The organism is Sphingomonas sp. (genome assembly GCF_035910975.1).
Lineage (GTDB): Bacteria > Pseudomonadota > Alphaproteobacteria > Sphingomonadales > Sphingomonadaceae > Sphingomonas.
The window spans coordinates 1-57,671 of record NZ_JAMHWM010000005.1 but is presented as its reverse complement, the minus strand read 5'-3'; the positions used below and the strand labels follow the sequence as shown (position 1 = coordinate 57,671).

Annotated in this window: 49 protein-coding genes, 1 tRNA gene and 1 riboswitch (1 of these 51 running past the window's edge); of the genes, 28 read left to right on the top strand and 22 right to left on the bottom strand. The window is 67.0% G+C overall.

Annotation, left to right across the window (positions count from 1 at the left end; all coding sequences use genetic code 11):
- From VYI76_RS00315 to VYI76_RS00300, 4 genes are all read left to right on the top strand, one after another.
- A protein-coding gene (locus tag VYI76_RS00315) for a TonB-dependent receptor plug domain-containing protein (protein ID WP_326522777.1) crosses the window boundary here: on the top strand, nt 1-378 show its 3' portion. It extends 2,658 nt beyond the left edge of the window; the window shows 378 of its 3,036 coding nt (coding positions 2,659-3,036); its start codon lies off the left edge, out of view; the stop codon is at nt 376-378.
- A gap of 112 nt (nt 379-490) precedes the next feature.
- Nucleotides 491-1,336, top strand: a complete 846-nt coding sequence (locus tag VYI76_RS00310) for a dienelactone hydrolase family protein (protein ID WP_326522776.1) — start codon at nt 491-493, stop codon at nt 1,334-1,336.
- A 158-nt stretch (nt 1,337-1,494) separates the two neighbouring features.
- Nucleotides 1,495-2,061 carry a hypothetical protein gene (locus VYI76_RS00305; RefSeq protein ID WP_326522775.1) on the top strand — a complete coding sequence of 189 codons (567 nt, stop codon included), beginning with the start codon at nt 1,495-1,497 and terminating at the stop codon, nt 2,059-2,061.
- Between the two features lie 60 nt (nt 2,062-2,121).
- A complete protein-coding gene (locus VYI76_RS00300) occupies nt 2,122-2,847 on the top strand; it encodes an SGNH/GDSL hydrolase family protein (RefSeq protein ID WP_326522774.1) in 726 nt (241 codons plus the stop codon).
- On the opposite strand, the gene VYI76_RS00295 is transcribed toward VYI76_RS00300, so the two are convergent.
- Complete coding sequence (locus tag VYI76_RS00295) at nt 2,751-3,653, bottom strand: LysR family transcriptional regulator (protein ID WP_326522773.1); 903 nt, start codon at nt 3,651-3,653, stop codon at nt 2,751-2,753. The two genes, VYI76_RS00300 and VYI76_RS00295, sit on opposite strands and share 97 nt — an antisense overlap.
- Nucleotides 3,654-3,776: 123 nt before the next feature.
- Between VYI76_RS00295 and lhgO the strand changes: the two genes are divergently transcribed.
- The 6 genes from lhgO (at nt 3,777) to VYI76_RS00265 (ending at nt 13,145) form a co-directional block, all read left to right on the top strand.
- Nucleotides 3,777-5,018 carry an L-2-hydroxyglutarate oxidase gene (gene lhgO, locus VYI76_RS00290; protein WP_326522772.1) on the top strand — a complete coding sequence of 414 codons (1,242 nt, stop codon included), beginning with the start codon at nt 3,777-3,779 and terminating at the stop codon, nt 5,016-5,018.
- A complete protein-coding gene (locus tag VYI76_RS00285; RefSeq protein WP_326522771.1) occupies nt 5,015-6,334 on the top strand; it encodes an MFS transporter in 1,320 nt (439 codons plus the stop codon). Before lhgO ends, VYI76_RS00285 begins: the two co-directional genes overlap by 4 nt.
- A gap of 17 nt (nt 6,335-6,351) precedes the next feature.
- Nucleotides 6,352-7,725, top strand: coding sequence for a serine hydrolase domain-containing protein (locus tag VYI76_RS00280; RefSeq protein WP_326522770.1), 1,374 nt, complete (start codon nt 6,352-6,354; stop codon nt 7,723-7,725).
- Between the two features lie 40 nt (nt 7,726-7,765).
- Complete coding sequence (locus tag VYI76_RS00275; RefSeq protein ID WP_326522769.1) at nt 7,766-9,547, top strand: S9 family peptidase; 1,782 nt, start codon at nt 7,766-7,768, stop codon at nt 9,545-9,547.
- 61 nt (nt 9,548-9,608) lie between these two features.
- Nucleotides 9,609-11,627, top strand: coding sequence for a S9 family peptidase (locus VYI76_RS00270; RefSeq protein ID WP_326522768.1), 2,019 nt, complete (start codon nt 9,609-9,611; stop codon nt 11,625-11,627).
- 612 nt (nt 11,628-12,239) lie between these two features.
- Nucleotides 12,240-13,145: a DMT family transporter gene (locus tag VYI76_RS00265; RefSeq protein ID WP_326522767.1), complete on the top strand. Its 906-nt coding sequence runs from the start codon at nt 12,240-12,242 to the stop codon at nt 13,143-13,145.
- A 112-nt stretch (nt 13,146-13,257) separates the two neighbouring features.
- Here the strand turns inward: VYI76_RS00265 and gcvPB are convergent, their stop codons facing one another.
- The 7 genes from gcvPB to VYI76_RS00230 form a co-directional block, all read right to left on the bottom strand.
- Nucleotides 13,258-14,832, bottom strand: a complete 1,575-nt coding sequence (gcvPB, locus tag VYI76_RS00260; RefSeq protein ID WP_326522766.1) for an aminomethyl-transferring glycine dehydrogenase subunit GcvPB — start codon at nt 14,830-14,832, stop codon at nt 13,258-13,260.
- Nucleotides 14,829-16,187: an aminomethyl-transferring glycine dehydrogenase subunit GcvPA gene (gene gcvPA, locus VYI76_RS00255; protein WP_326522765.1), complete on the bottom strand. Its 1,359-nt coding sequence runs from the start codon at nt 16,185-16,187 to the stop codon at nt 14,829-14,831. The genes gcvPB and gcvPA overlap by 4 nt, the downstream gene beginning before the upstream one ends.
- Nucleotides 16,188-16,292: 105 nt before the next feature.
- Nucleotides 16,293-16,661 carry a glycine cleavage system protein GcvH gene (gene gcvH, locus VYI76_RS00250; protein WP_326522764.1) on the bottom strand — a complete coding sequence of 123 codons (369 nt, stop codon included), beginning with the start codon at nt 16,659-16,661 and terminating at the stop codon, nt 16,293-16,295.
- A 1-nt stretch (nt 16,662) separates the two neighbouring features.
- Nucleotides 16,663-17,805 (bottom strand): glycine cleavage system aminomethyltransferase GcvT, encoded by a 1,143-nt coding sequence (gene gcvT / locus VYI76_RS00245; protein WP_326522763.1) that lies wholly within the window; start codon nt 17,803-17,805, stop codon nt 16,663-16,665.
- A gap of 157 nt (nt 17,806-17,962) precedes the next feature.
- Nucleotides 17,963-18,055: riboswitch (glycine riboswitch) on the bottom strand.
- A gap of 86 nt (nt 18,056-18,141) precedes the next feature.
- Entirely contained in the window at nt 18,142-18,825 is a 684-nt protein-coding gene (locus VYI76_RS00240; RefSeq protein ID WP_326522762.1) for a Fe2+-dependent dioxygenase, read from the bottom strand.
- Nucleotides 18,826-18,841: 16 nt separating this feature from the next.
- Nucleotides 18,842-20,434 carry a lysine--tRNA ligase gene (locus VYI76_RS00235; protein ID WP_326522761.1) on the bottom strand — a complete coding sequence of 531 codons (1,593 nt, stop codon included), beginning with the start codon at nt 20,432-20,434 and terminating at the stop codon, nt 18,842-18,844.
- A gap of 51 nt (nt 20,435-20,485) precedes the next feature.
- Complete coding sequence (locus VYI76_RS00230; protein ID WP_326522760.1) at nt 20,486-21,538, bottom strand: mannose-1-phosphate guanylyltransferase/mannose-6-phosphate isomerase; 1,053 nt, start codon at nt 21,536-21,538, stop codon at nt 20,486-20,488.
- Nucleotides 21,539-21,715: 177 nt separating this feature from the next.
- Between VYI76_RS00230 and VYI76_RS00225 the strand changes: the two genes are divergently transcribed.
- The 5 genes from VYI76_RS00225 to VYI76_RS00205 are packed head-to-tail and all read left to right on the top strand — an operon-like array spanning nt 21,716 to nt 29,232.
- Nucleotides 21,716-23,104: a TIGR03013 family XrtA/PEP-CTERM system glycosyltransferase gene (locus VYI76_RS00225; protein ID WP_326522759.1), complete on the top strand. Its 1,389-nt coding sequence runs from the start codon at nt 21,716-21,718 to the stop codon at nt 23,102-23,104.
- Nucleotides 23,105-23,113: 9 nt separating this feature from the next.
- Nucleotides 23,114-25,144, top strand: a complete 2,031-nt coding sequence (gene prsK, locus VYI76_RS00220) for an XrtA/PEP-CTERM system histidine kinase PrsK (protein WP_326522758.1) — start codon at nt 23,114-23,116, stop codon at nt 25,142-25,144.
- Nucleotides 25,141-26,490 carry a PEP-CTERM-box response regulator transcription factor gene (gene prsR / locus VYI76_RS00215; protein WP_326522757.1) on the top strand — a complete coding sequence of 450 codons (1,350 nt, stop codon included), beginning with the start codon at nt 25,141-25,143 and terminating at the stop codon, nt 26,488-26,490. Before prsK ends, prsR begins: the two co-directional genes overlap by 4 nt.
- Nucleotides 26,474-28,402: a tetratricopeptide repeat protein gene (locus VYI76_RS00210; protein WP_326522756.1), complete on the top strand. Its 1,929-nt coding sequence runs from the start codon at nt 26,474-26,476 to the stop codon at nt 28,400-28,402. The genes prsR and VYI76_RS00210 overlap by 17 nt, the downstream gene beginning before the upstream one ends.
- A 29-nt stretch (nt 28,403-28,431) precedes the next feature.
- Nucleotides 28,432-29,232 carry a DUF815 domain-containing protein gene (locus tag VYI76_RS00205; protein ID WP_326522755.1) on the top strand — a complete coding sequence of 267 codons (801 nt, stop codon included), beginning with the start codon at nt 28,432-28,434 and terminating at the stop codon, nt 29,230-29,232.
- Here the strand turns inward: VYI76_RS00205 and thiL are convergent.
- The 5 genes from thiL to maiA form a co-directional block, all read right to left on the bottom strand.
- The gene (thiL, locus tag VYI76_RS00200) at nt 29,221-30,099 is read right to left on the bottom strand and encodes a thiamine-phosphate kinase (RefSeq protein WP_326522967.1); all 879 of its coding nucleotides are present in this window, start codon (nt 30,097-30,099) and stop codon (nt 29,221-29,223) included. The genes VYI76_RS00205 and thiL overlap by 12 nt on opposite strands.
- Nucleotides 30,096-30,566, bottom strand: coding sequence for a transcription antitermination factor NusB (nusB, locus tag VYI76_RS00195; protein ID WP_326522754.1), 471 nt, complete (start codon nt 30,564-30,566; stop codon nt 30,096-30,098). Before nusB ends, thiL begins: the two co-directional genes overlap by 4 nt.
- A 123-nt stretch (nt 30,567-30,689) precedes the next feature.
- A complete protein-coding gene (gene hisD, locus VYI76_RS00190) occupies nt 30,690-31,985 on the bottom strand; it encodes a histidinol dehydrogenase (protein WP_326522753.1) in 1,296 nt (431 codons plus the stop codon).
- Nucleotides 31,982-32,632: an ATP phosphoribosyltransferase gene (gene hisG / locus VYI76_RS00185; RefSeq protein ID WP_326522752.1), complete on the bottom strand. Its 651-nt coding sequence runs from the start codon at nt 32,630-32,632 to the stop codon at nt 31,982-31,984. The genes hisD and hisG overlap by 4 nt, the downstream gene beginning before the upstream one ends.
- Nucleotides 32,633-32,706: 74 nt before the next feature.
- Nucleotides 32,707-33,333, bottom strand: coding sequence for a maleylacetoacetate isomerase (maiA, locus tag VYI76_RS00180; RefSeq protein WP_326522751.1), 627 nt, complete (start codon nt 33,331-33,333; stop codon nt 32,707-32,709).
- Nucleotides 33,334-33,453: 120 nt separating this feature from the next.
- Here maiA and VYI76_RS00175 point away from each other — a divergent pair, with 120 nt between their 5' ends.
- The 3 genes from VYI76_RS00175 to VYI76_RS00165 are packed head-to-tail and all read left to right on the top strand — an operon-like array spanning nt 33,454 to nt 39,288.
- Nucleotides 33,454-34,656, top strand: a complete 1,203-nt coding sequence (locus tag VYI76_RS00175) for an efflux RND transporter periplasmic adaptor subunit (protein WP_326522750.1) — start codon at nt 33,454-33,456, stop codon at nt 34,654-34,656.
- A gap of 7 nt (nt 34,657-34,663) precedes the next feature.
- Nucleotides 34,664-37,861 carry a multidrug efflux RND transporter permease subunit gene (locus tag VYI76_RS00170; RefSeq protein WP_326522749.1) on the top strand — a complete coding sequence of 1,066 codons (3,198 nt, stop codon included), beginning with the start codon at nt 34,664-34,666 and terminating at the stop codon, nt 37,859-37,861.
- Nucleotides 37,858-39,288, top strand: coding sequence for an efflux transporter outer membrane subunit (locus VYI76_RS00165; RefSeq protein WP_326522748.1), 1,431 nt, complete (start codon nt 37,858-37,860; stop codon nt 39,286-39,288). The genes VYI76_RS00170 and VYI76_RS00165 overlap by 4 nt, the downstream gene beginning before the upstream one ends.
- On the opposite strand, the gene VYI76_RS00160 is transcribed toward VYI76_RS00165, so the two are convergent.
- Entirely contained in the window at nt 39,285-39,500 is a 216-nt protein-coding gene (locus VYI76_RS00160) for a hypothetical protein (RefSeq protein ID WP_326522747.1), read from the bottom strand. The two genes, VYI76_RS00165 and VYI76_RS00160, sit on opposite strands and share 4 nt — an antisense overlap.
- A gap of 101 nt (nt 39,501-39,601) precedes the next feature.
- Between VYI76_RS00160 and VYI76_RS00155 the strand changes: the two genes are divergently transcribed.
- From VYI76_RS00155 to VYI76_RS00120, 8 genes are all read left to right on the top strand, one after another.
- The gene (locus VYI76_RS00155) at nt 39,602-40,147 is read left to right on the top strand and encodes a (2Fe-2S)-binding protein (protein ID WP_326522746.1); all 546 of its coding nucleotides are present in this window, start codon (nt 39,602-39,604) and stop codon (nt 40,145-40,147) included.
- Nucleotides 40,148-40,265: 118 nt separating this feature from the next.
- Complete coding sequence (locus VYI76_RS00150) at nt 40,266-41,264, top strand: RcnB family protein (RefSeq protein WP_326522745.1); 999 nt, start codon at nt 40,266-40,268, stop codon at nt 41,262-41,264.
- Nucleotides 41,265-41,353: 89 nt separating this feature from the next.
- Nucleotides 41,354-42,031: a prolyl hydroxylase family protein gene (locus VYI76_RS00145; protein WP_326522744.1), complete on the top strand. Its 678-nt coding sequence runs from the start codon at nt 41,354-41,356 to the stop codon at nt 42,029-42,031.
- 7 nt (nt 42,032-42,038) lie between these two features.
- Nucleotides 42,039-43,793: a single-stranded-DNA-specific exonuclease RecJ gene (gene recJ / locus VYI76_RS00140; protein WP_326522743.1), complete on the top strand. Its 1,755-nt coding sequence runs from the start codon at nt 42,039-42,041 to the stop codon at nt 43,791-43,793.
- A gap of 56 nt (nt 43,794-43,849) precedes the next feature.
- A tRNA-Glu gene (locus tag VYI76_RS00135) sits at nt 43,850-43,924 on the top strand.
- A gap of 98 nt (nt 43,925-44,022) precedes the next feature.
- Nucleotides 44,023-45,921, top strand: a complete 1,899-nt coding sequence (locus VYI76_RS00130) for a DUF6538 domain-containing protein (RefSeq protein ID WP_326522742.1) — start codon at nt 44,023-44,025, stop codon at nt 45,919-45,921.
- Nucleotides 45,918-47,459 (top strand): DNA N-6-adenine-methyltransferase, encoded by a 1,542-nt coding sequence (locus VYI76_RS00125; protein WP_326522741.1) that lies wholly within the window; start codon nt 45,918-45,920, stop codon nt 47,457-47,459. Before VYI76_RS00130 ends, VYI76_RS00125 begins: the two co-directional genes overlap by 4 nt.
- A gap of 287 nt (nt 47,460-47,746) precedes the next feature.
- On the top strand, nt 47,747-49,465 hold the full coding sequence (locus VYI76_RS00120) for a serine hydrolase domain-containing protein (protein WP_326522740.1): 1,719 nt from the start codon (nt 47,747-47,749) through the stop codon (nt 49,463-49,465).
- A 233-nt stretch (nt 49,466-49,698) separates the two neighbouring features.
- Here VYI76_RS00120 and VYI76_RS00115 read toward each other — a convergent pair whose 3' ends face one another.
- Both VYI76_RS00115 and VYI76_RS00110 read right to left on the bottom strand, forming a co-directional pair.
- Nucleotides 49,699-49,893: a hypothetical protein gene (locus VYI76_RS00115; RefSeq protein WP_326522739.1), complete on the bottom strand. Its 195-nt coding sequence runs from the start codon at nt 49,891-49,893 to the stop codon at nt 49,699-49,701.
- Nucleotides 49,894-49,940: 47 nt separating this feature from the next.
- Nucleotides 49,941-50,222, bottom strand: coding sequence for a hypothetical protein (locus tag VYI76_RS00110; protein ID WP_326522738.1), 282 nt, complete (start codon nt 50,220-50,222; stop codon nt 49,941-49,943).
- A 162-nt stretch (nt 50,223-50,384) separates the two neighbouring features.
- Here VYI76_RS00110 and VYI76_RS00105 point away from each other — a divergent pair, with 162 nt between their 5' ends.
- The gene (locus VYI76_RS00105) at nt 50,385-50,615 is read left to right on the top strand and encodes a DUF6894 family protein (RefSeq protein ID WP_326522737.1); all 231 of its coding nucleotides are present in this window, start codon (nt 50,385-50,387) and stop codon (nt 50,613-50,615) included.
- Between the two features lie 28 nt (nt 50,616-50,643).
- Here the strand turns inward: VYI76_RS00105 and VYI76_RS00100 are convergent, their stop codons facing one another.
- Both VYI76_RS00100 and VYI76_RS00095 read right to left on the bottom strand, forming a co-directional pair.
- A complete protein-coding gene (locus tag VYI76_RS00100; RefSeq protein ID WP_326522736.1) occupies nt 50,644-51,402 on the bottom strand; it encodes a Crp/Fnr family transcriptional regulator in 759 nt (252 codons plus the stop codon).
- 102 nt (nt 51,403-51,504) lie between these two features.
- Nucleotides 51,505-51,672, bottom strand: a complete 168-nt coding sequence (locus VYI76_RS00095) for a hypothetical protein (protein WP_326522735.1) — start codon at nt 51,670-51,672, stop codon at nt 51,505-51,507.
- A 304-nt stretch (nt 51,673-51,976) separates the two neighbouring features.
- Here VYI76_RS00095 and VYI76_RS00090 point away from each other — a divergent pair, with 304 nt between their 5' ends.
- The gene (locus VYI76_RS00090; RefSeq protein ID WP_326522966.1) at nt 51,977-52,270 is read left to right on the top strand and encodes a plasmid stabilization protein; all 294 of its coding nucleotides are present in this window, start codon (nt 51,977-51,979) and stop codon (nt 52,268-52,270) included.
- 16 nt (nt 52,271-52,286) lie between these two features.
- Here the strand turns inward: VYI76_RS00090 and VYI76_RS00085 are convergent, their stop codons facing one another.
- The 4 genes from VYI76_RS00085 to VYI76_RS00070 all read right to left on the bottom strand — a co-directional run.
- Nucleotides 52,287-53,006, bottom strand: a complete 720-nt coding sequence (locus tag VYI76_RS00085) for a Crp/Fnr family transcriptional regulator (protein WP_326522734.1) — start codon at nt 53,004-53,006, stop codon at nt 52,287-52,289.
- Nucleotides 53,003-53,383, bottom strand: coding sequence for a response regulator (locus VYI76_RS00080; RefSeq protein ID WP_326522733.1), 381 nt, complete (start codon nt 53,381-53,383; stop codon nt 53,003-53,005). Before VYI76_RS00080 ends, VYI76_RS00085 begins: the two co-directional genes overlap by 4 nt.
- An 8-nt stretch (nt 53,384-53,391) precedes the next feature.
- Complete coding sequence (locus tag VYI76_RS00075) at nt 53,392-57,129, bottom strand: PAS domain-containing protein (protein ID WP_326522732.1); 3,738 nt, start codon at nt 57,127-57,129, stop codon at nt 53,392-53,394.
- Between the two features lie 267 nt (nt 57,130-57,396).
- Nucleotides 57,397-57,671, bottom strand: a 275-nt coding sequence (locus VYI76_RS00070) for a hypothetical protein (protein WP_326522731.1), incomplete at its 5' end; no start/stop codon positions are given.

Sequence of the window (57,671 nt, the reverse complement as noted above, 5' to 3'; positions counted from 1 at the left end):
GCCGGCACGCCGACATGGCGATTCCGTGCCAGCGCGACGTATGACAATCCGGATCTTTCGGTATCGCTCGTAGCGCGCGGCGTGAGTGCGGGCGTTTTCAGGGAGACGGCGATCGAGTGCCAGACCAATTGTCCTCTCTCGACGACGAATGCACCCACCTATGACAACAATCGCGTGTCCGGGATTTTCTACACCGATCTGAACGTCACGAAGAAGTTTAAGATGGGGCGCTCGCGAACGGAGATGTTCCTGAACGTAACCAATTTGTTCGATCGCTGGCCGATGCTGGTTCCGGCAGGGGGCTATGGTGCCAATCCGGTCTATTCGGACGTTCGCGGACGGTCGTTCCGGTTCGGCGTGCGGTTCCACACCAAGTGATCGCCCGGGCGGGCCCCTGCGCGGGCCCGCCCCTTGGTACGACCGCGCAACGCCGCGCGGGGGCATTGCCGGAGTAACCTTTCGTCGAAGGGATAACATCATGCGTCCATCAATGCTGATTGCGGTTGCCGCCGTCGTGACGGGTGCCGCAGTTGCCCCCGTCGTCGCCCAGAAGCCCAAAGCGGAAGCGGTCGCCTTCCTGAGCGCGGATCAGACAACCCAGCTGCGCGGCTATCTGTTCAAGCCCGGCAAGATTGGCGCGGCGATGCCTGCCGTGGTCATAATGCACGGGATAGGAGGCGCCTATTCGCCGGAGGCGAAAGGAAAGTACGATGCCACGACGCTCTCGCTCCAGTACAAGAACTGGATCGACCTGCTGTTGAAGAACGGCTTCGTCGTTCTGATGGTCGATGATTACGGCCCGGTGGGATACCCGGCGGGACTTGCCGGAGTTGCGGCGGCAGACCGGCCGCCCGCGTCAGATCCGGTTGATGCGCGCCCGTTGCATTCATTTGGGGCTCTCCGCTATCTTCAGTCGCGCAACGATGTTGCGTCAGGCCGCGTCGGGCTGATTGGCTGGCAACTGGGCGGAAGCGCGGTCCTGGCCGCGATGCGTGACAATCGGTCTGCGGCTGGCGGATCCGGTTTCGCGGCGGGCGTGGCGGTATACCCGAGCTGCAGCCGTCTGGTCGGAACGCAATACAAGGCCAGTGGCCCCGGCCCGGTTCGCATTTTCATGGGGGATGCCGACAAGGTGTTGTCGGTCAAGGACTGCGCGACTCTCGCGGCGAATGGCAAGGCCTCGGGAAGTGATATCGAATTGCGCACTTTTGAGGGAGCAGGCCACAATTACGCATCGCTCGCCGGCGCGATCCGATCGGTCCCGGCCAATGCCAAAGCGGATGCCGCGACACGCAGCGAGGTCATCACCTTATTTTCGACGGCGCTCAAGAACTAGGGCCGATCGACATTGAGGCCAGACGCAGCCGAAGATGGCGGCTTTGCGTGACCAGAAGCGCGCGGAGCCGCCATTCGCAGGCGGAAATACCCTGAATGCCGATCGGTCACGGAGCGCGCCATTTGGGGGCGCTCGCGCCAGCTCCGATGGTCGTGAGGATGACGAACGGATCGACCGCTTCGCCGCAGATGGACGATCGGATGCCGCATGATGTCAAAAAAAGGAACGCTCAGATGCGGATGCTGCGTGTCGCAGGAATAGCTTTCGCACTTGTCGCCACCGGCCCGGCCCGGGCGCAGGGTCACGGCTGGACGCGCGCCTGGACTGCGAGTCTCTGGCAAGGGACGAATGATCAGGTCCAGACGGTCGAGGGCGTGACCATCCGGTCGCTGGTGCGGATTGGCGCCGGAGGAGAGCGATTGCGCCTGAGACTCGGCAATGATCATAGCGCTGTGGCTGTGCGGATCGGGGCGGCCACCATTAGACGTGCCAATGGTCAAGTAGCGCATGTGACTTTTGGCGGAGCCGTGACGGCGCGGATCGAAGCGCGGGCGCCGCTCGTCAGCGACCCCGTCGCGCTGCCGGTATCCGCATTCGAGCTGGTGGAAGTAGCGCTGTACCTGCCCGACCGCACGACATTGACCACCGTCCACGCGGCCGGCGGATCACCGACCGCAGTGTCGCCACCCGGCGACCATAGCGCGATGCGGTTCGACGCGGTCTGAAGCTTTGCTTTTCGACCACTGATCGCCGGCATTGATGTTCATGGCAGGCAAGCGCGACCGGTGGTGGTCGCTTACGGGGACTCGATCACGGATGCCAGTTCGTGCGCTGAGGATGCTCCCGTCCAATGCCGCTGGGGTGACGTGCTTGGGCGCCGCTTCGCACAGGCGGCGATGCCGCATGTCGTGGTCACGCAGGCGATTGGCGGTAATCGCCTGTTGAACCGCGGCAGGGGCCCGAGTGCGCTCGAACGTTTCGACCGCGACGTGCTGGCCGTGCCAGGCGTCAGTCATGTCCTGTTGCTCGAAGGGGTCAATGACTTGGCCGGGATCGGTCCGGACAATCCCATCGGAGCTGAAGATCTGATCGCGGGATATCGGCAGATCGTCGCGCGCGCGCGCGAACATCATCTGAAGATATTCATCTCTCCCATTTTGCCATGGAAGAACTCGTCACGTCATACTGCCGAGCGCGAAGAGGTACGCCTTGCGGTCAATAACTGGATTCGAACGAGCGGAGCGTTCGACGCTGTGATCGAATTTGACAGGGTTGTCGCGGACCCCGCCGACCCATCACAGATCGCCGCTCGATACAACACCGGCGACAGTCTGCATCCAAATGCAGACGGCAAGATCGCGATGGCGAACGCGATCGATCTCGGGCTGTTTCGTGATGCGCCGCGCCACACGTATCAAGCGAATATGACCGGCTGCGAGAAATCCGCGACTTCGCCGACCAACGCACACATCTCGTCAACCAGAGGCCGGGTATCGCCCCGGCGCCATTGAAACGAATAGGCAAAGGGCGACAGCAGGCTTTCGGTTTCCAGCCGGCGCAACTGCCCCTTCTGTTCCAAGCGGTCGGCCCAGCCGGCCGGTACGATGCCGACGCCCACTGCCAGCGTCAACATTCCCACGATCGCGCCCCAGTTGTTGCAGGTCAGCCGTTCGGCGCGGGTGATGTGATGCGCCATCAGCCAGTCATCGATCAGCCGGGTCGTGCCGGCCTGTGCCGGCAACGCGACAAGCGGGATACCGCGATCGAGCAAGGCGCTGCACGAGCTTCCTTCATTGGCAAGCGACGGGGCCGCCATCCACAGGAATTGCGCTTCGACGATCGGCTGCGAAAGGATGGTCGCTCGGGACGAGCGGCCGGCGACGACGATGAAATCGAGTTCGCCCTGGTCCAGCCGTTCCTCCAGCCTCGCCCCGACATCGATGCTCGTTTCCATAAGCAGTCTCGGATGGCGAAGCCGCGCCGTGGCGACCAGTCGGGGGAGCCAGCTCATCGCGGCGAGTTCACCGACACCCAAGGCACAGTGCCCGGCGAGCAGTGATTTGTCACCCGTTGCCGAGGATCGCAAATCCGCCGCGAGATCGAGTATTCCCAGCGACTTATCCAAGATATTATGACCTGCGGCAGAGAGTGTTGCCTTATGGCCCGACCGATCGAACAGCGGCACGCCAAGGGAGGCCTCCAGCTCTGCGATCCGTTTCGACAGCGACGATATCGACAGGTTCAACCGTTGGGCGGCCGTCGCGAAGCTTGCGCAGGTGGCGGCCCAGTAAAAAGCTTCGAGTTGCTTCAGTGTCACGTTACATTCTGTTCGATAAAATCGAACATTATGGTAGAGAATATTTCTCTTTTACGCAACTGCGTCCTCTGTCTTTCATGGTGCAATGGCGCCGGTGAATGTCCCGCGTGACCGGAGGGGTTGATGATAGCGGGACGTGTTGCGATCGTCGGAGGCGGGATCAACGGGCTGGCGATCGCCCGGCAACTGCTCGCCAACCACCCCAATCTGTCGGTCACGGTCTTCGAGAAGGAGGCCGAAGTCGCGCTGCACCAGTCGAGTCACAATTCCGGCGTCGTCCACGCCGGGCTCTATTACGAGCCCGGCAGCCTGAAGGCCCGGTTCTGCGCGCGGGGCCGCGAACTGCTCCGGGAATATTGCATCGACCGGGGGCTGCCCTACGACGAATGCGGCAAGCTGGTGGTCGCGCTCACCGAGGACGAATTGCCGCGGCTGGAGGCCATTTTCGCCAGGGCGCGGGCGAACGGGGTTCCGGGTATCCGCTTAATCGGCGCCGACGAAATCCGCGAGATCGAGCCGCATTGTCGCGGGCTGCGGGCGCTGCATTCGCCGCAGACCGCGATCGTCAGCTATCGCAGGGTCGCGGAGGAGTTCGCCCGCGAGATCGCGGCGGCGGGCGGCGAAATCCGCCTGGGCGTGACGGTCGCGCGCCTCATCGAAAGCGCCGACGGCGTGGTCCTGGAGGGCGCGGATGGCCCGCTGCCCGACGCCCGGTTCGATCAGGTCGTCGCCTGTGCCGGCCTGCAATCCGACCGCCTTGCCAGCCGCAGCGGGCAAACGGCCGAGCCCAGGATCGTTCCCTTCTTCGGCCAATATTATGTCGTCGACTCCGCTTTTCGCGGTCATGTGCGCGGACTGATCTATCCTGTCCCCGATCCGAAATTTCCGTTCCTGGGCGTGCATTTCACCAAGCGGATCGACGGCGAGATGACGATCGGCCCCAACGCTTTCATCTCGCTTGGCCGCGAAAACTACTCCGGGCGTGACGTCAGCATCCGCGACGTAAGAGATTTCCTGCTCTATCCCGCATTCTGGCGTTTCGCATCGCGAAATATCCCGGCCACCCTTCGCGAGCTGCGGACGGTAATATCCGCCAATGCCTTCGTCCGGGATGCCGCGAAATATGTTCCCTCGCTCAGGAACGTGCCCGTATCGCCCGCGGTCCGCGGAATCCGCGCCCAGGCGATGACCGCTGACGGCAAGCTCGTGGATGACTTCGTCATCCAGCGCCGGGGCCGCGTCACCCATCTGCGCAACGCCCCGTCGCCCGGCGCCACATCGTCGATGGCGATCGCCGAGCATATCGCGCGCGAAATCCTGGATGTCGGCGGCGCCACGTTTCTCCAGCGGGGGGAAGCGGCATGACGCCTCCCGCTGCTGTCCCGGCCCTGGAAACTGCGGAGCAGGCCCGCACCCGCACCCGCAAGGTTGCGGCCGCGACGATCGTCGGATCGATGCTCGAATGGTATGATTTCTACCTCTACGCCACCATGGCATCGATCGTCTTCGGCCGCATCTTCTTCGACAATTCGGATCCCGAAAGCGCGACGCTGGCCGCCTTCGCGACCTTCGCGATCGGGTTCGTGGCGCGGCCGCTCGGCGGGATATTCTTCGGCTATGTCGGCGACCGGTTCGGTCGGCGCAGGATGCTCGTCTGGACGTTCAGCCTGATGGGCATCTGCACCGCGGCGATCGGCCTGATCCCCAGCTATGCGACGATCGGGATCTGGGCGCCGGTGCTGCTCGTCGCCTTCCGCATCGTGCAGGGGCTGGGTGCCGGCGCCGAGCTGGCCGGGGCCGCGGTGACGGCCTATGAACATGCCGCTAGCGATCGCCGGGGCCGCCAGGGCGCCTGGCCGGCGCTCGGGCTCAACCTCGGCCTGCTGCTGTCGTCGCTCACCGTCTATCTGCTGACGCTGGGAGGCGACGAGTTCCTGCTGGCCGGCGGCTGGCGTATCCCGTTCATCCTCAGCTTCGCGCTCGTGTTTCTCGGCCTGTGGGTGCGGCGGAGCCTGCCGGAGACGCCGCAATATCACGCGATCGATGTGGCGCATGCGCCCAAGACGCCGTTCCGGACGCTGCTGTCGACCAATATGAAGGGTCTGTTCGTCGTCTTCCTGGTCGCGATCGGCTACAACGCGATCAGCTATATCTTCAAGACCTTCTCGCTGGCCTATCTGACGCAGTTCAAGGGCGTGCCGGCGAGCACCACGGCGTTCGCCGTCACGCTGGCCAGCCTGGTCGCGATCGTCGCGGTGCCGGTGTTCGGCTGGCTGTGCGACCGCTTCAGCAGCAAGGCGGTGCTCGCGACCGGCGGCATCGTCGCGGCGACATTCGCCTATCCGTTCATGGCGCTGCTCGGCACCGGTCAGGCGACATCGGTTTATCTCGCGATCGTGATCGGCACCGGACTGATCGCGCCGATGATGTTCGCGCCGCAAGGCTCTTTCCTCAGCCGCCAGTTTTCGGTCGAATCCCGCTCGACGGGCGTCGGCACCGGGCGCGAGATAGGCACCGCGATCGCCGGCGGCCTGGCGCCGCTATGGGCGTTGACCATGGTCGCGCGTTCGCCCGATCATTCGACCACCGGTGTCGTCGCCATTCTCGCGGTGTCGGCCTTCATCGTCGTCGCCGCCGCACTCGCCGACCAGGGGGCTCGGTTCAGCCGCGCCAGAAACTGAGCAAGGGAGCAGGAGCCATGAGGATAACGCTATTGATCGGCGCGGCGATGGCAGCGGCCATCCCGGCCGCATCGCAGGCCCAGTCCGCCGAGATCGATCGCGTGCGGGCTGCGATCAGGAGTCCAGGCTCCGACAAGGGGCCCGGATGCCTCGCCGGAGGATTCCGGGACGGCAAGCCGCTGTTCATGGTGTCGGAAGGGCTGGCGGACATCGCGACCGGTCGGCAGCTCGACGGCGACAGTCGCATCTACGCCGGGTCGATGTCGAAACAGTTCACCGCGCTGGCGATCGCCCAGCTCGTCGCGGCGGGGCGGATCTCGCTCGACGACGACGTCCGCAAATATATCCCGGAGATGCCGGCCTATGAGGTGCCGGTGACGCTCGGCATGATGATGCATCATTCGTCGGGCATCAAGGATTGGCTGATCATCGCGCGCTGGGCGGGGCTGTCCGATTTCTCGCGTATCACCAAGGAGGAAGCCCTTGGCCTGTTAACCCGGCAGCGCGCCACCAATTTCACGCCGGGAACCGATTACGCCTATTCGAACGGCGGCTATCTGCTGATGGCGGAGGTTGTCGAGCGCGTCACGGGCCAAAGCTTCGTCGACTATACGCGCGACCATATCTTCAAGAAGCTTGGGATGACCCACAGCTTCTTCCTGAACGGGGCCCAGGAAATCCCCAACCTCGCCAACGGCTATGAGGTCGACGGTGAAAAATTCACCGTGCTGAACAACTTTCCGGTGATCAGCGGATCGGGCGGGCTGATCACCACGATGAACGACTTCGCCAAGTACGAACAGGACATCGAACTCGGCCACAAGGTCTGGACCCCAGCCGTCAGCAAGATCATGCTCGACACGGCCAGATACTCCAGCGGCGAGACGCTGACGAGCAGCCCGGGCGGCATGTCCTATGGTGGCGGACTGGCGATCGGCAAGCGGCGCGGCCAGTTCTTCGTTCAGCATGGCGGCACGTCCGACACTTTCGTCAATCTATATGCACGCATGCCGGAACGGCGTTTCAGCGTCATGGTGTTCTGCAATCGCAGCGACGGCGATCCTGTCACGAAGACCGACGCGGTAATAAGGATCGTCCAGGGCGACATCTTCATACCGGACGCCCCCTACCGGATCGGCCGGTTCAGATCCGACGAGCTCGGCGTAGCCTACGATGTCACCAGGGTCGGCACCCGCATTGTCGCGACCATCGCCGACAGTGGCCTCAACACGAATTTGAAATCCATAACCTTCTCGCCGTCATCGGACGGGTCACTGCGCGCGCTGGGCGCGACGCTGACGTTCAGCGACGGATATCGAAAATTTACGTTGCAGCATGTCCGCAAGAGCTTCGCGACGTTCGTCCGGATCGGGGACGCCCCCGGTTCGTAAGTCGCCCCACCTTCCTCCAAACTGATCTGTCAGGATGCATATGCGCCAAGGCCTTGCAGCTGCCCTTCTCGTCGGTCTCGCCCCGCCGGCGATCGGCCAGATACCGTCGACCGGCGTCATCGAGGTTCCTTCGGGGGTCGTGGTCGATGGCGTCCCCCCCCTGCCGGCCGCCCTGGCAGAGGCGATGCGATCCTATACGGGCGGCAACAGGACGTCGGCATCGACGGAGACCCGCTACCCGTCGCCGACCGGTGACATCATGATCATTCAGAAGGACGCCGACGGCGACGAGCTTTATCAGCTCTACGCCTTGCAGAACGGCCGGCTGACCCGCCTCACCGACGGCAAGGCCTACAACCTGTTCGGCGGCTTCTCCAGCGACGGCCGGCTGATCGCCTTCACCTCGGCCAAGCGCAACGGCATCGATCCCGACTTCTATGTCATGGACCCCCGCGACCCGGCCAGCGCGCGTCTGGTCGCGGCGGTGGACGGCGGAAGCTGGGAATTCGAGTGTTTCCGGCCCGGGGACACCCATGCGATCGTCGCCAACTATACCAGTTACGAAAACCGGGATCTCTACGATCTCGATATCACGACCGGAAAGCTGACGCCGCTCGCCCGGCCAGGCCGCGACGTGTTGTTCGTTGCGCCGCGGATAACCTCCACAGGAACCTTGTGGGTGTTGTCGGATGACGGATCGGACGTCCTGCGGCTGGGTACGCTGCGCGCCGGCAGTTTCTCGCCCGTGACACCCGAGCACAAATGGCCGGTCGAGGCCTACCGGTTCGTTCCTGGCGGGCGCATCGCCTATGTCGTCAACGAGGGGGGGGCGAGCAAGTTGCATCTACTCGACCTGAAGACTCGCCAGCGGCGTAGCGCCACCTTGCCCGTCGGCATCATCCGCGGATTGGCGGTGCGCGGCGACAAGATCACGTTCAACCTCAGCGGCGCACAATTGTCCGGCGGCACGTTCTCGGTCGATCCCGATACGATGGCGGTGACCCGCACCGGCGGCACCGACCGCCATCGCAACGCTCCGGCAGAGCTGGTGACGATCCGAAGCTTCGACGGGGAACCGGTCTCGGGCTTTCTGTATCGCCCCGACCCCGCTCGCTTTCCGGGCAAGCGGCCGCTGCTCGTTCACATCCATGGCGGGCCGGTATCGCAGTCGCGGCCCGGAGATCGCGGGATCGCCAACTATTACACCAATGAACTGGGGGTCGCCATGTTCTACCCGAACGTGCGCGGATCGGAAGGCTATGGCCGGCGCTTTCGCACCCTCGACAATGGTCCGTGGAAACGGGAGGACGCGGTGAAGGACATCGGTGCCTTCCTCGACCATTTTTCCGCGGATGCGGCGATCGACGTGGCCCGTATCGGCGTACAGGGCCCCAGCTACGGCGGATACATGTGCTATGCCTCGGCGATCCATTACGGAGCGCGGCTGAAGGGAGCCTATTGCTACGTCGCGGTGGCCGAGCTGGCCCGCGACAAATCGGGCCTGTCCCGCCGGAGCCGGTCCCGCGCGGAATATGGCGATGAGCGCGATCCGAAGCAGCGGGCGAAACTACTGGCAATCTCGCCGCTGACCAATGCGGCACGATTGCGAATTCCATTGCTGGTGATGGACGGCGGCGAGGATCCGCGCGTTCCGGCGGCTCAGGGCGAGTTGATGACGAAGGCGGTTCGCGCGGCCGGCGGCGACGTCTGGCGGGTCCTGGCCCGCGACGAGGGGCACGGGGTCTATTTCTCCAGGACCGAGAACCGCAACTTCCAGGCCTATGTCGCGCTCGACTTCTGGCAACGACACCTGCTGCGATAGCGGTGATTGTCCGCTGGCGTGACAGGCGCCCTCTCTCCTTCAACCGCATCGAGAACCGCACATGCTGATGCCGAAGAACGATAGCTCCAGCAGCCCGAAACGGATCCTAACCGCATTCCTGCTCGCATCGCTTGTCGCGATGCCTGCGGCATCGCATGGCGCGAATCCGGCTCGCCCGGATGGCGGTTCCATTTCACCCCCGGCGTCCGAACGCGCCGCCATACCAAAGCCTCCGGCAATCATTGCCGAAGGGATACCGCCGTTGCCCGTCAGCCTGGTCGCCGCGCTTCGCCCCTACACGGAAAGCCGCAGCGCGGCGCCGGTCGCATGGCACCCGGAGACGAGGGCGCTGATCGTCGCGACGCGCTTCGCCAGCGCAAGCCAGTTGCACAGCGTCACCGGCCCCTTGATGGACCGACGGCAAATCACCTTCGAGCCGGATACGACGAACAGCCTGCGCTATTCCCCCTCCGGCGATATCGCGATCGTGCAGAAAGACACCGATGGGGACGAATTCTATCAGCTTTACACGCTGAGGGACGGGCGGCTGACGCCGCTGACGGATGGTGGCCGAAACCGAAACGAGATCGGTGGCTTCTCGAGCGACGGTACGCTCATCGGCTACACGTCGACGAAACGTAACGGCGCCGACAGCGACTTCTACGTTATGAACCCGCGGGATTCCGCCAGCGCGCGCATGGTGGCGGCGATGCCAGGCGGGAGCTGGCGATTCGTGGGTTTTCGCGCCGGCAATACGCACGCCGTTGTTTCGAACTTTCGCTCGACACAGGAAAGCGATCTTTACGACCTTGATCTGGCGACAGGAAAGTTGCTTCCGCTCGCACCCACGGGACGCCGCATTCTGTTCAGCGGCCCCAAGATCGCGGCGGACGGATCCTTGTGGGTGTTATCGAACGAACAGTCCGACGTGCTGCGGCTCGGCATGCTCAAGAACGGAGTCTTCACTCCGGCAAGCCCTGCATCGGGTTGGGACATCAAGGAATTCGAATTCGTCGGCGAGCGCAGGATCGCCTATATCGTGAACGAGGCCGGGGTGAGCCGGCTGAACCTGCTGGATCTGGAAACGCGCGAGTTGCGAACCGCGTCCATACCGGTCGGCGTTGCGAGCAAGCTGACGATTGCGCCTTGGGGAGCGATAGCCTTCTCGCTCAGCGGCCCGAAGGTGCCGGGCGATGTATTCGTAGCCGATCCGTCCACATTGGAAGTGACCCGCTGGACCGCGAGCGAAACGGGGGGGATCGACCCCTCCGGCAACGCCGATGCCGAACTGGTAACGGTGAAGAGTTTCGATGGCGAACCCGTTTCCGGTTTTCTGTTTCGGCCGGATCCAACCCGGTTTCCGGGCAAGCGTCCGCTGATCGTCGACATTCATGGCGGGCCGGAATCACAGTCGCTGCCCAGTTATCGCGGCGTCGCGAACTATTATGTCAACGAACTGGGCATCGCGATCTTTTATCCCAACGTCCGCGGGTCGGGGGGCTTCGGCAAACGGTTCCTCACCCTCGACAATGGCCCATGGAAGCGCGAGGACGCGGTGAAGGATATCGGAGCGTTCCTCGACCGCTTCTCTGCGGATACCGCGATCGACGCCGGCCGCGTAGGTGTTCAGGGTGCCAGCTATGGCGGCTATATGTGCTATGCTTCGGCCATTCGCTACGGGGATCGGCTGAAGGGTGCCAACTGCATCGTCGCGATCTCGAACTTCGTGACCTTTCTCCAGAATACCGAAAGCTACCGTCGCGATCGGCGCCGGGCTGAATATGGCGACGAACGCGAGTCCGGGCAGCGCGCCAGGCTGCTCGAGATATCGCCGTTGACCAGCGTGTCGCGCCTCAAGACCCCGCTGCTGGTGATAGCCGGCGGCAACGATCCCCGCGTTCCGCCGAGCGAGGCCGAGCAGATGGTCAAGGCGGTACGAGCGAGCGGTGGCGAACCATGGTATCTCGTGGCTGCTGACGAGGGGCATGATGTCTATTTCGCGAAAAAGGAAAATCGCGATTTCCAGCACTATACCACCCTGAATTTCTGGCAGAAGTATTTGCTAGGAGTGACGGAATAACTGTTACACGAATCGTGTTATTCCAATTTACCGACATGGCCGTCGCCGTTTAAATTGCAATATTCGAAAGTTCACGCATGCATAGATCATCCACCGGAAGCCGTTATCGCGCCGGGAGGCGCTGTCTGTTCGCGTTGCCGGCAATGGCCCTGCTCGTCGCCTCGCCTGCTACGGCACAGCAATCCGCACAGCTCCTTCAGGGCACTGGTGACAAAGGGGGACGAATAGACTGCGTTTGCGTAACCTTTGAAAGCATCGACCATACCCCCTGCCCTTGTGGAGAGAGTTGGAGAGAGGAGTGGAGCGATGCCAATGCATCGTGACCGACGATCGACGCCGCCCTGGGCCGAGATCCGCCGGCCGCTCCGCAATTAATGCGGCCTGACCCTAACGCCCCGCACGGAAAACCGACACCACCTCAACTGGCGATCGCAAAGAGTTTGAGGTACGATCGAACATGGACTGTTTCGGCGACGGCCGACATGCAAAACCTCGTGAAGTCACCGCCTCGTCTCACGCCGTCCACTGAACGTCATGATCCTTCGCCGGTATTTTGGCGGAATAGGTTCCGACCGGTCGCAACGGCCACCCGCTTGCCATAAGGGCATCCGCATGCCCCCCGCCGACCGCATCCTGCCCGCCCTCGCGTACCGCCTCGTGTCGGTGGTGGCGTTCGCGACGATGGGGGCGCTCATCAAGCTCGCGGAGACGCGCGGGGCGGGGCTGGTCGAGCTGCTGTTCTTTCGCCAGGCGGGGTCGATCCCCGTGGTCGTCGCCTGGGTCGCGCTGGGGCCGGGTGTCGCCACGCTCGCGACGCGGCGGATCGGCGCGCATGCCCTGCGCTGCGCTGTAGGGCTGTCGAGCATGACCTTCATGTTCTCGACATTGCTGCTGCTGCCGCTGGCCGAGGCGACGACGCTGCAGTTCACCGTCCCGATCTTCGCGACGATCCTCGGCGCGCTGGTGCTGCGCGAGGCGACCGGCGTACACCGTTGGGGCGCGGTCATGCTCGGCTTCGCCGGGGTGTTGATCGTCACCCAGCCGGGCAGCGGCCACATCCCGCTGGCGGGCGCGCTCACCGGCCTCGTCGCCGCCTTCCTGTCGGCGAGTGTTTCGATCCTCATCCGCCGCATGGGATCGAGCGAGCCGCCGGCCACGATCGTCTTCTATTTCGCGCTGCTGTCGATGGTGCCGCTGCTGCCCGCCTTCCTGTGGACGATGGGCAGCCATGATGCCGGCACCTGGGCGATGCTGGTCGGCATCGGCCTGATTGGCGCGGTCGGCCAACTGGCGATGACCACCGCGCTCAGCCTCGGGCCCGTGTCGGTCGTCGTGCCGATGGATTATTCGGGGCTGATCTGGGCGACGCTCTACGGCTGGGCGTTGTTCGGCGTGCTGCCCGATGGCTGGACGTGGGTCGGCGCGCCGATCATCATCCTGTCAGGCCTGTACATCGTCTGGCGCGAGCACCGCCTGTCACGCGGCATCGCCCGCAGCGCTCCCGCCGTCAGCGACTGACCCGGCTGCGCTGCGCCTGGTCGAGCAGCCGTTCCGCGGGCCAGGATCGGCGGGGCGATGAGAGGCACTGCGGCGGGCCTCGCCGCACAGTCCGCCGGTCGCCCGCGCCGGACTATTCCGCCGCTTCGGCCGCCGGCGCGTCTTTCCACACCAGAACCGGTTTCCGCGCCGCCAGCGTCTCGTCGAGGCGGCGGCGGGGCGCGAAATGGGGGGCTGACTTGAGCGACGGATCGCCGTTCTTTGCGCGCGCGGCGACTGATTTCAGCGCGCCGATGAACTGGTCCAGCGCGGCCTTGCTCTCGGTCTCGGTCGGCTCGACCAGCATCGCGCCGTGGACGACCAGCGGGAAATACACCGTCATCGGGTGATAGCCCTCGTCGATCAGCCCCTTGGCGATGTCGAGCGTCGAGAAACCTTCCGCCAGCCCGCGATCGGAGAAGATCGCCTCGTGCATGCACGGCCCCGATCCGGCGAACGGCGCGTCGAGCACGCCTTCCAGCGCGCGGAGGACATAGTTGGCGTTGAGCACCGCGTCCTCCGCCACCTGCTTCAGCCCGTCCGCGCCGTGGCTGAGGATGTACGCCAGCGCGCGGGTGAACATGCCCATCTGGCCGTGGAACGCGGTCATCCGGCCGAAGCTGTCGGGATGGTCGTCGCCCGCCGTCTCCTCCTCGACCAGTTGGATATGGCCGTCGCCATGGCGGGCGGTGAACGGCAGTGGGCCGAACGGCGCCAGCGCCTCCGACAGCACCACCGGCCCCGATCCCGGACCGCCGCCGCCGTGCGGGGTGGAAAAGGTCTTGTGCAGGTTGATGTGCATCGCATCGACGCCCAGATCGCCCGGCCGCACGCGGCCGACGATCGCGTTGAAGTTCGCGCCGTCGCAATAGACATAGCCGCCGGCGGCATGGACCGCGTCCGATATCTCCTTCAAGTCGCGCTCGAACAGCCCGCACGTGTTGGGGTTGGTAATCATCACCGCGGCGACGTCCGGCCCCAGCCGGCCTTTCAGCGCCGCGGTATCGACGCGGCCGTCGGGGGTGGCGGGGATGTCCTCCACGCTGAAGCCGGCGAAGGCTGCGGTGGCGGGATTGGTGCCGTGCGCGCTTTCGGGCACCAGGATGACCTTGCGGTGGCCCTCCCCACGCTTCTCCAGCGCGGCCTTGATGCACAATATGCCGCACAACTCGCCATGCGCGCCCGCCTTGGGGCTCATCGCGACGCCGTGCATGCCGGTCAGGTCGAGCAGCCAGAAGGCGAGCTCGTTGATGACGCCCAGCGCCCCCTGCACGGTATCGACCGGCTGGAGCGGGTGGACGTCGGCGAAGCCCGGCATCCTCGCGACCCGCTCGTTCAGGCGCGGGTTGTGCTTCATCGTGCAGCTGCCGAGCGGGAACAGCCCCAGGTCGATCGCGTAGTTCTGGCGGCTGAGGCGGGTGTAGTGGCGCACCGTTTCCGGCTCCGACAGGCCGGGCAGGCCGATCGGGGCGGTCCGCGCCAGGCCGCCGAGACGATCCGTCGCGGCGGGGGCGGGGGGCAGGTCGATGCCGGTGGTGGCGGTCGATCCGATCTCGAAGATCGTCGCTTCCTCCAGCATCAGCGCGCGGTTGCCGGTGAAGGTCGCTGCCGCCGGCGTATCGTCGGCGATCATTTCGGGACGCCAGCCCGACTGGTTGATCGTGCTCATGCCAGCACCTCCTCAAGCGCGGCGGCAAGCGTCGCGACGTCCTCCGGCGTGGTCGTTTCGGTCACCGCTACGACCAGGCCGTTCTCCAGATCGGCGACGCCGGGATAGAGCCGGCCGAGCGACACGCCGGCCAGGATACCGCGATCGGCGAGCGTGCGCACGACCGGCCGCGCCTCCCGCGACAGGCGCAGGGTGAATTCGTTGAAGAAGGCCGGCGTCACCAGTTCGACCCCCGGCACCTTCGCCAGCCTGTCCGCCGCCGCGCTGGCGCCGGCATGGTTGAGCCGGGCCAATCCACGCAACCCCGCCTCGCCGAGCAGGGTCATGTGGATCGAGAAGGCCAGCGCACACAGCCCCGAGTTGGTGCAGATGTTGCTGGTCGCCTTCTCGCGGCGGATATGCTGCTCGCGCGTCGACAGCGTCAGCACGAATCCGCGCTTGCCGTCGGCGTCGACGGTCTCGCCGCACAGCCGCCCCGGCATCTGGCGGACGTATTTCTCCTTGCAGCCGAACAGGCCGACGTACGGCCCACCGAATTGCAGGCCGACGCCGATCGACTGGCCCTCGCCGACGACGATGTCGGCGTCCATTTCCCCCGGCGAGCGGATCGCGCCCAGCGCCACCGGCTCGGTCACCACCGCGATCAGCAGCGCCTTCCTGGCATGGCACGCATCGGCCAGCGGAGTCAGGTCGGCGATGCGGCCGAGGATGTCGGGGTACTGGACGACGACGCAGCTGGTATCGTCGTCGATGCTCGCGATCAGCGCGTCGATATCGGTCTCTGCGGTCAGCGCCGGCAGCGAGGTTTCCAGCACGTCGCCGGTGTATTTCGCCATCGTCTTCGCGACCGAGACATAGTGTGGGTGCAGCCCTCCCGACAGGATCGCCTTGGCCCGCTTCGTCACGCGCCGCGCCATGGTGACGGCTTCCCAGCAGGCGGTCGATCCGTCGTACATCGAGGCGTTGGCCACATCGGTGCCGAGCAGGCGGGCGACCTGCGTCTGGAACTCGAACAGCATCTGCAACGTGCCCTGCGCGATTTCCGGCTGATAGGGCGTGTAGGCGGTCAGGAATTCGCCGCGCTGGATCAGGTGATCGACGCTGGCCGGAACATGATGGCGGTAGGCGCCGCAGCCGAGGAAGAACGGCATGTCGCCCGCCACCATGTTCTTCCGCGCCAGCGCGGCCATGTGGCGCTCGACCGCCAGTTCGGACGCATGGCCCGGCAGGCCCGCGATCGGCCCGGTCAGGCGGGCGTCGGCGGGGACATCGACGAACAAGTCGTCGATCGACGATGCACCGATCGCGGCGAGCATGTCGGCGCGGTCGGTATCGGTCAGGGGAAGGTAGCGCATGACGACTTCCTAAGGCGTCACCCCAGCGCACGCTGGGGTCTCATGCCGCGATTCGAATACTTGCGGCACGAGATGCCAGCGTTCACTGGCATGACGGATTTTGATTTACAGGCTCGCGACGAACGCCTTGTAGGCGTCGGCGTCCATCAGGCCGTCGAGCGCGCCGGTGTCGGCCAGCGTCAGCCTGAAGAACCAGCCCTCGCCCTCGGGATCGGTGTTGACCAGGTCGGGCTGGTCGGCGAGCGCCGCATTGCCCTCCACGACGGTGCCCGCGACCGGGGCATAGACGTCGGATGCCGCCTTGACGCTTTCCACCACCGCGGCGTCATCGCCCTTGGCCAGCGTGCGGCCGGCGTCGGGCACCTCGACGAACACGATGTCGCCAAGCTGGCTCTGGGCATAGTCGGTGATGCCGACGGTGCCGGTCTGGCCGTCGACATCGATCCATTCATGGTCCTGCGTGAAATAGCGCATGTCAGGCTCCCTTGCGGACGTAATTATGGGGGACGAACGGCATCGGCGCGACCGTCGCCCGATGCAGCTTGCCGCGCTGGGCAAGCGTGATTTCGGTGCCCGGCGCGGCCATGGCGGCGGGGACATAGGCCATCGCGATCGGCGCGCCGACGCTGGGCGCGAAGCCGCCGGAGGTGACCTTGCCGACCTCGCTGCCCTCCGCATCGACCACCATCGCGCCTTCGCGCACCGGCTGGCGCCCCTCGACGAGCAGGCCGACGCGCTTCACGATCGGTCCATCGGCACGCTCGGCCATGATGCGCGCGTGGCCGGGGTAGCCACCCTCCTCGCGCCGACGCTTGGCAGCGACCGCGAAGCCCAGCGACGCCATCACCGGCGTCGTCTCGGGATCGAGATCATGGCCGTAGAGCGGCAAATCCGCCTCCAGCCGCAGCGAATCGCGCGCGCCCAGGCCGATCGGCTTCACTTCGGGCTCGCCGGTCAGCAGGTCGGCGATGCGTTCGGCCGCATCGGCGGGCAGCGAGATTTCGAAGCCGTCCTCGCCGGTGTAGCCTGAACGGCTGATCCACACCTCGACGCCGGCCAATACGAACTTGCCGCCAATCATGAAGTACAGCGCGTCGAGCGGATAGTCGCCCGTCACATGGCGCTTCAGCACGTCGAACGCCTTCGGTCCCTGCAGCGCCAGCAGCGCGCGGTCCTCAAGGTGATTGAGCGTGATGTGATCGGGCAGGTGTTCGCGCAGATGGGCGATATCGTCCCACTTGGTCGCGCCGTTGACGACCATGTAGATGCCGCCCGGCCAGCGCGAGATCATCAGATCGTCGAGGATGCCGCCGTTTTCGGCCAGCAGCAGCGAGTATTTCTGCTGGCCCAGCGCCACGCCCTTCACGTCTGCCGGGATCAGCGCCTCCAGGGCGTCGTCCAGCCCGTCGCCGGACAGGAACAATTGCCCCATGTGGCTGACGTCGAACAGCCCGGCGTTCTCGCGCACCCACAGATGCTCGGCCATAATCCCTTCGAACTGGACGGGCATCCAGTAGCCGGCGAACTCGACCATCCGGCCGCCTTTCGCGCGGTGCCAGGCATCAAGCGGCAGGGTCTGCGTCTCGGGGGTCTCGGCGGGGGTATCGTCGTCGCTCATCACGGGCCTTCCAGACAGAGTCACGCGACGGACCCGCGCGGCACGCGGCAAGGTCCATCGCCCCCTCTGTCACGGAAACCTGAGAGCTTTCGCCCGCGCCGCGCGCGAGCTTACCCCTTCGGTGGCCCCGCCTGCGCGGGACGCTTTCCAGAGTGTCGGGCCACGCGCGGTCCCTTGTGCCTGAGAGATTCCGGGGCGGTTGCTCCTTCGGCGGTCCCGGTTTCCCGGAGCTCTCTCCCGCGCGTACCGCGAGCCGGTTGCCCGGCCCTCGACATGGAGCGAGCCTTGGCCGCGTGTCCGGACCAAGTCAATTGCGGACTCGGCACCTGTGCCGAATCAGGCGTCGGCCCAGCGCCGCAGCAGGTTGTGATAGACACCGGTCAGCTCCACCGCCGCGCGGTGGCCCTGGCCCAGTTCGCCGCCGACGCGCTGCACCGCGCGGTCGAGGTCGAACAGGATCGCGCGCTCGTCACCGCCGCGCACCATCGACTGCAGCCAGAAGAAGCTGGCGAGCCGCGCGCCGCGCGTCACCGGCTCGACGCGGTGGACGCTGGTGGACGGATAGAGGATCGCGCTGCCCGCGCCCAGCTTGACGCGGCGCTCGCCCGACGGCTCCTCGACCACCAGTTCGCCGCCGTCATAGCTGTCGGGATCGGACAGGAACACGGTGCACGACAGGTCGGATCGGATGCGAAAATCGCTGCCGCGCTGCATGCGGATGGCGTTATCGACGTGCGCGCCGAATGCCTCGCCACCCTCATAGCGGTTGAACAGCGGCGGGAAGACCTTGAGCGGCAGCGCGGCGGCGACGAACAGCGGCGATCGGCCCAGCGCGTCGAGGACGATCCCGCCAGCCTCGCGCGCGGCCGGTGTCCCTTCCGCCAGCTGGTGGTTGCGCTTGGCGAGCGCCGACTGCGCGCCCGAAGTCGCGTTGCCGTCGATCCAGTCGCCGCCGTCGAGCACCGCGCGAAGGCGGGCTAGGGTCGCGGCGTCGAGCAGGTCGGGGATCGGCAACATCATCGGCGGAATGCCCTTCCTATGCCTTCGCCAGCGCGTCGGCGATCAGCGTGCGGCTGTTCGCGATGCCGTACAGTTTGATGAAGCTGCCCATGCGCGGCCCCTGGCTCGACCCGAGCAGCGTCTCGTACAGCGCCCTGAACCAGTCGCGCAGCTCGGCGAAGCCGCCAAGATCGCCAAACTCACTCTTGCCGATTTCGTAGACGATGTTCTGGATGTCCTCGGCCGGCGCGTCCTCGCCCAGCGCGGCGAGTTCGGCGTCGAGGCGTGCGAGCGCCGCCACCTCGATCCCCTCCGGCGCGCGGCGAACCAGCGTCGGCGCGACGAAATCGCGGGCATAGGCCAGCGCATGGCCGATCAGCCGGTCGAGATCGGGCTGGCTATCGGGCGTCGCGTCAGGGATGTAGTTGGCCAGATAGCCCCACACCTGTTCCTTGGTCGCCTCGCCCATCACGCCGACCAGGTTGAGCAGCAGGCCGAAGGTGACAGGCAGGCCACCCTCGGGCAGCTTGCCGTCGTGGATGTGGTGGACGGGGTTGCCCAGCTTCTGCTTCAGGTCCTGACCCGGATAATTGCCGCGGAACTGCCAATATTCGTCCACCGCGCGCGGGATCACGCCCATGTGCAGCTGCTTGGCGCGCTTCGGCTCGCGGTAGATGTAGAAGGCGAGCGATTCCTCCGGCCCATAGGTCAGCCACTGGTCGAGGCTGAGGCCGTTGCCCTTGGACTTGGAGATCTTCTCGCCCTTCTCGTCGAGGAACATCTCGTAGTTGAAGCCCTCGGGCGGGCGGCCGCCAAGCACGCGGGCGATCTTCGACGACTGGACGACCGAATCGATCAGGTCCTTGCCCGCCATCTCGTAATCGACGCCCAGCGCGACCCAGCGCATCGCCCAGTCGACCTTCCACTGCAGCTTGGAAAGGCCGCCCAGCGCCGACTGCACGATCCGTTCGCCGTCGCTGTCGGTGAAGGCGATCATGCCGGCCTCGGCATCGATCACCTCGACCGGCACCTGCAGGACGACGCCGGTCTTCGGGCTGATCGGCAGGACGGGCGAATAGGTCGCGCGGCGTTCCTCGCGCAGCGTCGGCAGCATCACCGCCTGGATCGCATCGAACTGGCGCAGCACGGTGCGCAGCGCATCGTCGAACTTCCCGCTCGCATAGTAATCGGTCGACGACGCGAATTCATAGTCGAACCCGAAGCGGTCGAGGAAGTCGCGCAACATCGCATTGTTGTGCGCGGCGAAGCTGTCGAACTTGCCGAACGGGTCGGGAATGCGCGTCAGCGGCCGGCCGAGATGCTCCGTCAGCATCTCCTTGTTCGGCACATTGTCGGGCACCTTGCGCAGCCCGTCCATGTCGTCGCTGAACGCGATCAGCCGCGTCGGCCGGTCGCTCAGCGCATGGAAGGCGTTGCGCACCATCGTCGTGCGCAGCACTTCGTTGAAGGTGCCGATGTGCGGCAGGCCCGACGGGCCATAGCCGGTCTCGAACAGGATCGGTGCACCGTCCGGCTTCCCGTTCGGCCAGCGCGCGAGCAGCTTGCGCGCCTCCTCATAGGGCCAGGCCTTGGAGTCGAGGGCGGCGGAACGGAGATCGCTGTCGGTCATGATGGCCGACCCCGTAGCGAAGGGGCGTCGCGCGCGCCAGCCGCCGCGATCCTATCCCTTCAGCGCGTCGACGATGCGGCGCACGTCCTGGCTGCGCCCGCGCGGCAGGATCAATATGTCGTCGCCGCTCGCCACCACGATCAGGTCGCTTACCCCGACCAGCGCGACGCGCGCGCCGTCGCTGCGGACCAGGCAGTTCTTCGTATCGATCGCGATCACGTCTCCGGCATGGGCGTTGCCGGCCTCGTCGTGCGCGCTGATCGCGTGGAGCGCGTCCCAGCTGCCGACGTCGTTCCAGCCCATCGCCACCGGCACCACCGCGACGCGGTGCGCCTTTTCCATCACGGCATAGTCGATCGAATCGGACGGAGAGGCGGCGAACGCCTCGGGGTCGGGCCAGACGAAGTTCTCGTCGCGCCGGGCCTTGTCCATCGCCGCAACCGCTGCCGCGGCCATCTCCGGCGCCTCGCGCGCCAGCACTTCCAGATAGCGGTCGGCACGGAACAGGAAGATGCCGCCGTTCCAGGCATGCCCGCCCTCGGCCAGCATCGCCTCGGCGCGGTCGCGCGGCGGCTTTTCGATGAAGCGATCGACGTGGTGGACGCCGTCGGCCAGCGGCGCGCCGACCTTGATCCAGCCATAGCCGGTCTCCGGCGCGTCGGGGGTGATGCCGAACGTGACCAGCCAGCCGTCGGCGACCAGCGGCAGTGCGGCCTCGATCGCTGTATGAAAGGCGGAAATGTCGGCGATGGCGTGGTCGCTCGGCATCACCAGCAGCGGATCGGCCCCGCCGCCCGCCGCCAGTGCGGCGAGCGCGATCGCCGGCGCGGTGTTGCGTCCGAAGGGTTCCAGGATGATCGCCGCCGGCGCGATGCCGACCTCCGCCATCTGCGCCGCCACCGCGTCGGCGTGGCCAGCGCTGGCCACCACGATCGGCGCGGCAAAGCGGTCGCCCGTCGCACGGCGCGCCGTCACCTGCAGCATCGTCGCCGCGTCTGTCAGCGGCAGGAACTGCTTGGGGCGTTCGGGCCGCGACATCGGCCACAGCCGCGTGCCGGCGCCGCCGGACAGGATGACGGGCACGATCGGCCGCGCGTCGGACATGGGCGGTGAGTCTCCGGATTCAGCGTTCAGGGTCACTGTGGGGCAGGTTGCCCCTGTGCGCCACAACGCATGTTCTCGGCCCGATTTCCGGCCCGTTCAGCATTTCTTCGCCATTTTGCGCGACAGCGGGACCGTGTCGGAAGATTTTACACCTCTCACGATCAGCCGGGGACCGCGATGATCAGGCTGTTCAAACATTATGTGCCCAACGCCGTGCTGTTGCTCGGCCTGTTCGACCTTGTCCTGCTACTGCTCGCGGCAGAGCTCGGCTGGACGATCCGCGCCGACCAGATCGACATGCTGGTCGAACCCGTCCATACCCGCGTGCCGCAACTGATCGCCTTCGCTGCGGTGGTGTGGACCGCGATGGTCGCGGTCGGCGTCTACAGCGTCGAATCGCTGCAATCGATTCGCTATGCCGCCGTTCGGCTGGTCGTCGCGGTCGCGCTGGGCGTGCTGGCGCTGTCGGCGATCTTCTTCATCGTGCCGGCGCTCAGCCTGTGGCGGTCGAATCTCCTCTACGGGATGGGTTTCGCGATCCTGTTCCTCACCCTGCTGCGGCTGCTGCTCGGCAAGACGCTGGGCAGCCAGGCGTTCAAGCGGCGCATCGTCGTGCTGGGCGCGGGGCCGCGCGCGGAACGGCTGAAGGGGCTCGCCCAGCGGCCGGGCGCCGGCTTCGTCGTCGTCGGCTATGTCTCGATGAGCGAGGGCAGCCGCGTGATTCCCGAGGCGATCGCGCGCGACGCGATCTACAACCTCGCCGACCATGTCGTGCTGCTCAACGCCAGCGAGGTGGTGCTCGCGCTCGAGGAACGGCGCAATGCGCTGCCGCTCAAGGACCTGCTGCGCATCCGCACGACCGGCGTGCACGTCAATGACACCTCGACCTTCCTGGAGCGCGAGACGGGTCGCGTCGATCTCGACAGCGTCAATCCGTCGTGGCTGATCTTTTCCGACGGATTTTCGTCGGGACGGATGCTGTCGGGCGTGTTCAAGCGGTTGTTCGATATCCTCGCCAGCCTGATCCTGCTCGTTCTGACGCTGCCGCTGGTCGCGCTCACCGCGATCGCGGTGAAGCTGGAGAGCAAGGGCCCGGCTTTCTACCGGCAGAGCCGCGTCGGGCTGTACGGCGTCGCCTTCGACTGCATCAAGCTGCGCTCGATGCGCATGGATGCCGAAATCGGGGGCAAGGCGGTGTGGGCGGAAAAGGACGATCCGCGCATCACCCGCGTCGGGCGGATCATCCGCAAGCTGAGGATCGACGAACTGCCGCAATGCTGGTCGGTGCTGAAGGGCGAGATGAGCTTCGTCGGCCCGCGCCCCGAACGCCCGCAGTTCGTCGAGGATCTGGAGGCGAAGCTGCCCTATTACGCCGAACGCCACATGGTGAAGCCGGGCATCACCGGCTGGGCGCAGATCAACTATCCCTATGGCGCCTCGATCGAGGACAGCCGCCAGAAACTCGAATACGACCTCTACTACGCCAAGAATTATTCGCTCTTCCTCGACCTGCTGATCCTGCTCCAGACATTGCGCGTCGTGCTGTGGCCGGCGGGCGCCCGCTGAGGCGCAGGGATGGCCGACCAGCTCTCGCTCTGGAGCCACACGCTCGCCGCGCTGCTGTTCGCGGCGGTCGCGCTGTGGGCGGCGCGCGCGCCCGCCCCGCCGGCCCGCTGGCCACTGGTCGCAACGCTCGCGCTATGCGCTGTGTGGGCGCTGGCGGTGGCCGGGCTCGGCGGCGGCGATCCCGCGACCCGACTGATCGTCGGGCTGCGCGACCTGTCGCTGCTCGGGCTGATGATCGCGCTCCACCGCGGGATGCGTGCGCCGCCGCTCGGCATTACGCCGGTCTATGGCGTCGTCGCGCTGGTGGTGGTCGTCGGCACGATGCTCCAGCTCGTCGCCGCTGCGCTGGGCACGACGGGCGCCGGAGCGGAGATCGTCACCGCCGCGACGCTGCTGCGGATGATGGCCGCCGTCGCCGCGCTGGTGCTGGTGCACAATCTGTCGATGGCGAGTGGAGACGTCGCGGTGCGGGGCCTGGGCCTGGCGCTCGCCGGGTTGTGGGGTGCCGATCTTGCGCTCGCCACCTCGGCTTATCTGTCGGGCAGCTGGGCTCCGGCGATGCTGGCGCTGCGCGGGCTCGCCGGTGCGGGCGCGGCCGGGCTGGTCGCGCTGGCGCTCAGGCGCGGAGAGCATCGCCCCGTCGCGGTATCGCGGATGGTTGCGTATCAGTCGCTCTCGCTGGTCGCGGTCGGCGGCTATCTCGCGCTGCTGGCGCTCGGCACGAGCGCGCTGACCGCGATCGGTGGCGAGGCGGCGCGCATCTACCAGACCGCGTTCGTCTTTGGATCGACCGCCGCGGTGCTTACGTTCGTCTCGTCGAGCTGGCTGCGCAGCTGGCTGAAGGTCAAGATCGCCAAGCACCTGTTTCGGCACCGCTATGATTATCGCGCCGAATGGCTGCGCTTCACCGGCACGCTGGGCAGCCCCGAAGCCGCCGCGCCGCTCGCCGAACGCATCGTCAAGGCGATCGCCGACCTGACCGGCTCCGATCGCGGCCTGCTGCTGGTGCCCGACGGTGACATGCTGGGCGTCGGCGCGCGGTGGCAGTGGGACGGCGCGGGGGTGGCGGCCGGCGCCGACTTCGCGCGCTATCTGGGCAGCAGCGAGCGGATCATCGCGCTCGACGATCTGCGCGCCGGATCGGGTGACGCGGCGGAACTCGCCTGCACCCCGCAGTGGATGCTCGACGATCGCGACGTGTGGGCGGTGGTGCCGATGCTCCACCTCGGCCGGCTGGTCGGCGCGGTCGTGCTGGCGCGGCCACTGGTCGACCGCGCGCTCGACTGGGAAGATTTCGACCTGCTCAAGGTCGCGGGCCGCCAGGTCGCCAGCTATCTTGCCGAGGCGCGCGCGCAGGAGGCGCTGGCCGACGGGCGGCGGTTCGACGAGTTCAACCGCCGCTTCGCCTTCATCGTCCACGACATCAAGAATCTGGTCAGCGGCCTCAGCCTTGTCGCGCGCAATGCGGAGCGGCACGCCGACAATCCCGATTTCCGCGCCGACATGGTCGCGACGCTGCAGGATTCGGCCGCCAAGCTCAACATGCTGCTCGCGCGCCTCTCCGCCAATCCACGGGTACGCGGCGATGCGCCGGTGGCGGTCCCGCTGCTCGACTTCGCGCAGCGCCTCGCCGCCGGCCGGTCCGACGCGCCGGTGATCGTTTCGGGCGATCCAGCGGCCGTCGCGCTGGCCGATCCGGCGGCGCTCGACCAGATCGTCGGCCATCTCGTCGCCAACGCGGTCGAGGCCAGTCCGCCGGCCGAGCCGGTGACGATCGCGGTCGGGGGCGCGGGTACGCAGGTATCGCTCAGCGTCACCGATTGCGGGTGCGGCATGTCGCCTGCCTTCGTACGGGACCGTCTGTTCCGCCCGTTCGTGTCGTCGAAGCCGGGCGGATTCGGCATCGGCGCGTTCGAGGCGCGCCAGCTGGCCGAGGCGATGGGCGGCCGCATCCTGGTCGAAAGCCGGGAGGGCCAGGGCTCCACCTTCCGCGTGCTGCTGCCGGCTGCGCACGCCCAACCGATCGGAATCGCCGCGTGACCGAGAAGACGCTGCTGATCGTCGAGGACGACCTCGCGCTCCAGCGCCAGCTGCGCTGGGCCTATGACGGCTACCGCGTGCTGGTGGCGGGCACGCGCGAGGAAGCGATGGCGATCCTGCGCGCCGAGGAACCGGCGGTGGTGACGCTGGACCTCGGCCTGCCGCCCGATCCGGACGGCACGACGGAGGGTTTCGCGACGCTCGCCGAGATGCTGGCGCTGAAGCCCGACCTGAAGGTGATCGTCGCTTCGGGGCACGGCGCGCGGGAAAGCGCGCTGCGCGCGATCGGAGAGGGCGCCTGGGATTTCTACGCCAAGCCGATCGATATCGACGCGCTGGGCCTGATCGTCGCGCGCGCTTTTCATGTCCACGCGCTGGAGGCGGAGAACCGCCGCCTCGCCGCCGGTGTGACGGGCGAGACTGCGCTGGGCGGGATGGTCACCGCGGCGCCCGAGATGTTGAAGGTCACCCGCACGATCGAGAGGGTCGCCTCCGCCGACCTATCCGTGATGCTGCTCGGCGCGTCGGGCACCGGCAAGGAACTGCTGGCGCGGGGCGTGCACGAAAAAAGCGGGCGCAAGGGCGAATTCGTCGCGATCAACTGTGCCGCGATCCCCGAGACATTGCTCGAAAGCGAACTGTTCGGGCACGAAAAGGGCGCGTTCACCGGCGCGGTCAAGACGACCGAGGGCAAGATCGAGCAGGCACATGGCGGCACATTGTTCCTCGACGAGATCGGCGACGTGCCGCTGCCGCTCCAGGTCAAGCTGCTGCGTTTCCTGCAGGAGCGCGTGATCGAGCGGATCGGCGGGCGCAAGGCGATCCCGGTCGATGTCCGCATCGTCTGCGCGACGCACCGCGACATCGACGCGATGGTCGCCGACCAGAGCTTCCGCGAAGACCTCTATTACCGCCTCGCGGAAATCGTCGTGCGTATCCCTTCGCTCGCCGAACGGCCGGGCGACGCGGGGCTGCTCGCCCGGCATTTCATGAGGAAATACGCCCTGCGGATGAAGTCGGGAGTGAAGGGCTTCGCCCCCGACGCCCTTGCGGTGATCGACGCGCACCCCTGGTCTGGCAACGTCCGCGAGCTGGAGAACCGGGTGAAGCGCGCGGTCATCATGGCCGATGGTGCGCGGATCGCCGCAGCCGATCTCGATCTCGGCCGGGCAGAGGAAGCCGCGCTGCCGATCAACCTGCGCGCGGTGCGCGAGGCGGCCGACCGCAAGGCGATCCGCCACGCGCTGGCGCGCGCCGACGGCAACATTTCCGGCACCGCGCGTATCCTCGGCATCAGCCGCCCCACGCTCTACGATCTGATGAGGACCTATGATCTCCAGCCGTAAGCGCCTCGCCGCCGCCGGTGTCGCCGCGTTGCTCGTGGCCTTCGCCGGCCAGCCGCTGCGCGCCGATCCCGATACTGCCGGCCAGCGCCTCGCCGCCGCGCGCACCGCCGTCGGCAACGGCGATGGCATCGTTGCTGAGGCGGAAGCGGGTCGCGCGCAGGCCGCCGGTGCGCCCGCGCGGGATGTCGCTCTGCTGATGGCACAGGCCCGCCTGCTGCAGGGCGACACGGCCGGAACGCTCGGTCATCTGCGCGGCGCGGGTGACGGTGTGGATGCCTTGCGCGTCCGCGCGCGCGCGCTCGCCGCCAGCGGTGATCCGGCCGGCGCCCATGCGATGTTCGCCCAGGCGGCGGACCGCGCGCCGCGTGACGCCGGGCTGTGGACCGATATCGGACGCTTTCGCATGGGCATCGGCGATCAGGCCGGCGCGATCGAAGCGGCCGACCGTGCCGTGGCGGCCGATGCGGACGCGGTCGATGCGCTGCTGTTGCGCGCCCAGCTCGTGCGCGCGCAATATGGCCTCGCCGGTGCTCTGCCGTGGTTCGAAGGCGCGTTGAAGCGCGCGCCGGACCGCTACGACGTGCTGATCGACTATGCCGCGACGCTCGGCGATCTTGGGCGCGCCAGGGACATGCTCGCCGCTACGCGCCGCGCTCTGGCGGTGCGGCCGGGCGATCCCCAGGCCTTCTACCTGCTCGCCGTGCTGGCCGCGCGGGCCGGGAAGGCCGACCTGGCGCGCGCGATGCTCGAACGCACCGGCAATGGCCTGGCGGGGGTGCCGGGTCCGCTGCTGCTCGGCGCAACTCTCGACATGGATGCCGGCGCAGACGAACAGGCGGCGGCCAAGCTGCGCAACCTCGTCGCCGTCCAGCCGATGAACATTCGTGCGCGCCAGTTGCTCGGCCTGGCCCTGGTCCGGCTCGGCGCGACGCGCGATGCGCTGGAAGTGCTCCAGCCGGTGGTGCTGCGCGCGGACGCCGACAGCTATTCGCTGACGCTGGCGGCACGCGCCTTCGAACGGCTGGGCGATCACGCGCGAGCCGGCGAGTTCCTCGATCGCGCCGCGCTGCCCGCCCAGGGTGCGGCTGACGGTTTCGGCAGCGCGGGCAGCGTCGCGGTGGTCGCGGCCGCTGCCGGCGGTGACCCCGCGGGCGAGCCGTCGAGCGCGATCCCGCTGATCCGCAGCCTGATCGACGCCGATGACGCTGTCGGCGCGATCGAGCGCGCCCGCGCCCTGGCGCAGGCCAACCCCAACGTGCCGCAGGCGGCGGTGGTGCTGGGCGACACGCTGATGTTGCTCGACCGGCCGGGCGAGGCGGTGGCGGCCTATCGCCGCGCCGCCGCGCTTTCGTTCGACGAGCCGACGATGCTGCGGCTGACCGAGGCGCTGGCGCGGAGCGGCGACGGCGCCGACGCCGCCGACGCGCTCGCGCTGTTCCTGTCGCAGAACCCCGACAATGTGACGGCGCTGCGCCTGTCCGCGCACTGGCAGGTCGCGGCGGGCGAGTATGACGCGGCGATCGACACGCTCGAAGGGCTGCGGGCGCGGCTCGGCAACCGCGACGCGGCGCTGCTCGCCGAACTCGCCTATGCCCATGTCGGGGCGGGCGATGCGACGACGGCGGCCAGCTACGCCGCCGCCGCCTATGCGCTGGCGCCGTCGAACGCCGCAGCCGCTGACGCCTATGGCTGGGCCCTGCGCGCGGCGGGCGACGGAGAGGGGGCGCTCCAGCTGCTTGAGAAGGCGGTGTCGCTCGCGCCGCGCCATGCCATGATCCGCTGGCACCTGGCCCGCGTCTATGCCGATTTCGGCCGCAACGGCGAGGCGCGGGCGCAGGCGCAGGCTGCGCTTTCCGATCCGCGTTTCGCCGATCGCGAGGCGGCGCAGGCGCTGATCGCCGCACTCGCCTGATCGATCACGCTCGCGTAAGGGCGGCGGCGATGACCGACGCGCTGAACCGCATCGCCGCCGCGCTGGAGCGGCTTGCCCCGCCGCCGCCCGTCGCGGCCGATCCGCTGGCCCATCCGGCCTATCTTTGGGCGGGGGACGCGCTGGCCGCGGCCCGTGCGTTCGCGCCTCTCCCGCTGGACATGCTGACCGGCATGGATGCGCAGAAGGCGGCGCTGACCGGTAATCTCCGACGGCTCGCCGCCGGGCACCCGGCGCATGACGTGTTGCTGTGGGGTGCGCGCGGCACCGGCAAGTCGGCGCTGGTCGCCGCCGCCGCGTCGGCCGCCGGTGTCGCGCTGGTCGAGGTCGCCGCGGCCACGCTCGACGGCTTGCCCCGCCTGTTCGCGGCGCTGGCGCCGGTCGACCGGGCCTTCGCGGTGTTCGTCGATGACCTCGGTTTCTCCAGTCCCGCGGAGGCACGCGCGCTGCGCTCGCTGCTGGAGGGCGGGGCGGAGGCGCGGCCGGCGAACGTGCGGTTGCTCGTCACCTCCAACCGCCGCCACCTGGTGCCGCGCGACATCGCGGAGCAGGCGAGCGCGATCAACCCGCGCGATACGGTGGACGACGCGCTGGCGCTGGCCGATCGCTTCGGGCTGAGCCTCGGCTTCCACGCGATCGATCAGGACACCTATCTGGCTATCGTCGCGCGCTATGCCGCTGCTTACGGCCTGCCGCTCGACCAGACCGACGCAATCGGCTGGGCGACACGCCGGGGCAGCCGCTCCGGCCGGATCGCCTGGCAATATGTGATCGAGCTGGCCGGCCGCGAGGGGCGGCCGCTACCGCGATAGGTGCAGATATCCGAGCCGTCCGGGCAGCGGGACCGGATCGTCGCCGTCGGTCAGCGCCAGGCCGTCGCCCTCGCGGAACTGCCCGATGCGCGTCGCCGCGACCGGCGGCGCCACATCGGCGGGCAGCGCGAACAGCAGTTCATAATCGTCGCCGGCGGTAGCGGCGGCAAGCGGGTCGCCGCTCCAGTCGCGATACGCTGAAGACAGTGGCACGGCGGCGAGATCGATGGTCACTGCGCACCCGCTCGCCGCCGCCATGCGCGCGGCATCGATCACCAGCCCGTCCGACACGTCCATCATCGCGGTGACGACGGGCGCGAGCGCGCGCCCTTCCGCCAGCCGCGGCATCGGCCGGCGATAGCGGGCGAGCAGGCTGTCCGGCCCCGCCGCCCCCTTCGCGATCGCCAGTCCCGCGCCCGCGTCGCCGATCGTGCCGGTTACCCACAGCGCATCGCCCGGCCGCGCGCCACTGCGGGTCGGTGACGCATCCGCGCGCCCGATCGCGGTCAGCGAGAAGGTTCGTCCCCCCGACACCGTGTCGCCGCCCAGCAGCGGACAGTCGAACGCCCGGAGCGCCGCGTCCAGCCCGTCGAGGAACGCCCGGTCCCACCGGTCCTCGCCGATCGGCATGCCGATCAGCGCACCCTCCGGCACCGCGCCCTTGGCGGCAAGATCGGACAGGTTGGTCGCGACCAGCTTCCACGCCACGTCGCCGGGCGGATCGTGCGGCAGGAAATGGACGCCCTCGACGATCATGTCCTTGGTCAGGACGAGATCGCCCAGCCGCGCGGCGTCGTCGGCCAGCCGCAGCGCGCCGGGATGCAGCGGCAGCGCGCGAAGCCGTTCGATCAGTTCGGCCTCGGTCAGCCCCGCACGTCCTTCGCCACCGCGTCGAGCAGGCCGTTGACGAAGCCCTTCTCGCGCTTGTCGTAGAAGGCATCGGCGACGTCGAGATACTCGCTGATGACCGCACCCGTCGGCACGTCGGCGCGGGCGAGCAGTTCATAGGTGCCGGCGCGCAGGATGCCGCGCATCGGCTTGTCGAGCCGCTCCAGGCTCCATCCGGCGGACAGTTTCGCGGCGATGATCGCGTCGATCTCTTCGCGCCGCGCATCGACGCCGCTCACCAGATCGTCGAAGAAATCGACGTCGGCGTCGGCATATTCGACGTCCTCGATCGTCGCGCCAAGACGATGGTTGTGGAATTCGACGAGCAACTGGCGGAGCGGAGTCGCCTCCATCTCCTGCTGGTAGAGCGCCTGGACGGCGCCGAGGCGGGCGGCGGCGCGCGCGGTCGATCGCGCGCGGGTACGGGGGGTGGTCTTGCTGGTCATTGGAATCGGCCCTTACACCGTTCGGGCTGAGCTTGTCGAAGCCCTGTCTTTCTCTTCCTTCGGCACGGCATGCGGCACGAAGAACGGCAGCCCTTCGACAAGCTCAGGGCGAACGGGTTGAATCTATCGCCCCAGCCTCAGCGCCACCGACCTTGCATGGGCGGGCAGCCCCTCCGCCTCCGCCAGCGCCACCGCCGCCGGGCCGATCGCCGCGAGCGACGTCGCGTCGCAGGCGAGGAAGCTGGTGCGCTTCATGAAGTCGAGCACCGACAGGCCGGATGAAAAGCGCGCGCGCCGTCCGGTTGGCAGCACATGGTTCGGTCCCGCGACATAATCGCCGACCGCTTCCGGCGTATGACGGCCGAGGAACACCGATCCGGCATGGCGCACGTCGGCGAACAGCGCCTCCGCCACATCCATGTCGCAGGCGAGTTCGAGATGTTCGGGCGCGAGCCGATCGACCAGCGGCACCGCCTCGCCCAGCGTCGCCGTCACCACGATCGCGCCGTTCGCGTCCCACGCCGCGCGCGCGACCGCGCTGGTCGACAGCGTCCCGATCTGAAGGTCGACCGCTTCCGCCACGCGATCCGCGAACAGCGCGTCGTCGGTGAACAGGATCGACTGGCTGGTCGGATCATGCTCGCTCTGGCTCAGCAGGTCGGCGGCAATCCATTCGGGATCGTTGGCGCCGTCGGCCACGACCACGATCTCGCTCGGGCCTGCCACCATGTCGATGCCGACGACGCCGTAGAGCTGGCGCTTGGCCTCCGCCACCCAGGCGTTGCCGGGGCCGGTCACCACATCGACCGGCGCGATCCGCCCGGCGCCATAGGCGAGCGCGGCGATCGCCTGCGCGCCGCCGATGCGCCATATCTCGTCCACCCCGGCCAGATGCGCGGCGGCGAGGACCAGCGGGTTGACCGCGCCCTTCGGCGTCGGCGTGACCATCACCAGCCGCCCGACGCCGGCCGCGCGCGCGGGAATGGCGTTCATCAGCACCGAGCTGGGGTAGGCCGCGCGTCCGCCAGGAACGTAGATGCCCGCCGCATCGACCGGCCGCCACCGCGCGCCCAGCCGCACGCCGGCGGCGTCCACTTCATCGCGGTCCTCCGGGATCTGGCTGGCGTGATAGGCGGCGATGCGCTCGGCGGCGAGTTCGAGCGCCTGGCGCAGTTCGGCAGACAGCCCTTCGAACGTTGCCAGGCAATCGGCGCGCTCGATCCGCCAGCCGCTCTCGTTCAGGTCGTGCCCGTCGAGCCGCTTCGTATAGGCCGCGACCGCCGCCTCGCCCTCGTCGCGCACCGCCGACACGATCAGGCGAACGTCGCGGGCGACATCGGCGTCGGCCTCGCGCCGCGCATTCACGAGCTCTGCGAAATCCGCGTCGAAGCGCGGATCGGCGCTCGACAGGCGGATCACGCCGCCACCGCGCGGCGGAACGCATCGACCAGCGGCACTACCTCCGCCCGCGTCTTGAAGGCTGCGCGGTTGACGATCAGGCGGCTGGTCACCTGGGCGATCACCTCGACCTCCACAAGGCCGTTTTCCTTCAGAGTACGCCCCGAAGAGACCAGATCGACGATGCGCGGCGCCAGCCCCAGTACCGGCGCCAGTTCCATCGCGCCGTTCAGCTTGACGCATTCGGCGCCGACCGATCGCGCAGCGAAGTGGCGTTTCGTCACGCCGGGATATTTGGTGGCGATTCGAACATGGCTCCACCCGCGCGGATCGTCGCTCGCCGCCATGCCCGCCGGTTCGGCGACCGACAGGCGGCAATGGCCGATGCCCAGATCGACCGGCGCGTAGAGTTCGGGATAGTCGAATTCCATCAGCACGTCCGACCCGACGATGCCGAGCTGTGCCGCACCGTGCGCGACGAAGGTCGCGACGTCGAACGCGCGGACGCGGATCAGGTCGATGTCCGCGCGGTTGGTGGCGAAGCGCAGCGCCCGGCTGCCTTCGTCGGAAAAGGCCGGCTCGGGCTCGATCCCGGCGCGCGCGAGCAGCGGCAGCGCCTCTTCCAGGATGCGCCCCTTGGGCACCGCGATGACGATCGGGTCTGCCATGTCGCGCGGGGCTTTACGCAGGGTGCCGCACAGGCGCAATCCAGGTTGCAACCGCGCAAGGGGAATGGCCGGTGCTATCCTGCGTCGGAATGCCTGTCCGGGCTCGCGTCGGCGAACGCCGGTAACGCCCGCGCTTGCGACACGACGGCGGCCAGTCGCGGATAGGGCGCCAGATCTGTTTCGAACCGTTCGGCATTGTACCATTGCGGCACCAGGCAGATGTCGGCCAGGCCCGGCGCGTCGCCCGACAGGAACGGCGTGTCGGGCGCCATCCGTTCCAGCGCGGCGAATCCTTCGTCGATCCAGTGGCGTACCCACGCATCGATCGCCGGTTGCTCCGCGCCGAAATCGGCCTTCAGCACCTTCAGGACGCGCAGGTTGTTGATTGGGTGGATGTCCACCGCGATCGCCTGCGCCATCGCGCGCACCCGGGCGCGGCCAGCGGCATCGGGCGGCAGGAAGGCGGGAAGGGGGTGGGTCTCGTCGAGCCATTCGAGGATCGCCAGGCTCTGCGTCAGCACGTAGGCGCCTGTGTCGAGCGCGGGCACCAGCCCCTGCGGCGCGATGGCGAGGTAGTCGGCGGCCCGCTGTTCGCCGGTCCGCAGGTCGCGGGGCGCCGATTTCCAGGCGATGTCCTTCAGGTTCAGCCCGATGCGGACGCGGTACGCCGCCGATGAACGCCAGTAATCGTGCAGGATCATCCGATTGCCCTTTCGAGGGTATAGCGTGTAGCCTGTTGCAAAAGCGAAGGCGACGGGTTGCCGCGCGGTGCCCTATCGTCCTAGTCGCAAGTGATTCTCAACTCAGGGTTCGGACACGGGGTGATCGGTAATCTTCCGGCAAGGGCGAGCGTGCTCGCCGCGTTCGCGCTGCTCGCGGGCTGTGGCGGCGGCGGCGACGCCGCGAAGAAGAAGGGCGGCCCCGGCGGCGGCCCGGTGACGGTCGGCTATGTCGTCGTCCAGCCTGCCGCGATCGAACTGACGACCGAGCTGGCCGGCCGCACCGCCGCGTTCGAGACGTCCGAAGTGCGTCCGCAGGTGACCGGCCTCGTCCGCCGCCGCCTGTTCACCGAGGGCCAGCTGGTCCACGCCGGCGAGACGCTCTACCAGATCGATCCCAGCCTCTATCAGGCGTCGGCCGCGCAGGCACAGGCCAATGTCGCCGCCGCCGCCGCCCAGGCCGAGGCGGCCCGCATCCGCGCCGACCGCTTCCGTCCGCTCGCCAAGGCCGAGGCGATCAGCCAGCAGGATTACACTGACGCCGTCGCGCAGCAGCGTCAGGCGGAAGCGTCGGTGGCGCAGAACCGCGCCGCGCTCCAGACCGCGCGGGTCAACCTCAATTTTACGCGCGTGCCGGCGCCGATCACCGGGCGGATCGGGCGCAGCCTGGCGACCGTGGGGGCGCTCGTCACCTCGAACCAGGTCGATCCGATGGCGGTGATCCAGCGGCTCGACCCGATGTTCGTCGATATCCAGCAATCGGCCGCCGAACTGCTCGTGCTGCGCCGTTCGCTCGCCAGCGGCGAAGTCGCGCCGGCCAGTGCGGCGGTGCGGCTGAAGCTGGAGGACGGCAGCGACTATGGCTTCGCCGGCCGCGTCCAGTTTTCCGAAGTGACGGTCGATCAGGCGACCGGCACCGTCACACTGCGCGCCAGTTTCCCCAATCCGCAGGGGCTGTTGTTGCCCGGCATGTTCGTGCGCGCGTCGTTCGTCCAGGCGATCGAGACACGGGCGTTCCTGGTGCCGCAGGTCGGCGTGACGCGCGATCCGCGCGGGCAGGCGACGGTGCAGCTGGTCGGGCCGGACGACAAGCCGGTGTCGCGCATCGTGACGACGGCGCGCGTGCAGGGCAGCAGCTGGGTCGTCACCGAAGGGCTGCAGGCCGGCGACCGGGTGATCGTCCAGGGGCTTGGCCGGCTGCGGCCCAATTCGACGATCCGCGCGGTGCCCGCGAACACCCCCCAGCGCGTCCAGCCGCCCCAGGCTGGGCAAGGCGGCGGCGCGCAGAAGAAGTCGGGCGGCTGATCCGGACATGATCTCCCGCATCTTCATCGATCGCCCGATCTTCGCCTGGGTGATATCGATCTGCATCATGCTGGCGGGTCTCGGCGCGCTGACGACGCTGCCGATCGAACAATATCCCGACGTCGCCCCGCCGCAGGTCAACATCCGCGCCAGCTATCCCGGCGCGTCGGCCGAAACGCTGGAGAACAGCGTGACGCAGGTGCTCGAGCAGCAGCTGACCGGGATCGACGGCCTGCTCTACTTCAGCTCGACGTCGTCATCGCGCGGCCAGGCGGGCATTTCGGCCACGTTCCGCAAGGGCACCGATCCCGACATCGCGCAGGTGCAGGTGCAGAACAGCATCCAGCAGGCGCTGCCCCGACTGCCCCAGCAGGTGCAGGAGCAGGGGGTACGCGTCACGAAGTCGAACCCCGACTTCCTGATGATCGTCGCGGTTTACGACACCACCGGTCGACGGACCAATGCCGATGTGTCGGACTATATGGCGTCGAACCTCCAGGACGGGCTTGGCCGGGTCGAGGGTGTCGGCGAAACCAACGTGTTCGGCGCGCCCTATGCGATGCGCATCTGGCTCGCGCCCGAGCGGCTGGCGAGCTTCCAGCTGATGCCTGGCGACGTGATCTCGGCGATCCAGGCGCAGAATACCGAAGTGGCGGCGGGCGAGGTCGGCGGGCTGCCCAACAGCGACACCCAGATGCTCAACGCGCAGGTGACGGCGCAGTCGCGGCTGCAGACGCCCGAACAGTTCGCCAACATCATCCTCAAGACGCAGGCGAGTGGTGCCAGCGTCCGCCTTTCCGACGTCGCGCGGATCGAGCTGGGGCAGGAAAGCTATGCGCAGATCAGCCGCATCGGCCGCTATCCTGGTGCAGGCATGGCGATCAACCTGGCGCCTGGCGTCGACGCGTTGGCCACGGCGGAAGCGGTGAAAGCCTATATCACGCAGGCCGCGCGCAATTTCCCGCCAGGGCTGGAATATGCCTACCCCAATGATTCTACGACGTTCATCAAGCTGTCGATCGACGAGGTTCGCGCGACGTTGATCGAGGCGATCATCCTGGTCGTCCTGGTCATGTTCGTCTTTCTGCAGAGTTGGCGCGCCACGCTGATCCCGGCGATCGCCGTCCCCGTCGTGCTGCTCGGCACCTTCGCCGTGTTCGCGGTCGCCGGTTTCTCGATCAACACGCTGACGCTGTTCGGCCTTGTCCTCGCGATCGGCCTGCTGGTCGACGACGCGATCGTCGTCGTCGAGAACGTCGAGCGGCTGATGGAGGAAAACCCCGGAATGTCGCCGCGCGAGGCGACCATCCAGTCGATGGATGAAATCACCGTTGCGTTGATCGCGATCGCGCTGGTGCTGTCGGCGGTGTTCCTGCCGATGGCCTTCTTCGGCGGGTCCACCGGCGTCATCTACCGCCAGTTCTCGGTCACGATCATCTCGGCCATGATCCTGTCGGTGGTGGTCGCGCTGGTGCTGAGCCCCGCGCTCACCGCGACGTTGCTGAAGCAGAAGCGTCACGGGACCGCCCCGGACGGCTGGGCGGATCGCCGCTTCCCTCGCACCGCCGGTTTCGCGCGGCGCATGGGCGACGGGTTCAACGGCTGGTTCGATCGCAGCGCCGATCGCTATGTGGCGCTCTCGCGGCGGGTGATCGATCGCAAATGGCTGTTCCTGCTGATCTATCTCGCGATCGCCGCGTTGCTGGTGCTGCTGTTCTTCCGGCTGCCGACCAGCTTCGTGCCCAGTGAGGACCAGGGTCGCGTCCAGGTCCAGATGCGACTGCCTGCCGGCGCCACGCAGAACCGCACCCGTGAAGTGCAGCAGGAAGTGATCGATTACTTCCTTGGGCCGGAGGGCAAGAACGTCGGCGTCATGCTGACCAGCGCCGGCGGCGGCGGGGGCAACGCAGCGGGCCAGAACACCGGGCAGGGGTTCATCAATCTGAAGCATTGGGACGAACGCAAGGGCCGCGAGAATGCGGCCGACGCGATCGCCGAACGCGCCTCCGCGGCGTTCCGCGGGCTGCGCGACGCCGAGGTGTTCGTGCTGTCGCCGGGATCGATCCGGGGTCTGGGCCAGACCGGCGGCTTCTCGCTCCAGTTCCAGAACACCAGCGGCATGTCGCGCGCCGATTTCGTCGCGGCGCGCGAACGCCTGCTGACCGCGGCCAACGCCGACCCGAGCCTCAGGTCGGTGCGCCTCTCCGACCTTCCCGACATCGCGACGCTGAAGGTCGATATCGATCAGGCCAAGCTGGCCGCGCTGGGGCTGACGCAAGCCAACGTCAACGCGACGCTGGGCACCGCCTGGGGTGGTCGCTACGTCAATGATTTCGTCGATCGCGGGCGGGTGAAGCGGGTGTTCGTCCAGGGCGACGCGCAGTACCGCGCCAGCCCCGAGGATCTGGGCAAATGGTTCGTGCGCGGGAACAACGGCCAGATGGTGCCCTTCTCGTCCTTCGCCACGATCAGCTGGGCGCAGGCGCCGACGACGCTGTCGCGCTTTCAGGGCGTACCGACGTTCGAGTTCAGCGGACAGGCGGCGGCCGGCGTCAGCTCCGGCGAGGCGATGGACCGCATCGCCGCGCTCGCCGCCGAACAGTCCGGCACCTCGGTCGCGTGGTCCGGGCTGTCGTTCCAGGAACGGCTGTCGTCGGGACAGGCGCCCCTGCTCTACGCGCTGTCGCTGCTCGTCGTCTTCCTGTGTCTCGCCGCGCTCTACGAAAGCTGGTCGATCCCGGCGGCGGTGCTGCTCATCATTCCGCTTGGCCTTGTCGGTGCGGTATTCGCGGTCACGCTCAGGGGGCTTGAGAACGACGTGTTCCTCCAGATCGGCCTGCTGACGACGATGGGCCTCGCCGCGAAAAACGCGATCCTGATGATCGAGTTCGCCGAACAGGCCGAGCGCAAGGGCGCGCGCATCATCGACGCCGCGCTGGAGGCGGCACGCCTGCGCCTGCGCCCGATCCTGATGACCAGTCTGGCGTTCATCTTTGGCGTGCTCCCGCTCGCCATCTCGACCGGCGCAGGCGCCAACAGCCGCATCGCGATCGGGACGTCGGTGATCGGCGGAATGCTGACCGCGACGGTGCTGGCGATCTTCTACATCCCGCTGTTCTTCGTGCTGGTGCGGCGTGGCGTGCGCGACGGGCTGGCGAAGATGCGCGGGAGGCCGACCGGCTATCGGGGAGGCGTGACGGCATGATCCGTCACCTGATGCCGCTTGTCGCCGCAACCGCGCTCGCCGGCTGTTCGATGGCGCCGGTCTATGACCGTCCGGCCGCGCCGGTGCCGCCGACCTGGCCGGCTGGCGACGCCTATCTGCGTACGACCGACGCCACGCTGCCGGCCGTTACCTATCACGACGTCTTTCGCGATCCGCGGCTCCAGCGGCTGATCGGGACCGCGCTTGCCAACAATCGCGATCTGCGTGCCGCCGCCGCGAACATCGCGATCGCCCGTGCGCAATATCGCATCCAGCGCGCCGACCGCCTGCCGACCGTTGCGGCGTCGGCCGACGCGTCGGTGCGCGATTCCGGGGCCGGGGCCGCCGCCGACAGCTATCAGCTGGGCGTCGGCGTCACCGCGTTCGAGATCGACCTGTTCGGCCGCGTCGCCTCGCTCAGCCGCGCCGCGCTCGACGAGTATTTCGCGACCGAGGCCGCCGCCCGTGCGACGCGGCTGGCGCTGGTCGGCGACATCGCCGACGCGTGGCTGGCGCATGCCGCCGACGCCAGCCTGCTGCGCATCGCCGAGGATACGGTGAAGAGCACGGGCGAGAGCGTGCGCCTCACCCGGCTGCGGCTGGAGGGCGGCATCGCGCCGCGCACCGACCTGCGCCAGGCAGAGCTGGTCCAGGCCCAGGCGCGCGCCGATCTGGCGCAGCAGCGCACCGCGCTGGCGCAGGACGCCAACCTGCTGCGCCTGCTGGTCGGAACCGAGATCGACGCGGAACTGCTGCCCACCTCGATCGAGACGGCGGCAGCGACGCTTGCCGAACTGCCCGCCGGGCTCGATTCGGGCATATTGCTGCGCCGTCCCGACGTGGTGGAGGCGGAATATGATCTGCGCGCCGCCAACGCGCGCATCGGTGCCGCGCGCGCGGCGCTGTTCCCGCGCATCAGCCTGACCGGTGCGCTCGGCCTTGCCAGCGGCGCGCTCGGGGCGCTGTTCAGCGGTGACGCGTTCAACTGGACCGCGGGCGCGGGCGCCGACTATGACCTGTTCGCCGGCGGTGCGCGCCGGGCCGGGGTGGATCAGGCGCGGGCGCGCTTCGATCTCGCCCGCGCCTCATATGAGCGCGCGATCCAGGTCGCGTTCCGCGAGGTGGCCGACGGTCTCGCCCGTCGCGGCACGATCGCCGAGCAGGAGCGCGCCCAGACCGATCTGGTCGCCGCCGCGCGCGACAATCGCGATCTCGCGACCCAGCGCTATCGCGGCGGCATCGATTCCTTCCTGCAGAGCCTCGACGCGCAGCGATCCTTCTACGCGGCGCAGCGTTCGCTGGTCACGACGCAGCGGGTTCGCGCGCAGAACCTGGTGACGCTCTACCGCGTGCTGGGCGGCGACGCCCGGCTCGACGCGACTGTCGGCGGACCGGTGCCGCTGACGCCGGAGCCGACCGCGCCCTAATCGCGATCGTCGTCGATATCCTCGTCGTCGTCGCCCAGCAGGGCGGGATCGTCCGCGTCGATCATGTCCAGATCCTCGATCGCCATCGTGATCTCGTCGAGTTGGTCCTCGGTGGCGGCGAATTCAGTCGTATCGCCGTCCTCGTCCTCCAGGCGCAGGACATAGGCATCGGCTTCGCGGGTGATCGAGAACTGGCTGAGCGCCTTGGGCATCGCGGGTCTCCTGACGGGGTATCCCGGCCAGAACACGGGATTGGCGCGCGCGTTCCCACGGGATTTCACCTGCGCGCGTCACACGCTACACCAACGCGCGCATGACCCGCCTGACCGTCAACAACCAGCCCGTCGAATATCGGCTCGCCCCCGATACCCCCTTGCTGTTCGCGCTGCGTGACGCGTCGAACCTGACGGGCACCAAATATGGCTGCGGCAGCGGCGATTGCGGCGCCTGCACGGTCGATGTCGACGGTCGCGCCGTGCGATCGTGCACCGTCGCGATCGGCGAGCTAGAAGGCACGTTCGTCACCACCATCGAGGGGTTGTCGCGCGACCGCAACCACCCGGTCCAGCAGGCGCTGCTCGCCGCCAATGTCGTCCAGTGCGGCTATTGCATTCCGGGCATCGTGATGACGGCGCAGGCGCTGCTCCACGCCAACCGCAGCCCCAGCGAGGACGACGTCCGCCGTGCGATCACCAATCTTTGCCGCTGCGGCATCTACCCGCGCCTGACCGACGCGATTCTGACCGCGGCGGCCGTGGCGCGCGGCGACGAGACGCTGGACGCCGTCGCGCCGCCCGATATCGACCCCGCCGATGCCGCGCGCACCGTCCCCGCGCTGGCCCCGCCGCCACGCCGGTGAGAGGATCGATTCCTGACGGAATGCTTTCAGCGCAATTCAGCCACGGCTCATCCCCGTTCAGACATATGTCGTTTCATCGACAGAAGCCGGGGGACCGGCGAGTGGAGTGTGGACGGACATGAAGAAGGTGATTCTGACCGCGCTGATCGCGGCAACCGCGCTCTCGCCGGTGGTGGCGAGCGCCCAGGAATGGCAGGGCCGGCGTGGCGGTGATCGCGGCGGCAACCCACAGCCGCGTGCCGAACGCCAGCAGCAGCCCCAGATGCAGCGCCAGGACGGTGATCGCGGCGGCTGGCGCGGGCAGCGCACCGAGCGGCCCGCCGACGGCCAGCGCCCGGCGGCCAGCCGTGAGGGATGGCAGCAGCGGCAGGCCGAGCGTGCCGCCCGCCCGCAGGCACCGGCAGAGAGCCAGCGCCCGGCGGCCAGCCGTGAGGGGTGGCAGCAGCGCCAGGCCGAGCGTGCCGCCCGTCCGCAGGCACCGGCAGAGGGCCAGCGCCCGGCGGTCAGCCGTGAGGGATGGCAGCAGCGGCAGGCCGAGCGTGCCACGCGCCCGCAGGCACCGACGCCGACGCAACAGCAGTGGCGCCAGGAACGGCGTGACGATCGGCAGGACTTCCGCCGCGAGCGCGGCGAAGACCGCCGCGACCTGCGCGACGGCCGGGTGACCCCCGACCAGTTCCGCCGCGACCGCGCCGATGATCGTCGCGACTATCGCAACGATCGCCGTGACGACCGCCGCGACGGCCGCTGGAACAACAACAACAACTCCCAGTGGAACCGCGGCAACGACTGGAACCGTTCGAACCGCTGGAGCCGCCAGTGGCGGGACGATCGCCGCTACGATTGGCAGGACTGGCGCCAGCGCAACCGGACGACCTATCGCCTGCCGCGCTACTATGCGCCTCGCGGCTATCACTATGGTTACCAGCGTTTCTCGATCGGTTTCACCCTGGGCTCGGTGCTGTTCGCGCAGAATTACTGGATCAGCGATCCGTGGCAGTATCGCCTGCCGCCGGCGTACGGCCCGTACCAGTGGGTGCGCTATTACAACGACGCGCTGCTCGTCGATATCGACAGCGGCGAGGTGGTCGATGTGATCCACGATATCTTCTGGTAGGATCGCGTTTGACGGGATGACGCAGGGGGGCCGGTCCGGGTGCGGATCGGCCCCTTGCTTTTGGGCAGGCCAGCGGCAATCTGCGCGCCATGGCCACCGCCGTCGACAATCCCGACAAGCCGTCGAAGACCCGTGCCGACACGGGCCGCCAGGTCGTCGCCCGGCTGGAGGCGAACCCCGGCGTCACCCAGGTGAAGGTGGCGAACGCGCAGGTCTATTATCACCTGGATTTCCTCACCGACGCCGAATGCGCGAGCCTGATCGCGCTGATCGACCGGCACCGCCGCCCCTCGACCCTGCTGTCCGAAACCGGCGACCCCCAGTTCCGTACCAGCGAAAGCTGCGACATGGATCGCTTCTCGCCGCTGGTACAACCGATCGACGAACGGATCGCCGGCCTGCTCGGCATCGATCCCCCCTATGGCGAGACGATGCAGGGCCAGCGCTATGCCCCCGGGCAGCAGTTCCGCGCGCACCATGACTATTTCCACGAGGACCAGCCCTATTGGCCGCGCATGAAGGCCGAAGGCGGGCAGCGCACGTGGACGGCGATGCTCTATCTGAACGCGGTGGACGAGGGCGGCGCGACCTGGTTCCCACAGGCCGGCATCCGCATCCCGCCGCGCAAGCGCATGCTGCTCGCGTGGAACAACATGCAGCCCGACGGCCAGCCCAACCCCTTCACCCTGCACGAAGGCGTGGCGGTGACGAAGGGCACGAAATATGTCGTCACCAAATGGTTTCGCGAACAGCCCTGGTTCCGGTGAGGCGCGCGTGACCGACAACGTTCTGGGAATCGATCGCTCGATCCTGGGCCAGCCGTGGCGCTGGCGCGGTACCAGCGCCGCCGCGCGCGGCGGCATGGCGCCCGACGATCTGGTGACGCAGTTGCTGCTCGCGCGCGGATGCCCGCGCGACGCGCTCGACGCCTATCGCAGCCCGAGCATCCGCGCCTTCCTGCCCGACCCGTCGATCTTCCGCGACATGGATCGCGCCGCCGAGCGGCTGGCCGACGCGGTGCAGACAGGCGAGGCCGTCGCGGTGTTCGGCGATTACGATGTCGACGGTGCGACCTCCGCCGCGCTGATGATCCGCCTGCTGGGGATGCTCGGATTGCCGGCGCGCGCCTATATCCCCGATCGGCTGATGGAAGGATATGGCCCGTCGGGCGCCGCGCTGGTGCGACTGGGGGCGGAAGGGGCGTCGCTGATCGTCACCGTCGATTGCGGGGCGCAGGCGTTCGAGGCGCTGCAACAGGCGAAGGACGCCGGCATCGACGTGATCGTCGTCGATCACCACAAATGCGCCGCCGCGCTGCCTGTCGCCCACGCGCTGGTTAATCCCAACCGGCTCGACGAGGGTGAAGGCGCGGCGCACGGCCATCTCGCCGCGGTGGGCGTCGCCTTCGTTCTCGGCGCGGCGCTGCTCCGCACGTTGCGCGGACGGGGTTTCTTCGCCGCCCGCGCCGAGCCCCGGCTGCTCGACCTGCTCGATCTCGTCGCGCTCGGCACCGTCGCCGACGTCGCGCAGCTCCGGGGCCTCAATCGTGCCTTCGTCGCGCAGGGGCTGAAGGTGATGGCCGGGCGGCGCAATGTCGGTCTCGACGCGCTGATCGCCGCATCGCGCCTTACCCGCGCGCCGACGTGCAGCGACCTGGGCTTCGCCCTCGGCCCGCGCATCAACGCCGGCGGCCGGGTCGGCAAGTCCGATCTCGGCGTCCGCCTGCTCACCACCGACGACCCGGACGAGGCTCGCGCGATCGCCGAGGAACTCGACCGTCTGAACGAGGAACGCCGCGCGATCGAACAGGGCGTCCAGGCCGATGCCGAGGCGATGACCCCTGCCGGTGCGGTGGCGGTCGTCGCGGGCGCGGGCTGGCATCCCGGCGTGATCGGGATCGTCGCCGGGCGGCTCAAGGAACGGCTCGGCCGCCCGGCGATCGTCATCGCGCTCGATGAAGCGGGCGTCGGCAAGGGGTCGGGCCGCTCGATCCCCGGCGTCGATCTCGGCGCGGCGGTGCTGGTGGCGAAGGACATGGGACTGCTGGCGGCGGGCGGCGGCCATGCGATGGCGGCGGGCCTGACGATCGCAGCCGACCGCATCGCGGAATTCACCGCCTTTCTGAACGAGAGGCTGGCCGACGCGGTCGAACGCGCCGCCGACGGCCGCGCGCTGCTGCTCGACGCGGTGCTCGCGCCTGGCGGCGTCTCGCCCGGGCTGGTCGATGCGCTGGAGGCGGGTGGCCCCTATGGCATGGGCTGGCCCGCGCCGCGCGTCGCCGCCGGTCCGGTCCGCGTGGTGAAGGCGGACGTCGTCGGCAACGGCCATGTCCGCGCGATCGTCGCCGGCGACGACGGTCGCAGCCTGAAGGCGATGGCCTTTCGCGCCGCCGAGGCGCCGCTCGGCGCAGCACTGCTCGGCGCGCCCGCGCACCGTCGCCTGTGGATCGCCGGGCGCGCCAGGATCGACGACTGGGGCAGCCGCCCGGCCGCCGAACTCCATATCGACGACGCCGCCTGGGTCGCCTGATCGCGCTTGACCCCCGGCGCAACCCCGCCTAACCACGCCCCCGCCCATGGCAACATGGCCCCTTCGTCTAGCGGTTAGGACGCGGCCCTTTCACGGCTGAAACACGGGTTCGATTCCCGTAGGGGTCACCATCCTCCCGCTAACATGCGGAGATCGGCAGAAATCCAGCAAAATCAACGCTTCGTTAGGCGCCCACTGCTACAAAAGGGTGCTACAAATGGGGCGTCGGATGTCGCATTCGGTCAAGCGGAAAAAAACCAAGATCGAACAGTTTCGTATGGCCGTGCCAGCCGATCTGCGCGGTATCGTCGGTAAGCGCGAATGGACACATTCGCTTAAGACGATTGATCGCGACGCCGCCGACGAAGAGCGCGGCCGTCTAATCACTCAATACAAGTCTGAAATCCGCCGCCTGCGTGGCCAGCTCGCACGTCAAAGCCTCGATCAGGCGGCGGGGCTAGTGGACATCGCGCTCGACCGCTTGGCCAAGATCCGCGGCTCGAAGGATTCCGCGATCGCCCAGCAATTGACGCTGCTGGCGTCGCACGTTTGCGATTCGTGGGCGCCGATGCCGGTCGATCGCAGCCAGTCTTACGGCGACATGATCGTCTATGAGCCGCTGGTCGAAGTCGAGCCGGTGCCGTCGATCGACACCGACGTCGAGCGCGAGGTTTTTAAGCTGCGCGCCGAGATCTTCGAGGGGCGCGGTATCGCCGATGGTGTCGTATATCGCGAGCTGGCGACAATCCTGCTGCGACGGCGCGTGTTCCGCCCGATTGCATTCGCGGTGAGCTATTTGCGCTCGATCGAACCTAGGCTCAACCTGAACGACGACGAGACCTACGATGCGATCGTCGAGCGCTACCTGACCCAGCTCGTCAACCACGCGTTCGAATCCTGGCCCGCGCATATCGACAAAGTGGTGACGCCGATGGTCGTCCCGGTGCCAGCTACACCCGTCGCCGCCGCGCCCGTGGCGCAGCCGCAATCAACGCCTCAATTCGACGATTCCGCCGGCTTCACGCTGCTGGACGCCTTCGAACATTGGAAACGCGGCAAGCGGATCACGGGGAAGAACAAGACCGCTGATGAATGGTTGAAAGCCGCCGTCCGCTTCCATGGACTAATCGGCCTCAGCGACACCCGGCTTATCACCAGCAAGATGGTCAAGACCTTCGGTGAGCAGGTCGCCGAACTGCCCGCTAATCCCAAGAGGGACGTCGCCGTTCTTTCGCATCACGATCAGATCGAGGTGGCGAAGCGCGATGGCTTGCCGACACTCGCCGAACCGACGGTCGGCAAGCAGGTCGCTGCGATCCGTTCCCTGCTTTCGATGGCGGTCCATCAGGAATGGATCACGATAAATCCTGCCGCCGGCATCTCCATCGAGGGCGCGCGCTGGGACGGCGACGAGCGCGACCACTTCTCCGACGACGACATGCGGCGGATCTACTCATCGCCATTAATGACCGATCCGGATGCTTGCGGCGACACGACGTTCTGGCTGCTGTTTCTCGCGCCGTTCCACGGGACGCGTCCGGGCGAGCATTGCAAACTGAAGCCACGCGAGATCGTCGAGGATGATGGCGATTGGGTCATGCGAATCCGCGCAGACAAGCGCACCCGCAGTGTCGGTAAACCTGCGGGCGGTAGCCAGCCTCGTAAGCAGAAAACCCGATCGTCAATCCGCGACATTCCGATCCACTGGATCGTGATCGAAGGCGGCTTCCTCGATTTCGCACGGCTGCAGGCCGATCGCGGCGCGGAATGGCTGTTCGATGATTTGGTGCCGGACGTTTACGGCGATCGCTACAAAGAGCAGTCACGTATCATTAATAAGGCGCTGCGTGCCGTCGGCATTACCGATACCGACAAGGCCTTTTACTCGACGCGCCATACTATGAAGCGCGAAGGTCGGCGGCAGCGCATCGCGACCGCGAATCTCAACCAGCTGGCCGGCCATGCCGCCAGCAACGTCGGCGACAAGTACGGCCAGGGTGCGCCGACCGACATCCTGAAGGGTGACATCGACCGGCTGGAGTTTCGCAGCGTCGAATGGGACGCCGTCGTTGATTGCGCGCGTGCCCGTCTCGCTCGCCTTCGACAGCGGGAAGGGATTGTCGCGTGAAGACTGCGCAGGCGCAGAGGGAGCTGCCGGATGCAGCTGACGGGGATGACCACGTTCATGCGACTGCGCGACGCATCGTTCTGCGGGATGGCATTGGGGCGCTGACACCCAAAGCTGTCGCGGCCGAGGCAGGTATCGCGTTAGCAGCGGTGGGTCGTTTCGATGCGCTCACCGACCACCTCATCGACTACGTCTTCGCGGCACTTCTCGCGGTACATACTGAGATGTGCGCCCAAACCGGCCCCAATCGCTGGCAGACATATCGATTGATCGAGGATCTGCTTGTTGGCGAGCCTGAACTGGCCACGCTGACCCTGATAGTCTGCACGCTCGGTATCCCAGCAGGCCCTTCGGCGAACGACAGCGCGCGACACTTTCGTCGTATTCGTGGAGCGGCGGTGCGCGCTTTGACCGAAGACGCGACCGAAGGGCGCGGCCGTTCGATGCAGAAGGCAGCCGCGGAAGAGTATGCCGAAGCTGTAATAGAGGATTTCATCGAAATCGCGGCCCGAACCTGGCATTTGCATTCTAAGAGCCTGCCGTCGTTCGCAACTGGCGCATCGACAGCGAAGAGTCTCGCCGATGCACCAGCCGATCCGTCAGCTGCGTGCGAACGAAGTGAACCCGCTAGAGGTCAGATTCTGACCGAGCTACGCCACGCAAGACGCGGCGTCGGCTGGTCGCAGAAAGTGCTGGCCAGTCGTATCGGTGTATCACCGCAAACGATCAAGCGCCTGGAACGGGGCGTCGGGTCGGTCACCACGCTCATCGCGGCGATGGAAGCACTGGACTTCAGCCTTACCGGTCTCAAGGACGGAGATACGCTCGCAGACCAATTGACTCAATCGCGCGGCAAACGCTCCAAGACGGAGATTGGCGCAAAATCTGGCCTGTCTGCGGCGACAGTCGCGGCCCTGGAGCGCGGGAGCGGTACCGTGCGGAGCCTGCTGAGCGTGCTGGCCGTGTTAGCCCCTCACGCCCGCCGCCGGGCACCGGAGCGCGTCTATTGGGGACGGGGAAAAAAGAGCGACCGGGACAGTCATTTCACTCCGGAGGAGTTCATGGCGCCCATCTACGCCGCGTTCGGTGAAGTTGATCTCGATCCGTGCGGTCACTTGCTCAGCCCGGTTAAAGCCAAGCGTCGGATTTTGCGAAGCGAAGGTGGTGACGGTCTTGCTGAAGATTGGTCGGGCGATCTCGTCTTCATGAACCCTCCTTTTTCCCAGCAGCTCCGCTGGCTCCGCCGTGCCCACAATCAATGGCGAACCGGAAACGTCAAAACGGCGATTTGCCTCGTTCCCGTTAGAACCGATGCGGACTGGTTCCACGACACGCTATTCGAAGAATCTGACATTTTCCTGATACGTGGACGGGTCGCATTCCTGAAACTCGACGCCCAGACGCAGACCAGCCCATTCTCGCTGATGATCGTTGCGTTTGGCGCCAGCGACGAGCAGAAGCAACGATACGCTCGATTGGCGAGAGGAGTTTGGATAGCCGGCAAAACCTTTCGGGCGGACCAGCAGGGACAGAGATGATTTGTCGCGTTGCTGCCCAGACCTTCGGACCGCGAAAGCCCGTGGTCTCGATTTGCGGAAATCCGATAATAACGCCGCCCCGCAAGGCCGTGACTGGGCCGATTGCAGCCTGGCAGCTTTTGACCGGAATGTGGTGTGAAGACCCGTTCACGGCCGGATTTGCGGCCTGCAGCTGATCGCAGCGATGCAGATAGTGATCGTAAGCGCATTGCAATCGTGAGATGGTGTAGTACTATGATAATACAGTGGTCGTAAGGGGCTTGGTTGTGTCTGGTGCATTACGGTGTTTGCTGCGTATCTCGCTGTTTGCACTGGTAGCGGGCGGTAGCGTTGTCGCCACGCTCGCTCCTGCGCAGGACAGGCCGGACGTCGATCCAGTCGACAGGCTGTTCGAGCGCTGGGATCGTGTCGACACGCCAGGGATGACGATCGCCATCCTGCGCGATGGAAAAGCGGCCGACACGCGTAGCTACGGCATGGCGAGTATCGAGCACTCGATTCCAAACGCACCTCAGACAGCTTACCCGCTGGCGTCCGTATCCAAACAGTTCACCGCTTTCGCCATCCACCTTCTGGTCGGAGATGGGAAGCTTTCGCTGACCGACGACGTCCGGAAATACGTGCCCGAACTGCCCGATCATGGAGATCCAATCACGCTTGAGATGCTGATCCACCACACCAGCGGTTTGCGCGAGACGTCGGGCCTGTTGGATCTACAGGGATATGGGCCACAGGATGCGGTGTCGCGGCAGCAAGCGCTCGATCTTTTGTGGCGCCAGCGGACGCTCAATGCGCGACCTGGTTCGGAGTATCTTTACAGCAATTCTGGATACCTCCTTCTGGGCCTCGTCATAGAGCGCGTGTCCGGCATGTCGCTAGGCGACTTCTGGCAGCGCCGTATCTTCGAACCTTTCGACATGGCCCGGACCCGTGCCTCTGCAGCGCCGACCCCGATCGTCCTGCGTCGCGCATCCGGTTACGGCCGAGTGGAAGATCGCTACACCCCGCGCGAGACGCCGGATGTCATGCTCGGCCCGTCCGGTATTATCTCCACCGTCGGCGATATGGCCAAGTGGATGGCCGTGTTGGACAGTTCCCGTGCGGGTAGCCATCAAGCGGCGATCGCCGCCATGATGAAAACCGGGACGCTCAGCGACGGCACGCCGATCACATACGCGTCGGGACTGCATCGGGAGCATTATCGCGGCCTTCCCTTTATCGAGCACAGCGGCCGCAACTGGGGCTACAAGGCCGATGTCCTGCACTTTCCAACCAAGCGTCTCACCATCATCATTCTGGCTAACGCGGACGACAGTGATCCGCCATCGTTAGCCTTCAAAGTCGCGGACATCGTCCTCAAAGGCAATTTCCCTATTCCTCAGCCCAAGCCGCCGAGGATTGCCATGCCGGTCGACCTCATTGATCGCTACGTTGGAACATATGCCGTCGCCACGGGCACCACCCTCCAGGCACCGGGTCGGCGATACATCTTCCGGCGCGAGGATTTCATCGGCGCTACGGCGCAACTTGCGGCGTTCTCCGCCACGGGCTTCTTTTCTCCCCGCAGTGATTTCCGCGCGGAGTTCATGCCAGCATCCGAGGGAGGAGCCTCGCAGCGCGTCGTTATCCGCACCGACAACGGCGATGATTTCGTGGCGCGCCGGGTAGCGGAGTCAGCTCCAGAACAGCCGCCAGACCTTTATGACCTGGGTGCATTAGTCGGCGACTACTGGTCGTCGGAACTCGGCGTCATTTATCAAGTCAAGCAGCGGGAGGGTAAGCTGTGGCTGCGCTATCCGCGCGGGGAATATGAATTGCGCGCGCATGCACGCAACGTATTCCTGTGGCGGCAGGATGGCCACTCGATCCGGTTTGTGCGTGCCGCGAATGGCGCATGCGGCTTTTTCCTCTCCCTAGCGAACCAGCGGGTGCGCGACCTGCGCTTTTCGAAAGTTGCCTTGCGGTCGGAAGACCCTGATCCGTGTAGAATTGGCAGCGGCGCTTGATCGGCCGACTACCCGGTGTGCGGCGTCCGCTTCACTGGTTCCCGAACATGAAATCGCCTCTCAACGATGTCCTAAGCTGGGCCGACTGCGGACTGACCGCTTTCGTTTCGAGCGTCCCGGTAGTCAGTCGGTCACTGACTGACGGGAAAGAACAGCGGTGCGCGGGCATGGTCGTCGCCGAACGATAACGGCAAGCGATTTAGCGCCGCAACAACCGCATATGTCGCGGCCATCTATTGATCGATGATGCCAAGGCGGTTGGCGCGAGCAATGATCCCGGCCTGCGTTCGGCGAAAATCGACGGCGAATTGTGGTATTGACGTGCGTGCCCATTCATTTCTGAGACGTTCGTCCTCAGCAGGCGACCATCTGCGATGTCCCGCGGCAACGTCCGGTTCATTTTCTCCCGGCTTGATGCTGTCAGTCATACGGTGCCACTCGACAAAAAATGGGCGGGGTTATTCGGCTCCTAGCTTCAGCGCAGTCGCGGCAGCTCGAACGTCTGTAGTGTGGTGTCCTCGCCGTACTCAGCCTTCGCCAGCGCGGCGTAGCGCGTGAGATTTCCGCGCACGAATTCCATCGCTTCGGCCCGGCTCAACGGACGGCCGGCGTCCGTTTCGATCAATGACCGATCGATGAAAATGAAACGGCGTCTGCCGCCCCATTCAGTTGTGAAGCGAATCTCGCCGTCAACGGAATCGACTGTCTGCATTTGCCAGCGGTACGCAATTGTTGCTGCGCGATCAGTAACTTGCATTACCGAATGTCTATTATGTGGGCCAGAGACACCGCCAGCAGAATTTGCGGCGGACGTGTTCGTCCTTCGCGCTGATGTATGTGAGCGACCAGAGCCGTCTTGCACTTGTAGGTCTTCGATCGGTTGGCGCCGCAAGGGCTTCGACGAGCCGAGGAGACTGTCTTGCCGCGCTATTATTTCGACCTTTCCGACCATGAGCAGTCGACCGACCGTACAGGCGTCGAATTTCGCGACGCGGACATGGCGCGCAAGCACGCGGTCGTCTTCGCCGGTGAATATCTGCGCGACCATCCCGAGCTGATCTGGGACGGAAAGGAGATCAGGGTCATCGTCCGGAACGAGGACGATCTGGTCGTCTTCACAGTCATCACCCTGTCGGTGGATTGCCTGTAGCGATCAATGGATGACCGGCGCCGCTCCGTCAGGTCATCGACGGGGCGTGTCGGGGTCGGTCATCCGGATAATCGTGTGACAGTTTGACGTGAAGATACGTTGGGTCGAAACCGCTGAACTGCTGAAGCGCGGGCACATCGAGGACCACCAATTCGCGACGGCCGATTTCGATAAGGCCCTGCTTGCGCAGCTCCTGCAGCATCCGGTTGACGTGAACCGGGGTCAGGCCGGTCGCGTCCGCCAGGTCCTCCTGCGTCAGCGGCAGGTCGAGCCGGCCGTCATCGGCCAGGCCGACGAGCTTGGCGCGCAGGTGAAGCTCGCAGAACAGATGGCCGAGCGAATGCACTGCGGTTCGCCGTGCCGCGCTGACCACCCATTCGCGCAGGATCGCCTCATCGACGAGCGTCGAGCGCCAAAATGCGCGCGCCAGCGTCGCCGATACGCGCGTGACCTGGTCGATATCCTGATTGGCGATATAGCCAACCTTACAGTCCGTAAGCGCCAGGATGCCGTGATCCATCGCGTCGAGGATGGTCACATGCAGGTCGCAGAAATCGCCCGGCATGAAGAAGGCGGTGATGCTGCGCGCGCCGTCTTCCAGCACCTTGTAGCGTGCGGCCCACCCGTCGATGACGACGTGAACGAAATCCGGATCGTCACCTTCCGAAATGATGTCCCGTCGGCGCGCGATCGTCCTGACGTCGGCGCAGAGCGCACGGACCATTTCGCGTTCGCTTTCGCTGAGCCGTTCAACAACCTCGAGCTTGCGGATCAGTTGTTGGCTCAAACGTCGCCTCCCGTCACGATCGCGGTATCGACTTCATAGGCGCCGCGAATTCACTTTGGTTAGTCGGACAGCAATCCCGCCGATCCAGGTTAGTAGCGGGCGTCACACGATCCGGAGCTTCGGCCGGGCCAGCGGCTCGCGCAGCCGCGCTTCGTAATGGGCGGCGAATTCCAGATGAACCCTGCGCAGGGCGGCGTCGGTGCTCTGCTCCGCCCGATCGCGCTCCTGTCGGGCACGGAACATGAAATATTCGATGTCGTCATGCTGCATGGCGGCTTCCTCCTGTGCCGCACTACTTGCGACACAGGCTGCGATCCGAAAACTAAGTAGATTATTCCACCGCTTAGTTTCGGTGGCGGCGGTCGGTTCGTTACCGGAATTCGCCCTAATCCAAGTTACACACGACCCCAATCGGCGGATCGCACGGTCGCACCCGTGCGTTCAGCAAGTGGGACTCGGACGGCGATGGATGACCGAAAACTCGCGGGCTGCCGCCCGACGCAGATGGATATCCCGCCGGATTGCCTCGCAAGATGATCAGACCGGGCTGCGCCGAGGATGAAGGAGAATGATCATGCCGCGCGGAGACAAGTCCAGCTATACCGACAAGCAGAAGCGCAAGGCAGAGCACATCGAAGAGGGCTATGAGAAGCGCGGAACGCCGAAGAAGGAGGCGGAGAGCCGCGCCTGGGCGACCGTGAACAAGGAATCGGGCGGTGGCAACAAATCCGGCTCCGGTCACGGCAAATCCGATACGCACGTGTCGTCGTCGCGCGGCGGCCGCGCGCATAAGTCCGGTTCGGCGGAACAGCGGTCGGCGGCGGCGCGTAAGGGCTGGGACACCCGGCGCCGCAACGGCAACGCGTAGAGGGTATCGGTCGGGATCAGTCCGCCGCCGAAACCTTGACGGGCATCCGTCCCAGCCGGTCAGCGAGCCGGTCGCTATGCAATAGCTGCACCTGCCCCTGCTGCCAGCGTAGATCGCCCTGCCGCCGCAATTCCTGCAGCATCCGGTTCACGTGGACCGAGGTAAGGCCGAGCGCGTCGGCGAGAGTTTCTTGAGTAACCGGCAACGCGTAGGTGTCGCCGTTCGTCAGCCCCGCCAGATCGAGCCGCTCGCGCAGTTCGAGAAACAGATCGGCGATACGTTCCTGCGCGCTCATCCGGCCAAGGCGCGTGATGTGCGCCAGTAGATACGCCTCCTCAACCGCACCGCTGATCGCATAGGCCTCGGCCAGCGTGGGGAAGTGTGCACCGGGCGGCGGCGTGCAGATCGTGGTATCGGTCAGCGTCACGACCGACGATGACGCGATCGGTCGGGGTTGACGGCATTCGCCGATCAGGTCGCCGGGCAGCACGAAGCTCATGAACTGACGGCGCCCGTCCGGCAGGATCCGCGCCCGCGCCGCCCATCCCTGGACCAGCAGCATCGGTCGCGCGATCTCCGCGCCCTCTCGGATCAGTTCGCGCTGGGCCGAAATGGCGCGCTGCTCCGCGATCGCTGCGGCAAGCGCGTCACGCGCCGTTGGGTCCAGCCGGGTCAGCGCCGACAGCCGTCGCAGCGGCGCACTGTCGCCGACGATCCGGACCGCTGGCCGCGTCATGCGGCAACCCCGTCGATCAGCTTCGCGATCTCGGCGATCACATTCTGCACCGGCAGCGGCTTGGTCACGCGCGGCACGGCCCGATAGGCGTCGGGCAAGGCCCAGTCGTCGTAGCCGGTCAGGAACAGGAAGGGCACGCCCGCCTCGCTGAGCCGGTCGGCGATCGGATACGAACGGTCCCCCGCCAGATTGACGTCGAGCACGGCCGCATCGAGCGCTCCTTCGGCGGCTAGCGCCACGCCCTTAGCCAAGTCCCCCGCCGGTCCGACCACGATCGCATCGGCCGCGGTCAGCGCCCGCTTCAGGTCGGAGGCGATGAAATATTCGTCCTCGATCACCAGCACGCGTTTCCCGGAAAGAACATGATCCGTCGGCACTTCGCTTCCTAGACAGCCGCCGCGGACGCGTCCCTTTCGGGCAGCGGCAAGGAGATGGTGCAGCATACTCCGCCGCCCCGGAATTCCAGCTTTGTCTCGGCCCCTAGCCGATACGGCAATGCTTCCTCGATCAGCTCCCGGCCAAACCCCTCGCGCGAGGGTTTCAGCGGGACCGCGGGCACGCCCTGTTCCGTCCACGTAAGGACCAGTCGGTCTTCGATACCATAATCTGAATTAATTTTCCAAGAAATCAGGAGTTTCCCGGCGTCCTGGCGCAGCGCGCCGTATTTGAGCGCGTTGGTGGTGAGCTCGTGGAGCGCCAGCCCGATCGCTTCCGCCTCCTTCGACGGCAGGGCGACGTCGGGCCCCTCGATCGCCAGCTTCGGCCCGTCGCTGACCCCAACGCTCAGCAGTTCGTCGCGGATCATGTTCTCCAGGTCGACCAGCCCGGTCGCGCTTTGCGTGACCACCACCTGCGTGCGCGCCAGCGCGTCGAGCCGGCCCTTGAAATGGTCGCCGACCTGCTCGACGTCGCCGCCCGCTTCGACCGTGCGGCCGAACACCGAACGCACTACGGTCAGGATGTTGCGGACGCGGTGCTGGAGCTCGGCGACGAGCAGCTGCTGCCGCTCCTGCAATAGCCGCAGGTCGTCGACGTCGGTGGAGGTGCCGAGCCACTCGACGATCCGGCCCGCATCGTCGCGCACCGGCGTGGCGCGGGTCTGAAACCAGCGGAAACGATGCTCGGGCGCGTGGCAGATGCGGTAATCGGCGTGGAATTCGCCGCGCTCGACCGCCCCCTCCCAGACCGCCTTGACCCGTTCGCGGTCGTCGGGGTGGACCGGATCGAGCCAGCCGAAGTCGTGGCTTTTGGCGTCCGGCTGGCCGGTGAATTCGGTCCATTGCGGGCTCGCCCAGGTCCAATGCCCCCCGTCGACCGCCCGCCACACCAGCTGCGGCACCCCCTCCACCAACGCGCGCGAGAAGCGTTCGCTGGCCCGGAGCGCCTGTTCGGTCCGCTTGAGGTCGGTCACATCCTGGGCGATGCCGCCGACGCGCCTGACCACGCCGTCCTGTTCGATCGGGAACCCGGTATCGCGGATCCAGCGCACCGCGCCGTCGGGCCGGACGATCCGGTAATCGGCCACATAGGGCTCGCCCGCCAGCACCCGCGGCATCGCCCGGGCCGCCCGCGCGCGGTCGTCGGGATGGACCAGCGCGCGCCAGCGATCGAGGTCGGCCATCACCGCGTCGCGCTGTTCGCCCCAGATGCGTTCGAACGCGGGGCTCAGATATTCGAGTCGCATCGTTTCGGCATCGAGGATCCACAGCGCGTCGGAGCTGTTTTCGCCGAACTCGCGGAACCGTTCCTCGCTCTCGCGCAGCGCCGCTTCGGCGCGGGCGCGCTCGACGGCGGCCCAGGTCCGCTCCGCGATTTCCTCGAGGAGAGACCTTTCTTCCTCGGTCCAAGCGCGACGCCGAGTGCTGTGGACGGCGAAGACAGCCTCCAGCCGTCCTTGCTTGAGGAGGGGAACCATCAGGAAGGCCGCGAGCTGGACCGCCGCGTATGTCGCTTTGTCCGACCCAGTCAGTCTCCCGTCCGACATGATGTCGTCAGAGGCCATCGTCTCGCCCGACAACAATCCACCGGTGGCGCCGGGGAAGGCCGAGACCGGATAGCGCCCCTCGAAGCTCGGACGACCGGGTGTCGTATAACTGTGGCGGACGACGAAATAGTCCGTGCCGTTCTCACGCTCGACAGGTGCATAGTGGGCGTCCACACCCCAGCGCTCGCCGAGCAGGCGTGACGCCGTTCGCTGGATTTCCTCGGCGCTGCCGAGCGGCCGCAACGCGTCGCTGAGCCGGAGCAGAAACGCCTGCCGTTCCTCGTTTTCGCGCAGCGCCAGCTCGGTGCGCTTACCTTCGGTGACGTCCAGCCCGGTGCCGGCCATGCGGAGCGGCTGGCCGCTGTCGTCGAACGACACCCGCGCCGTGACCGTGACCCAGCGCCAGTCCTCGCCATGGCGGACCCGAATGTCCTCGCGGAGCTCGCGCGAGCCGTCGGGGCGGGTCGCGTCGGCGACCGCCTCGGCATAACGTTGCGCGTCGTCGGGATGGATCATGGTGGCGATGGCGTCACGTAGGCTCAGCGTGCCGTCGGGCGGCTGGTCGAACAACGCCAGCATGCGCGCATCCGGCTCGCCGCGATCCTCCTGCACGTGCCAGACGAACGTGCCGACCTGCGTCGCTTCCAGCGCGAGGCTGCGGCGTTCCTCGCTCTCGCGCAGCGCCACCTCGGCGCGCTTGCGGGCGTCGATGTCGAGATTCATCCCGGCCCATTTCTCGATCCTGCCCTCCCCATCGAGCACGGGGGCGGCGCGCACGTTGGTCCAGCGCCAGCCGCCATCGGGCGCGCGCAGGCGGAACTCCGCGTTGACGAGGCTGGTCGCCGCCATCGCTTCGCGCCACTGCCGCTCGGCGAAGGCGCGGTCGTCGGGGTGGATCGCGTCGAGCCAACCGTAGCCGAGCCATTCGTCCAGCGTCTGGCCGGTATAGGCGCGCCAGGTCGGGCTGTCGGCGACGACGACGCCGGCGGCATCGGTTTCCCACACCGCCTGGGTCCAGCTTTCGATCAACAGGCGGTGCCGGGTGTCGCTCTCGCGCAACGCCGCCTCGGCGCGCTTGCGCTCCGTGACGTCCTGGAAAATGACCGCCACGCGCGGGGGCCGATCATCGCTGCCGGCGCCCTCGATCCGGGAAACCTGGAAGTCGTACCAGCGGTCGAGCGGCCGAAGATACTCCTCGTGGCGCTCGGCCTCGCCGGTGCGCACCACCCGGTCGTAGATTTCCAGCCAGTATGATTCAGCGTCGGGCACGTTCTCGCTTAGCAGGACGTGGTCGTAGCTGCGCCCGCCGGTAAGCCGCGACGCAGCCGGATTGCCTTCGAGATAGAGCGCGTCCGCCGCGCGGCCCTCGGCGTCGTAGACCAGCTCGGCGATGACGAAACCATCGTCGATGGTCTCGAACAGCATGCGGTATTTATGCTCGCTCTCGCGCAGCGTCCGGCGCAGTTCCGCGTCGGCCGACGCCGCCAGCGCGTCGTCCTGGTCGAGCAGCGCCGCCGCCAGTTCGGGATGCGCGGCCATCAGCGCGGTCACGTCGGGCTCGTAGTCGAGCTCGGGATGCGTTTCGGTCCAGTAATGCGCGGTGCGGACGAAGGCGAGGAAAGCGGTGAGCAGTTCCAGCTTCCGCTCGCCCACGAAGTGCCGGACGGCGCGCCGGGCGCGCGCCGATTGCCCCGGCCGCAGGAAGATGACGGTCAGCGCATCGAACAAGTCGGCTTCGTCCTGTGTCCCGGGCAGCGGTGCGTCGCCGGCCTCTTGGCGCTCCTCCAGCCGGCGGTAGATCGCGCCCAGCGCCGCCGCGTCCGGCACCGGACGGCGCAGCAGCGCCAGCGCCTGCGCGACCGTCTCGGGCGCCGCGGCGGGATCACCGGCCGGCCGCCCTTCGCCGACCAGAAAGCCGACATGGCGGACGACGCAGTAGCGGACCTCGCAGAAGCGCGAGAGATGGACGAACAAGCGTTCCTTGAAGACCGACGGCAGCGGGCTGTCTAGATAGGCCGACTTGGCGAAGCCCCACAGCTCCTCGATCAATCCAGCGGCGGCGGGCGCGGAGCAGAAGAAGTTCGGCAGGACGCCGAAACGGTCCGCGACTTGTTGCCTGAAGGCGTCAGCGTCGCTCATCCGGCGTGCTCGATGTCGACGCCTGTTTGGCGAGCCGGAACATCAAGGCAGGCAGCGGGGGGAAGCATGGGACGAAAACGGTCGATAGTCCAAAAAGACGCGGGCCGCCCTAACCTAGGGCGGGTAACGCGTGCCTACACTCCCTCCGGCCATCGTCTCGAACTCGCCTTGCAGAACGTCCCCCAAAGCGTACGTACACGCCACCGTGCCCTCAGGGCCGCTTGCTCCGCCCCGGTCCGCGAGGTCCGGGACGGGACGAGCGCACGCTCAGGCGCCGATCTGATCGTCCTGTGGCTCGGTCTCGTCGAGCGTCAAGCCAAGCGCGTCATGGGCGGCGATGATGAGCCGCGCCTCAACCATCTTGGCGAAGTCTACCATGCGCTCGACATGCTTGCGATAGTCGGTGACCATATCAAGCATCGGCTCGAAGCCCTCTTCCTCTTCGTTCAATTTGCGCAGCGCCTCGGTCATCTCGATCCGGCTCTTGGCGGCGAGGATGATTGTGACGCGGCGGTTGACGCCGGAGCTATGGCAGGCGTCCT

Excerpts from the sequence above, each read along its gene's own strand:
- VYI76_RS00145 (WP_326522744.1), top strand. The coding sequence starts at position 41,354 with ATGGCCACCGCCGTCGACAATCCCGACAAGCCGTCGAAGACCCGTGCC.
- VYI76_RS00310 (WP_326522776.1), top strand. The coding sequence starts at position 491 with ATGCTGATTGCGGTTGCCGCCGTCGTGACGGGTGCCGCAGTTGCCCCC.
- VYI76_RS00270 (WP_326522768.1), top strand. The coding sequence starts at position 9,609 with ATGCTGATGCCGAAGAACGATAGCTCCAGCAGCCCGAAACGGATCCTA.
- gcvPB (WP_326522766.1), bottom strand. The coding sequence starts at position 14,832 with ATGAGCACGATCAACCAGTCGGGCTGGCGTCCCGAAATGATCGCCGAC.
- VYI76_RS00110 (WP_326522738.1), bottom strand. The coding sequence starts at position 50,222 with ATGCAAGTTACTGATCGCGCAGCAACAATTGCGTACCGCTGGCAAATG.
- VYI76_RS00115 (WP_326522739.1), bottom strand. The coding sequence starts at position 49,893 with ATGACTGACAGCATCAAGCCGGGAGAAAATGAACCGGACGTTGCCGCG.
- VYI76_RS00305 (WP_326522775.1), top strand. The coding sequence starts at position 1,495 with ATGACGAACGGATCGACCGCTTCGCCGCAGATGGACGATCGGATGCCG.
- VYI76_RS00225 (WP_326522759.1), top strand. The coding sequence starts at position 21,716 with ATGATCAGGCTGTTCAAACATTATGTGCCCAACGCCGTGCTGTTGCTC.
- VYI76_RS00095 (WP_326522735.1), bottom strand. The coding sequence starts at position 51,672 with ATGCAGCATGACGACATCGAATATTTCATGTTCCGTGCCCGACAGGAG.
- VYI76_RS00085 (WP_326522734.1), bottom strand. The coding sequence starts at position 53,006 with ATGACGCGGCCAGCGGTCCGGATCGTCGGCGACAGTGCGCCGCTGCGA.
- prsK (WP_326522758.1), top strand. The coding sequence starts at position 23,114 with ATGGCCGACCAGCTCTCGCTCTGGAGCCACACGCTCGCCGCGCTGCTG.
- VYI76_RS00265 (WP_326522767.1), top strand. The coding sequence starts at position 12,240 with ATGCCCCCCGCCGACCGCATCCTGCCCGCCCTCGCGTACCGCCTCGTG.
- VYI76_RS00205 (WP_326522755.1), top strand. The coding sequence starts at position 28,432 with ATGACCGACGCGCTGAACCGCATCGCCGCCGCGCTGGAGCGGCTTGCC.
- maiA (WP_326522751.1), bottom strand. The coding sequence starts at position 33,333 with ATGATCCTGCACGATTACTGGCGTTCATCGGCGGCGTACCGCGTCCGC.
- VYI76_RS00280 (WP_326522770.1), top strand. The coding sequence starts at position 6,352 with ATGAGGATAACGCTATTGATCGGCGCGGCGATGGCAGCGGCCATCCCG.
- lhgO (WP_326522772.1), top strand. The coding sequence starts at position 3,777 with ATGATAGCGGGACGTGTTGCGATCGTCGGAGGCGGGATCAACGGGCTG.
- VYI76_RS00285 (WP_326522771.1), top strand. The coding sequence starts at position 5,015 with ATGACGCCTCCCGCTGCTGTCCCGGCCCTGGAAACTGCGGAGCAGGCC.
- VYI76_RS00275 (WP_326522769.1), top strand. The coding sequence starts at position 7,766 with ATGCGCCAAGGCCTTGCAGCTGCCCTTCTCGTCGGTCTCGCCCCGCCG.
- VYI76_RS00090 (WP_326522966.1), top strand. The coding sequence starts at position 51,977 with ATGCCGCGCGGAGACAAGTCCAGCTATACCGACAAGCAGAAGCGCAAG.
- gcvT (WP_326522763.1), bottom strand. The coding sequence starts at position 17,805 with ATGAGCGACGACGATACCCCCGCCGAGACCCCCGAGACGCAGACCCTG.
- VYI76_RS00210 (WP_326522756.1), top strand. The coding sequence starts at position 26,474 with ATGATCTCCAGCCGTAAGCGCCTCGCCGCCGCCGGTGTCGCCGCGTTG.
- VYI76_RS00130 (WP_326522742.1), top strand. The coding sequence starts at position 44,023 with ATGTCGCATTCGGTCAAGCGGAAAAAAACCAAGATCGAACAGTTTCGT.
- nusB (WP_326522754.1), bottom strand. The coding sequence starts at position 30,566 with ATGACCAGCAAGACCACCCCCCGTACCCGCGCGCGATCGACCGCGCGC.
- VYI76_RS00235 (WP_326522761.1), bottom strand. The coding sequence starts at position 20,434 with ATGACCGACAGCGATCTCCGTTCCGCCGCCCTCGACTCCAAGGCCTGG.
- VYI76_RS00240 (WP_326522762.1), bottom strand. The coding sequence starts at position 18,825 with ATGATGTTGCCGATCCCCGACCTGCTCGACGCCGCGACCCTAGCCCGC.
- VYI76_RS00150 (WP_326522745.1), top strand. The coding sequence starts at position 40,266 with ATGAAGAAGGTGATTCTGACCGCGCTGATCGCGGCAACCGCGCTCTCG.
- VYI76_RS00230 (WP_326522760.1), bottom strand. The coding sequence starts at position 21,538 with ATGTCCGACGCGCGGCCGATCGTGCCCGTCATCCTGTCCGGCGGCGCC.
- VYI76_RS00170 (WP_326522749.1), top strand. The coding sequence starts at position 34,664 with ATGATCTCCCGCATCTTCATCGATCGCCCGATCTTCGCCTGGGTGATA.
- VYI76_RS00160 (WP_326522747.1), bottom strand. The coding sequence starts at position 39,500 with ATGCCCAAGGCGCTCAGCCAGTTCTCGATCACCCGCGAAGCCGATGCC.
- VYI76_RS00155 (WP_326522746.1), top strand. The coding sequence starts at position 39,602 with ATGACCCGCCTGACCGTCAACAACCAGCCCGTCGAATATCGGCTCGCC.
- VYI76_RS00075 (WP_326522732.1), bottom strand. The coding sequence starts at position 57,129 with ATGAGCGACGCTGACGCCTTCAGGCAACAAGTCGCGGACCGTTTCGGC.
- hisG (WP_326522752.1), bottom strand. The coding sequence starts at position 32,632 with ATGGCAGACCCGATCGTCATCGCGGTGCCCAAGGGGCGCATCCTGGAA.
- gcvPA (WP_326522765.1), bottom strand. The coding sequence starts at position 16,187 with ATGCGCTACCTTCCCCTGACCGATACCGACCGCGCCGACATGCTCGCC.
- VYI76_RS00165 (WP_326522748.1), top strand. The coding sequence starts at position 37,858 with ATGATCCGTCACCTGATGCCGCTTGTCGCCGCAACCGCGCTCGCCGGC.
- gcvH (WP_326522764.1), bottom strand. The coding sequence starts at position 16,661 with ATGCGCTATTTCACGCAGGACCATGAATGGATCGATGTCGACGGCCAG.